At 59.2% G+C, this 45,358-nt stretch carries 36 protein-coding genes; 13 read left to right on the forward strand and 23 right to left on the reverse strand.

The features are described from left to right. Positions 1 to 162 precede the first annotated feature (162 nt). From D5269_RS09355 to D5269_RS09370, 4 genes are all read left to right on the forward strand, one after another. Positions 163 to 1,293 carry a DUF4317 domain-containing protein gene (locus tag D5269_RS09355; RefSeq protein WP_120484598.1) on the forward strand — a complete coding sequence of 377 codons (1,131 nt, stop codon included), beginning with the start codon at positions 163 to 165 and terminating at the stop codon, positions 1,291 to 1,293. Between the two features lie 110 nt (positions 1,294 to 1,403). Next, positions 1,404 to 2,894 (forward strand): threonine synthase, encoded by a 1,491-nt coding sequence (gene thrC, locus D5269_RS09360; RefSeq protein WP_120484599.1) that lies wholly within the window; start codon positions 1,404 to 1,406, stop codon positions 2,892 to 2,894. Between the two features lie 158 nt (positions 2,895 to 3,052). Beyond that, the gene (locus D5269_RS09365) at positions 3,053 to 4,270 is read left to right on the forward strand and encodes a cofactor-independent phosphoglycerate mutase (protein WP_016316401.1); all 1,218 of its coding nucleotides are present in this window, start codon (positions 3,053 to 3,055) and stop codon (positions 4,268 to 4,270) included. An 80-nt stretch (positions 4,271 to 4,350) separates the two neighbouring features. Next, a complete protein-coding gene (locus D5269_RS09370) occupies positions 4,351 to 4,728 on the forward strand; it encodes a DUF5655 domain-containing protein (RefSeq protein WP_120484600.1) in 378 nt (125 codons plus the stop codon). 115 nt (positions 4,729 to 4,843) lie between these two features. Here the strand turns inward: D5269_RS09370 and gpmI are convergent, their stop codons facing one another. The 6 genes from gpmI to glmU form a co-directional block, all read right to left on the reverse strand. After that, positions 4,844 to 6,361, reverse strand: a complete 1,518-nt coding sequence (gene gpmI / locus D5269_RS09375) for a 2,3-bisphosphoglycerate-independent phosphoglycerate mutase (protein WP_120484601.1) — start codon at positions 6,359 to 6,361, stop codon at positions 4,844 to 4,846. Between the two features lie 25 nt (positions 6,362 to 6,386). Continuing rightward, a complete protein-coding gene (gene tpiA / locus D5269_RS09380) occupies positions 6,387 to 7,160 on the reverse strand; it encodes a triose-phosphate isomerase (RefSeq protein WP_016316398.1) in 774 nt (257 codons plus the stop codon). A gap of 149 nt (positions 7,161 to 7,309) precedes the next feature. Beyond that, a complete protein-coding gene (locus D5269_RS09385; protein ID WP_120484602.1) occupies positions 7,310 to 8,527 on the reverse strand; it encodes a phosphoglycerate kinase in 1,218 nt (405 codons plus the stop codon). A 475-nt stretch (positions 8,528 to 9,002) separates the two neighbouring features. Continuing rightward, positions 9,003 to 12,464, reverse strand: a complete 3,462-nt coding sequence (gene mfd, locus D5269_RS09390; RefSeq protein WP_016316396.1) for a transcription-repair coupling factor — start codon at positions 12,462 to 12,464, stop codon at positions 9,003 to 9,005. A 31-nt stretch (positions 12,465 to 12,495) separates the two neighbouring features. Beyond that, positions 12,496 to 13,116: an aminoacyl-tRNA hydrolase gene (gene pth, locus D5269_RS09395; protein ID WP_051142469.1), complete on the reverse strand. Its 621-nt coding sequence runs from the start codon at positions 13,114 to 13,116 to the stop codon at positions 12,496 to 12,498. Between the two features lie 233 nt (positions 13,117 to 13,349). After that, positions 13,350 to 14,747, reverse strand: a complete 1,398-nt coding sequence (gene glmU / locus D5269_RS09400) for a bifunctional UDP-N-acetylglucosamine diphosphorylase/glucosamine-1-phosphate N-acetyltransferase GlmU (protein WP_120484603.1) — start codon at positions 14,745 to 14,747, stop codon at positions 13,350 to 13,352. Between the two features lie 322 nt (positions 14,748 to 15,069). Between glmU and ppdK (D5269_RS09405) the strand changes: the two genes are divergently transcribed. The 3 genes from ppdK (D5269_RS09405) to D5269_RS09415 all read left to right on the forward strand — a co-directional run bounded on the left by ppdK (D5269_RS09405) (position 15,070) and on the right by D5269_RS09415 (position 19,916). After that, positions 15,070 to 17,700 (forward strand): pyruvate, phosphate dikinase, encoded by a 2,631-nt coding sequence (gene ppdK / locus D5269_RS09405; RefSeq protein WP_166545165.1) that lies wholly within the window; start codon positions 15,070 to 15,072, stop codon positions 17,698 to 17,700. 418 nt (positions 17,701 to 18,118) lie between these two features. Continuing rightward, positions 18,119 to 19,237, forward strand: coding sequence for a DUF362 domain-containing protein (locus D5269_RS09410; protein WP_016316383.1), 1,119 nt, complete (start codon positions 18,119 to 18,121; stop codon positions 19,235 to 19,237). 1 nt (position 19,238) lies between these two features. Next, positions 19,239 to 19,916: a HEAT repeat domain-containing protein gene (locus D5269_RS09415; protein ID WP_016316382.1), complete on the forward strand. Its 678-nt coding sequence runs from the start codon at positions 19,239 to 19,241 to the stop codon at positions 19,914 to 19,916. 78 nt (positions 19,917 to 19,994) lie between these two features. On the opposite strand, the gene D5269_RS09420 is transcribed toward D5269_RS09415, so the two are convergent. The 13 genes from D5269_RS09420 to frlD (D5269_RS09480) form a co-directional block, all read right to left on the reverse strand. Further along, a complete protein-coding gene (locus D5269_RS09420; RefSeq protein ID WP_120484622.1) occupies positions 19,995 to 21,545 on the reverse strand; it encodes an FGGY-family carbohydrate kinase in 1,551 nt (516 codons plus the stop codon). Positions 21,546 to 21,620: 75 nt separating this feature from the next. Continuing rightward, positions 21,621 to 22,406, reverse strand: coding sequence for a Cof-type HAD-IIB family hydrolase (locus D5269_RS09425; RefSeq protein WP_016316380.1), 786 nt, complete (start codon positions 22,404 to 22,406; stop codon positions 21,621 to 21,623). A 19-nt stretch (positions 22,407 to 22,425) separates the two neighbouring features. Beyond that, complete coding sequence (locus D5269_RS09430) at positions 22,426 to 23,256, reverse strand: BtpA/SgcQ family protein (protein WP_016316379.1); 831 nt, start codon at positions 23,254 to 23,256, stop codon at positions 22,426 to 22,428. Positions 23,257 to 23,534: 278 nt separating this feature from the next. Next, positions 23,535 to 24,686, reverse strand: a complete 1,152-nt coding sequence (locus D5269_RS09435) for an SIS domain-containing protein (protein WP_016316378.1) — start codon at positions 24,684 to 24,686, stop codon at positions 23,535 to 23,537. Positions 24,687 to 24,719: 33 nt separating this feature from the next. After that, the gene (locus tag D5269_RS09440; protein ID WP_016316377.1) at positions 24,720 to 25,517 is read right to left on the reverse strand and encodes an alpha/beta hydrolase family protein; all 798 of its coding nucleotides are present in this window, start codon (positions 25,515 to 25,517) and stop codon (positions 24,720 to 24,722) included. Between the two features lie 28 nt (positions 25,518 to 25,545). Beyond that, positions 25,546 to 26,268: a GntR family transcriptional regulator gene (locus tag D5269_RS09445; RefSeq protein WP_120484623.1), complete on the reverse strand. Its 723-nt coding sequence runs from the start codon at positions 26,266 to 26,268 to the stop codon at positions 25,546 to 25,548. Between the two features lie 96 nt (positions 26,269 to 26,364). Beyond that, the gene (frlD, locus tag D5269_RS09450; RefSeq protein WP_016316375.1) at positions 26,365 to 27,159 is read right to left on the reverse strand and encodes a fructoselysine 6-kinase; all 795 of its coding nucleotides are present in this window, start codon (positions 27,157 to 27,159) and stop codon (positions 26,365 to 26,367) included. 77 nt (positions 27,160 to 27,236) lie between these two features. Next, positions 27,237 to 27,965, reverse strand: a complete 729-nt coding sequence (locus tag D5269_RS09455) for a GntR family transcriptional regulator (protein WP_022788462.1) — start codon at positions 27,963 to 27,965, stop codon at positions 27,237 to 27,239. A 285-nt stretch (positions 27,966 to 28,250) separates the two neighbouring features. Further along, positions 28,251 to 29,603: an amino acid permease gene (locus D5269_RS09460; RefSeq protein ID WP_016316373.1), complete on the reverse strand. Its 1,353-nt coding sequence runs from the start codon at positions 29,601 to 29,603 to the stop codon at positions 28,251 to 28,253. A gap of 282 nt (positions 29,604 to 29,885) precedes the next feature. Next, positions 29,886 to 30,314: a secondary thiamine-phosphate synthase enzyme YjbQ gene (locus tag D5269_RS09465; RefSeq protein ID WP_016316372.1), complete on the reverse strand. Its 429-nt coding sequence runs from the start codon at positions 30,312 to 30,314 to the stop codon at positions 29,886 to 29,888. Positions 30,315 to 30,330: 16 nt separating this feature from the next. Then, positions 30,331 to 31,182 carry an amidohydrolase family protein gene (locus D5269_RS09470; protein WP_016316371.1) on the reverse strand — a complete coding sequence of 284 codons (852 nt, stop codon included), beginning with the start codon at positions 31,180 to 31,182 and terminating at the stop codon, positions 30,331 to 30,333. 152 nt (positions 31,183 to 31,334) lie between these two features. Beyond that, positions 31,335 to 32,168, reverse strand: coding sequence for a fructoselysine 3-epimerase (gene frlC / locus D5269_RS09475; RefSeq protein ID WP_016316369.1), 834 nt, complete (start codon positions 32,166 to 32,168; stop codon positions 31,335 to 31,337). A gap of 57 nt (positions 32,169 to 32,225) precedes the next feature. Then, a complete protein-coding gene (gene frlD, locus D5269_RS09480) occupies positions 32,226 to 33,050 on the reverse strand; it encodes a fructoselysine 6-kinase (RefSeq protein ID WP_120484624.1) in 825 nt (274 codons plus the stop codon). A 632-nt stretch (positions 33,051 to 33,682) separates the two neighbouring features. Between frlD (D5269_RS09480) and D5269_RS09485 the strand changes: the two genes are divergently transcribed. The 3 genes from D5269_RS09485 (at position 33,683) to D5269_RS09495 (ending at position 37,949) form a co-directional block, all read left to right on the forward strand. Next, positions 33,683 to 35,236 carry an amidohydrolase family protein gene (locus D5269_RS09485; protein WP_016316367.1) on the forward strand — a complete coding sequence of 518 codons (1,554 nt, stop codon included), beginning with the start codon at positions 33,683 to 33,685 and terminating at the stop codon, positions 35,234 to 35,236. 266 nt (positions 35,237 to 35,502) lie between these two features. Continuing rightward, on the forward strand, positions 35,503 to 36,357 hold the full coding sequence (locus D5269_RS09490; RefSeq protein WP_016316366.1) for a TIM barrel protein: 855 nt from the start codon (positions 35,503 to 35,505) through the stop codon (positions 36,355 to 36,357). A 164-nt stretch (positions 36,358 to 36,521) separates the two neighbouring features. Continuing rightward, positions 36,522 to 37,949: an MATE family efflux transporter gene (locus tag D5269_RS09495; protein ID WP_120484625.1), complete on the forward strand. Its 1,428-nt coding sequence runs from the start codon at positions 36,522 to 36,524 to the stop codon at positions 37,947 to 37,949. A 386-nt stretch (positions 37,950 to 38,335) separates the two neighbouring features. Here D5269_RS09495 and D5269_RS09500 read toward each other — a convergent pair whose 3' ends face one another. From D5269_RS09500 to D5269_RS09515, 4 genes are all read right to left on the reverse strand, one after another. Continuing rightward, entirely contained in the window at positions 38,336 to 39,442 is a 1,107-nt protein-coding gene (locus tag D5269_RS09500) for an L-serine ammonia-lyase, iron-sulfur-dependent, subunit alpha (RefSeq protein ID WP_120484626.1), read from the reverse strand. 105 nt (positions 39,443 to 39,547) lie between these two features. Next, entirely contained in the window at positions 39,548 to 39,730 is a 183-nt protein-coding gene (locus tag D5269_RS09505; RefSeq protein WP_147407938.1) for a hypothetical protein, read from the reverse strand. Next, on the reverse strand, positions 39,697 to 40,542 hold the full coding sequence (locus D5269_RS09510; protein ID WP_016316362.1) for a hypothetical protein: 846 nt from the start codon (positions 40,540 to 40,542) through the stop codon (positions 39,697 to 39,699). Before D5269_RS09510 ends, D5269_RS09505 begins: the two co-directional genes overlap by 34 nt. Before the next feature lie 313 nt (positions 40,543 to 40,855). Next, positions 40,856 to 41,029 (reverse strand): hypothetical protein, encoded by a 174-nt coding sequence (locus D5269_RS09515; RefSeq protein WP_155846402.1) that lies wholly within the window; start codon positions 41,027 to 41,029, stop codon positions 40,856 to 40,858. An 88-nt stretch (positions 41,030 to 41,117) separates the two neighbouring features. Between D5269_RS09515 and ppdK (D5269_RS09520) the strand changes: the two genes are divergently transcribed. From ppdK (D5269_RS09520) to D5269_RS09530, 3 genes are all read left to right on the forward strand, one after another. After that, positions 41,118 to 43,748: a pyruvate, phosphate dikinase gene (ppdK, locus tag D5269_RS09520; protein WP_016316361.1), complete on the forward strand. Its 2,631-nt coding sequence runs from the start codon at positions 41,118 to 41,120 to the stop codon at positions 43,746 to 43,748. Between the two features lie 703 nt (positions 43,749 to 44,451). Beyond that, positions 44,452 to 44,787 (forward strand): hypothetical protein, encoded by a 336-nt coding sequence (locus tag D5269_RS09525; protein WP_120484628.1) that lies wholly within the window; start codon positions 44,452 to 44,454, stop codon positions 44,785 to 44,787. Further along, positions 44,787 to 45,290 (forward strand): hypothetical protein, encoded by a 504-nt coding sequence (locus tag D5269_RS09530; protein WP_120484629.1) that lies wholly within the window; start codon positions 44,787 to 44,789, stop codon positions 45,288 to 45,290. The genes D5269_RS09525 and D5269_RS09530 overlap by 1 nt, the downstream gene beginning before the upstream one ends. Positions 45,291 to 45,358: the final 68 nt, after the last annotated feature.

Below are 45,358 nucleotides of genomic sequence, written 5' to 3' on the forward strand. Positions count from 1 at the left end.
TCCCCCGAAGAAGGGCGCTTGCGCCCCGGAAGTTTGGGCTGGAATCCAAACTTCCGTTGCCTCACTGCCCCTCGACCCCGCGATTTTTTGAAAAAAATCGCGTAAAACTTTTAAATTGTTTTCCAGTTCTTTTCCCGACACCAAAACAAAGGAGAATCAAAAATGAACGAAAAAGAGATCGCCGAACTCCGACGTCGCCTCAAGCCGGAAAAAAACAACATTACCCACGTCTGCGGATGTTATGTCAACGAAAAGCAGGAAATTGTATCCCAATTCGATCAACCGCTCTCCCTGATGCCCGAAGAGGAAGCAGAAAAGCTGCTCACGACCCTCAAACGGGCATTGTCTGGCGCATTGGGTAAAAACCTGCTCGACATCACCTTCACCACCCAACAGGTGGTAGACAGCGACGAACACCGTCTGTTGATGGCGCTGCGCAGCTCGTCCCTCAAAGATCCCGAATCAATGCAGGCATTTTTCCAACGGGTAATCCAAAGCAACGTATTGGAGGGGAACTACCTCATCCTGCTGGCGTATGATACATACGATGTTCCCTACCGGTCATCCGACGGAGAGCGACAGGATGACGCCTCTTCCGAAGTGTTTTCCTATATTCTGTGTGCGATATGCCCGGTCAAAGAGACCAAGCCCGCGCTCAGCTATTATCTCTCTGAAAACACCCTGCGGAACTGCCGGATCGACTGGTTGGTTGCTGCCCCCGAACTGGGCTTCCTCTTCCCGGCCTTTGACGATCGGAGTGCTAATCTTTACAACGCGCTCTACTATACCCGCGATGCGGGGGAAAACCACCAGGACTTCGTCTCTGCGGTATTCCAAAGCGAACTGCCGATGCCCGCACAAGCGCAGAAGGAAACGTTCCAAACAATCCTTGAGGAGGCACTTGAATCTGAATGCCGCCTTGAGGTTGTACAGGCCGTACATGGAAAATTCAGCGATCTGATCGAGGAACACAAGGCAAACAAGGAGCCTGAACCGCTGGTTGTCTCCCGGCAGGAGGTCAAGACAATCCTCCAATCCTGCGGGATTTCGGAGGAACATACACAGGCATTTGAAGGGCAATGTGCGGCTGAATTCGGTGAAGATGCGGAATTCTGCCCAGGCAATCTGATGGATGTCAAGCAGTTTGAACTGCGCACGCCAGATGTCACCATTCGCGTAAATCCACAGCGGAGTGACCTGATCGAAACCCGCGTCATCGACGGAAAAAAATATATCCTGATCCGGGCGGATGAAGAGGTCGAGGTAAATGGGGTCCCCATCCAAATCTCCTGAAACCGGCTTGAAAATTTCTGTTGTGGGGCGGCTGAAATTGTGTTATGATGTAGTTGGCAAATACAACTGTACGCTGTTCACGCACAGTTTTTGAAAAGGAGTTTTGCAAGATGGACTATATCAGCACACGCGACAACGCCTGTCGGGTGAGCGCGGCACAGGCGATTGTCTCGGGGCTTTCTCCCGACGGAGGGCTGTTCCTGCCCGAGAGCTTGCCGCAGTTTACACGTTCTGACATTGAGGCGATGTCCAAACAGGATTATGTGGGGTGCGCCACCGAGGTACTCTCCCGGTTTCTGACCGATTTCACCAAGGAAGAGCTGCGCGAATACATCGGCAAGGCGTATGCGCCCGCTAAATTCCCGCCTCGGGAAGTGGCGCCAGTCGTCCAGCTTGACGAGCAGGCTGCCATTCTGGAACTGTTCCACGGCCCGACCTGCGCATTCAAGGATTTCGCACTTCAGCTTCTACCCTATCTGTTGACTGCTTCGCTCAAAAAGACTGGTGAGAACAAGACGGTTGTTATCCTTGTGGCGACCTCGGGTGACACCGGAAAGGCCGCGCTTGAAGGGTTTGCGGATGTACCGGGTACCCGCATCTGCGTTTTTTATCCGGACGGCGGGACAAGCAATATCCAGAGACTCCAGATGACCACCCAGGAGGGTGGCAACGTCATGGTGTTTGCGGCAAAGGGCAACTTTGACGACGCCCAGAACGGGGTCAAACGGATTTTCACCGATCAGCCGTTCGCGCAGGAGCTGGCCGAGCGGGGATATCTGCTTTCGTCCGCAAACTCGATCAACTGGGGAAGACTTGCCCCGCAGATTGCCTACTATTTCACTGCATATATCTCCCAGGTCAACAGTGGGAAGATCAAACTGGGCGACCCGATCAACATTGTGGTGCCGACCGGAAACTTTGGGAACATCCTTGCCGCCTATTTTGCCAAACAGTGTGGGCTTCCGGTCTCCCGTTTGATCTGCGCTTCCAATCAGAACAACGTCCTGACCGATTTCATCACCACTGGCACCTATGACCGCAACAGGGCCTTCTATCTGACCAGCTCCCCCTCGATGGATATTTTGATCTCGTCCAATCTGGAGCGGCTGCTCTACCTGCTCTGCGGGCGGGATGATGTAAAAGTCCGGGGCTATATGGAGCAGCTTTCCACTACCGGGAAATACACGGTGGAAAATGAGCTGCTTGAGCGGTTGCAGGCAGAATTTTCAGCAGGGTGCGCGGATGATGCGCAGACCGCTGCCTGCATCGGGCGTATCTACCGCGAGAAAGGCTACCTATGCGATACGCACACAGCAGTCGCGGTGGAGGTCTATCATAACTACCGGGAGAAAACTGGTGACCTCACTCCTACGGTGATCGCGTCCACTGCCAGCCCGTTCAAATTTGCGGGGAGCGTCCTGCCTGCCGCGTTCGGGACCCAGCCGCAGGGGGACGAATTCGAGTTGCTTGGGCAGCTTGAGGATAAATCCGAGATGCATGCACCTGCCGCGCTTGCCGGACTGCGGCAGAAAACCGAACGGTTTACCCGCGTGATCCAGCCGGCGGAGATGAAGCAGGCTGTCTCCGATTGGCTGCTCTAAAGGAACAGCCAAAAGTTTGACGCCAGAGCAAATTTTCGGGCGCAAGGTGTGCTTTTTTCCTGTTCTTTCTTCAAAAGTTTCGTCCACCTTTTCAAAGGTGGCGGGGTCGAGGGGCAGAGCCCCCGCTAAATGATTTCTTCTAAAAGGAGCGACATACCATGAAATATATTGTGATGCTGGGTGACGGGATGGCAGATTACCCTGTTCCGGAGCTTGGCAACCGGACCCCGCTGGAAGCGGCGGTCAAACCGAATATGGATTTTCTTGCCCAAAACGGGAAAGTCGGGATGGCTAAAACGGTCCCTGAGGGGATGCCGCCGGGATCGGACACCGCCAACCTTTCGGCGATGGGCTATGATCCCAAAATTTATTACAGCGGCCGTTCCCCGCTTGAGGCAGTCAGCATGGGGATCGACCTCGGAGCGGGTGATGTAACCTTCCGGTGCAACCTGGTCACCCTTTCGGACGAGGAAAACTACGAGGACTGCACGATGGTCGATTACTCCGCGGGGGAGATTTCCACCGCGGAATCCACCGAGCTGATCAACTATCTGAACGAGCAGTTCCACACCGAGAACCGCAACCTCTATCCGGGAATCAGCTACCGCCACTGTCTGGTTCTGCGCGACGCCAAAACCGGGAGCATCTGCACCCCGCCGCATGACATCTCTCTCAAGCCGATCCGGGAACACCTGCCTTCCGGCATCTATGGGGACATGCTGCTCTCCCTGATGAAGCGTTCGCGTGAGCTGCTGCGCAACCACCCGATCAATCAGGCGCGGATTGCCGCCGGGAAAAATCCTGCTACCTCCTGTTGGTTCTGGGGCGAGGGTACCAAACCTGCGCTTTCCCCCTTCCAGGAAAAATTCGGGGTACGCGGCGGTGTGATCTCGGCGGTTGACCTGATAAAAGGCATCGGCATCTGTGCCGGGCTGAAATCGGTCGATGTGGAAGGTGCCACCGGGAACGTGGACACCAACTTCCGAGGCAAGGCAGACGCCGCACTCGAGCTGCTGCGCAGCGGCTGTGACTTCGTTTATATCCACGTGGAGGCCCCTGACGAATGCGGACACCGCCATGAGATCGAAAACAAGGTCAAGTCGATCGAGCTGATCGACAGCGACATCCTCGGTGTCATCCTCCCCGCCCTGCGGGAGATGGGCGAGCCGTTTTCGATCCTGCTGATGCCCGACCACCCGACGCCGTTGTCGATCCGTACCCATACTTCCGAGCCGGTCCCGTTTGTGCTCTACCGCAGTGACTGCGCGGGCGAGCTGCCCACCGAACGCTATACCGAGGCGCTTGCACAGGCGACTGGCCTGTATCTGCCCGAAGGCCACCGGATGATGGAACAGCTCATCAGCTCCGCTCAATGAAACGGGACACAGCACACCGCCCTTTTTTCAGTTCGCGCCGGTTTTACTCCTGATTTTTGGTGTGTAAAGGAGACATACGGATGGATGAAGCTATTTTGCATTTTTTTAACCAGATGCCGGCAGCGCTTCCACTCTACGAACAGTTTGAAAGGCGCATCTTTGCCGAACTGGAGGGAGTAACAGTCAAAGTCCAGAAAACGCAGATTTCCTTTGTGAACAGGCATCTGTTTGCATGTGTGTCATTCGCGCGTGTGCGGAAGAAAAAGGACTGTCCCAATCCTTATCTGGTCATAACTTTTGGGCTGGATCGGAAGGTGGAGTCTCCCCGGATTGACGTTGCAACAGAACCCTATCCCAACCGCTGGACCCATCATCTTTTGATCTCCAAGACAGAGGAGATCGACGGTGAACTGATCGCATGGGTAAAAGAGGCCGCTGCTTTTGCAGCATATAAATGACCGTATAGTGGGTTGTAAAAGGTGCGATGGGATATTGAAGCCCCGTTCCATCGCCAGATGCAGAAAACCGCCGGACAGGAAATCCTGTCCGGCGGTTTTCTGATTTTTTGCTGTATTATAGGATGATGGATTCGCCGGTCATCTCGGCGGGCTGGGGCAGGCCGAGTATTTTCAGCATGGTGGGAGCGAGGTCAGCCAGACGGCCACCCTTGCGCAGCTCACAGTTCCCCTGCCCGACGACGATCAGCGGCACCGGGTTGGTGGTATGTGCGGTGAACGGCGAACCATCCCGCTCATACATCTGGTCGGCATTGCCGTGGTCAGCGGTAATCAACGCCGATCCTCCCATCTTGAGAATCGCGTCGACGGTCCGCCCAAGGCAGGTATCCACTGCCTCGACCGCCTTCTGCGCCGCCTCGAATACACCGGTATGGCCAACCATGTCGCAGTTGGCGTAGTTGAGGATGATCACGTCGTAGTTTCCGCTCTCGATCCGCTTAACCACCTCATCGGTCACGAGATATGCGCTCATCTCGGGCTGGAGGTCATAGGTCGCGACCTTCGGGGATGGGATCAGCGCGCGGTCCTCGTTCTGGTAGGGGGCCTCGACGCCGCCATTGAAGAAGAAGGTCACATGTGCGTACTTTTCGGTCTCGGCGATCCGGAGCTGGGTCAGGCCGTTGTCCGCGATATACTCTCCAAACGTGTTGGTCAGGCTCTCCGGCTTGAATGCAACCTGCACATTTGGCATCGTCGCGTCATACTGGGTCATGCAGACAAAATAGGTCTCCCTGCGTCCGCTCTCCCGCTCAAAGCCGGTAAAATCAGGGTCCACAAAGGTGCGGGTCAGCTCCCGGGCGCGGTCGGGCCGGAAGTTGAAGAAGATGATAGAATCCCCGCTGCGGACCTCCGCCCCTTTCAGGCAGACAGTCGGCTCGACAAACTCATCTGTCGTCTCGGAGCCGTAGGATTTTTCCATCGCGTCAACCGCCGAAGCATTGAAGTTGCCCCTGCCGTAGACAATCGCATCATAGGCGCGCGAAACACGCTCCCAGCGGTTGTCCCGGTCCATCGCGTAATAACGGCCCATCACCGTGGCGATCTGCCCGACGCCCAACCGGTTCATCTCGATTTCCAGCTCCTCGACGTAATCGCGCCCGCTGGTCGGCGGCACATCCCGCCCGTCCATAAAGCAGTGCACATAAACCTTATGCACCCCGCACCGCTTTGCCATCTCGAGCAGGCCGTAAAGATGCCGGTTATGGCTGTGTACCCCGCCATCCGAGCAGAGCCCGAGCAGATGCAGTGACGAACCGTTTTTGACACAGTTGTCCATCGCGCCTCTGAGCGCGGGATTTTCGAAAAAGTCCCCATCCTCGATCGACTTGGTGATCCGGGTCAGCTCCTGGTAGACCACCCGGCCTGCACCAATATTAGTGTGTCCGACCTCCGAATTTCCCATCTGCCCATCAGGCAGACCGACATCCATCCCCGATGCGCCGATCAGCGTATGAGGATTTTCCCTGAAGAGCCTGTCAAGGTTCGGCTTATGCGCCGCCGCGATCGCATTGCCATACTCCAGCGGGTTGTGTCCGAAGCCATCAAGGATAATCAATGCCAAAGGTTTTTTCATGGTTGCCTCCCTCTTTTGCAGCCGGTTATTTGGATGCCGCTTTTACAATCTCGGCAAAATCCGCGGCTTTCAGCGATGCGCCACCGATCAGCCCGCCGTCTACATCCGGCTGTGCCAGCAGTTCGGCCGCATTCTTCGCATTCATCGAGCCGCCATACTGGATGGTCAGACCGTCCGCAGCCGCATTGCCATAAAGCTTGGCAACGACCGAACGGATATAGCAGCAGACCTCGTTCGCCTGCTCGGCGGTGGCGGTCTTGCCGGTGCCGATCGCCCAGACCGGCTCGTACGCAATGATGATCCGTTTCAGCTCGTCTGCCGAAACGCCATGCAGCGCAACCTTGGTCTGCATCCCAACAATCTCCTCGGTGATGCCGTATTCCCGCTGCGCTTCCAGCTCGCCCACGCAAAGGATCACATGCAAGCCCGCATCGAGCGCCGCACGCACCCGCTGGTTAACCGTCTGATCGGTCTCGCCAAAATACTGGCGGCGCTCGCTGTGCCCGATGACCACATAATAGACCCCCATCTCGGCGAGCATCGGGGCCGCGACTTCACCAGTGAATGCGCCCGATACCGCCCAATGACAGTTTTCAGCGCCGACCTTCACATTTGCCGCATCCGAAGCAGTAACCGCAAGCGCGGTTTCGAGATCAATGAACGGGACGCATACCGCGACCTCGCAATCCGCATCCTTGACCAGCGGCCCCAGCTCTTTAATCAGTGCCGCCGCTTCCGAACGGTTTTTGTTCATCTTCCAGTTGCCGGCGATAACCGCCTTGCGCAGTGCTTTATTCATCGTCTGACACTCCTTTAACTTTGATGATTATATGGTATCTTTCACGACAAAAGGGGAAAGCCGCCCGTTCTGCCGGACAGCGGCTTCCCCTCCCTCCGCGCAGGCGTCGTCCGAAAAACGGCGCCCCGCAGAGACAGATGCGCGAACTTTTATTTGTCGTTTACGCAGGCAATCCCCGGAAGAACCTTGCCCTCAAGGAACTCGAGCGACGCGCCGCCGCCGGTCGAGATATGGGTCATTTTGGAGCCGAAGCCGAGGATATTGACCGCTGCCGCCGAATCGCCGCCGCCGATGATGGTGGTTGCTTCGGTCTCGGCGAGCGCCTCCGCCACCGCAATCGTCCCTTTCGCAAGCTGCGGGTTCTCAAACACGCCCATAGGCCCGTTCCAGACCACCGTCTTTGCCGACTTGACCGCCTCGGCAAACAGGGCGCGGGTTTTTTCGCCGATGTCAAGCCCCATCTTGCCGTCGGGGATCTGGTCGGCCGCGACCGTCTCGATCGCGATTTCCGCGTCGATCGGGTTGGGGAACGATTTGGCGATCACGCAGTCGACCGGCAGCAGAATCTTGACGCCCTTCTCCTCCGCCTTCGCAAGCATCTCCTTGCAGTAACCGATCTTTTCGGCATCGAGCAGCGAGGTGCCGGTGCCGTACCCTTTCGCCGCGAGGAAGGTATACGCCATGCCGCCGCCGATAATCAGGGTGTCGGCCTTGTTGAGCAGGTTTTCGATGACATTGAGTTTATCCGCAACCTTGGCGCCGCCGAGGATGGTCACAAACGGGCGGACCGGGTTCTCAACCGCGTTGCCCAGATACTGGAGCTCTTTGCCCATCAGATAGCCGACCGCCGCCTCTTTGACGAACGAAGCCACGCCGACGGTCGAACAATGCGCACGATGGGCCGCGCCGAACGCGTCGTTGACAAACACCTGTCCCTCGCAGAGCTCTGCCAGCTCCTTGCTGAGCGCTTCGCCGTTCTTGGTCTCCTCGGCGCGGTAACGGGTGTTCTGGATCAGCATGACGTCTCCGTCCTTCAGGGCTGCCGCCGCGGCCTTGGCATTTTCGCCGACCACGTTGTCATCCGCCGCAAAGACAACCTCTTTGCCAAGCAGCTCGGAGAGCCGTTTTGCCACCGGTGCGAGCGAAAGCTCGGGTTTCGGCTCGCCCTTGGGCTTGCCCATGTGGGAGCAGAGGATCACACGCCCGCCGTCCGCCATCAGCTTTTTGATGGTCGGGAGCGCCGCTACGATCCGGTTCTCATCGGTGATGACGCCATTTTTCAGCGGAACGTTGAAGTCACACCGCACGAGCACCTTTTTCCCGGCAACCTGAATGTCGTCCACGGATTTTTTGTTGTATGAGGTCATTTTCTGCCATCCTTTCGTTGCAGCCCGGGACGGTAGAAACCGGCCTCGGACTGCCTTTGTTAATTTCACATCAATCTATCTGCTATTTTAATCCATACGCTGTTTTTTTGCAAGGGGTTTCCATGATTTCCGGACTCTTCTTCCAGTATTTTTGGCATTTTGTATGAATTTTATAATCGGAGCATCTGAAAAGAATCGGAATGATTCTTTTCAAGTCTGTGCCTGAATGGGCGCAGAGAGCCGCCTATGAATACAGAACAGTATCTAGGAGCTGTTTGAAAAATCGAAACTAAAAGTTTCGTCCACCTTTTCAAAGGTGGCGGGGTCGAGGGGCAGAGCCCCCGCCGCTCGCCGCAGCGAGCGGAACGCCTTAGCCTGTGAAGCGCTTTTTTCGGGTGAATTGCCGCCTAAAGGGCGGCAAGAGGGGGCTTTTTGCAAGAGAAAAAGCCTCCTTGCCAAAGATACCAAACAGGTTCTAAGCTTCGTCCATCGCGGCGAGCGCTTCCCGGATGGTGTCGAGCGGTTCCGACCCCGGCGGGATTTTGACCGTGATATACGGTTTCGCGCCTGCGCTGACCATCACCCGGCCGCGCAGCTTGACCGCGAGCGCTCCCGCACGCTGCATATCCATCACCTCGGGGTAGAGCAGCACCGCGTCCCCGCGCTGGGAAATCTCGCGGATGCCCATGAGCGAAGCGGTATTGCGCACCAGCGCGACATCCACAAGCCCCTTGACCGCCTCGGGCGGTTCCCCAAACCGGTCGATCAGCTCGTCGATCAGGTCGAGCGCGTCCTCCTCAGTCTGGATGCCCGCGATCTTCTTATAGATGTCGATCCGCTGGGCGAGGTTGTCGATATATTCCTCGGGGATATGCGCGCCCACCCGCACATCCACCATACATTCGGTGGCGGCATGGGTGGGGGCTTCCCCCCGCTGTTCGGCGACCGCATCCGAAAGCAGCTTGAGGTACATATCATAGCCGACCGCCTCCATATGCCCATGCTGCTGAGAACCGAGGATATTGCCTGCGCCGCGGATCTCAAGGTCACGCATCGCGATCCGGAAGCCGGAACCGAACGAGGTAAACTCCCGGATTGCCGCCAACCGTTTGGTCGCGATGTCCGAAAGTTCCCGGTCGGGCTTGAAGGTCAGATAGGCGAACGCCCGCCGGTTTGAACGCCCCACCCGGCCGCGCAGCTGGTAGAGCTGGGAAAGCCCCATATGGTCAGCGTTCTCAATAATCAGCGTGTTGCAGTTGGGGACGTCCACCCCTGTCTCGATGATGGTGGTGCAGACCAGAATATCCACTTCGTAGTCGAGCAGCTGCCGCCAGACCGCCGAAAGCTGTTCCTCGTTCATTTTGCCATGTGCGGTGACGATCCGCGCGGACGGCACAAGCTGCTGGATTTTATAGGCGCAGCTGTCGATGCTCTCCACCCGATTGTGCAGATAGAACACCTGCCCGCCCCGGCGTATCTCCCGTTCGATCGCCTGTGTGACCAGGCCCCAGTCGTGCTCCACCACATAGGTCTGTACCGGGTGGCGGTCCTGCGGCGCCTCCTCGAGGATGCTCATATCCCGGATACCGCTCATCGCCATGTTGAGGGTGCGCGGGATCGGGGTTGCCGACAGGTTGAGCACGTCCACATTGGCGCGCATCTCCTTGAACTTTTCCTTGTGCCGCACCCCGAACCGCTGCTCTTCGTCGATGATGCACAGCCCGAGGTCTTTAAACTTCACGTCGTTCTGCACCAGCCGGTGGGTGCCGATGATGATATCGGTCTCCCCCCGGCGCAGCTCGTCGAGCACCTGCTTCTGCTCCCGCGCGGTGCGGAACCGGGAGAGCAGGTCTACCTTGACTGGGAACCCCTCCATCCGGCGGCGGACGGTCTGGTAATGCTGCCAGGCGAGGATGGTGGTCGGGCAGAGCAGCGCGCACTGTTTGCCGTCCATCACGCATTTGAACGCGGCGCGCAGAGCAACCTCGGTTTTGCCGAATCCCACATCCCCGCAGAGCAGCCGGTCCATCGGGGATTCCCGCTCCATGTCCGCCTTGATCTCCTCAATGCACCGGAGCTGGTCGTCGGTCTCGTCGTACGGGAACCGGCGCTCGAAATCGTTCTGCCAATCGGTGTCGGGGGAAAATGCGTGCCCCTTGACCTGCATCCGTTTGGCGTAAAGCTCGGTCAGCTCCTTGGCCATATCCTCGACCGCTTTTTTCACCCGCGCGCGGGTCTTCTGCCACTCGACCGAATTCAGCTTGCTGAGCCTGACCGCCGCATCCTCCCGCACCCCGACATATTTGGTCACCAGATCGAGCTGGGTGACCGGTACAAAGAGGGTGTCGGTCCCGGCATAACGGATTTTGATATAGTCCTTGACGACCCCCTGTATCTCCCGCTTGACGATCCCCTCAAACACCCCGATCCCATGTGCGATGTGAACCACATGGTCGCCGGGGGTCAGGTCGCTGATGTCCTTGAGCTGCTTGCCCTCCTTGTGGCGGGGCCTTTTTTTGATGCCCTGGCGGACCGATTTGGCCTGCGAGAGGATCGCAAGCCTGAGGTCGGGATACTCGACCCCCGCGCTCATGCTCCGTCCCACCACATAGACCAGCCGCGGGGTAAATGCACCGATCTTTTCCGACTCGATCGCGTTGATCCCCTGTTTTTGCAGGTCCTCGGCGAGTGTGGCCGCCGCGCGGGGCGTCCCCGCAAACACCACGATGCAATAGCCCGAGGCGGTGTAGGCCTGCACCTCTTCGAGCAGAGCGGAAAACTCCCCGCTCCAGGAGGAGAGCTGGACCGCATTGATGTTCAGAAGCTGGCGCAGCGGGATGTCCCCGACCGACCGGACAAAGGTGTCGAGCAGCACCGTACATCCCTCGGCTGCATGGCGCTGCAAGTCAACAAAGTCCTCGTTGAACCGGTCGCACCCTTTGAAGAGAACGCCCTCCTCGAACAGCAGCTTGATGTCCTCGCTGTTCTGGGCCTGTGCGCTGCGCAGCACCTCCCGGCAGTTCCCGGTATCGCAGAGGAAAAATACCGCATCCGGCAGGTAATCGAAGATGGTCGCCGGCGCGGGATAGATCAGCGGCAGCCAGCGGTCGAGCGATTCGGGCATCGCGCCCCCCTCGAGCTTTTCGATCTCCTGTGCAAGCTTCTCCTTGGCGCGTTTGCCCTGGGTGCCCCGCAGGGATTTTGCCGCCGTTTCCAGCAGGCGGCACAGCCTGGACGGACTGTCCGCGACCACCTCGGCAGCGGGCGGGATGTCCACCTGTTTGACCGTATCCTCCCGCCGCTGGGTGTCGGTCTTGAAGGTTGAGATTGTGTCGATCTCCTCCCCCCAGAACTCGACCCGGAACGGGTCCGGGGTATGCGGCGGGAAAAAGTCGAGAATCCCTCCCCGCTGGGAAAACTGGCAGACCCCGTCCACCTGGTCCGCCCGCGTGTAGCCTGCGCTCACCAGAAACGCGAGCAGCTCCTCCATCCGATAGCTCTCCCCGGTTCTGAGGGTGCGGGTTTTTTCCCGCAGAAGCCCCGGAGGCATAGTATATTGCAGCGCCGCGCGCGCCGATGCGACCACCAGCCGGGCGGTTCCGGCGGAGAGCCGGCCGAGCACGCTCAACCGGGCGTGCTCGTACTCGTGGGAAACACCGGTCACCTCATGGAAGGTCAGGTCGCGGGACGGATAGAACGCCGCGACCGGCTCCCCTGCCATGATGTTGATGTCCTCACAGATGCGCATGGCGTTCGCCTCGTCGGACGCGACAACCAGCCCGCGCTTTCCGAGCAGGCTGGTGAGCGAATAGATCAGGTGGGCCTTATGCACCTCCGAAAGGCCGGTCGCCAGCACAGGGGTGTCCCGGGACTCCACCGCAGCTTTGATCTGCCGGAATTCGGGCATCCCCGAGAGCAGCTGTTCAAACCCGTTCATAAATATTCCTCTTCATCTTTATCCTCATCAGTCATCCGTTAAACCGGCTCATCGCCTGGTCGATCTGCCCCTCGACGACCATCTGCGCGGCTTCGGCAGCATGATCGAACATCTTGTCCAGCAGCTCGGTGTCCTCCTTGCGAAACTTCCCCAGCACCCAGTCGGCAAGGTCATAGTCGGGGTGGGGCTTCTGTCCGACCCCCATCTTGACACGGGGGAAGGTGTCCTTTCCGGTCAGATAGAGGATGCTTTTCAGGCCGTTGTGGCCGCCGTCGCTGCCCTTGCGCCGGATGCGCAGCCTGCCCACGTCGAGGCTTACGTCGTCGAAGAGGACCAGCACCCGCTCGATCGGGATTTTATGGAACTGCATCGCCTCGCGCACCGCTTCGCCCGAATGGTTCATATAAGTGGAAGGCTTCATCAGCAGGACGCGATGTTCCCCAATCATCGCGTCCCCGCAGAGGGATTTATATTTGATCCGGTCGACCTTTACGCCGAGCTTTTCAGCAAGGCAGTCGAGCGCAAGGAACCCGGCGTTGTGGCGGGTGCACTCGTACTGCCTGCCAGGGTTCCCCAGCCCGACAATCAAAAATTCCACCGGCCCGGTGGGGGCGGGCTGCCGCCGCTTAAACATTTCAAACATGGTTTTCATTCTCCCTGCAGACGGGGTGGATCTCCCCCGCCTGCATTGCAGTTTATTTTGGGAGGGGGCTTTTTCTCTTGTAAAAAGCCCCCTCTTGCCACCCTTCGGGCGGCAATTCACCCGAAAAATACGCTTCACAGGATAAAGTGTTCCGCGCTCTTCGGAGCGCGGCCAAAGGCGCTGCCTTTGGAAACCGCCACCTTTGAAAAGGTGGACGAAACTTTTCATTTTTATGTATACAGTTACTTTTTGGCGTCCTTTTTGAAAGCGATCTTCTCGTCCGACCAGCCCTCTTTGATCTGCTGATGCACCCGCCCGATTGCGAGCGCGCCCGCCGGGACATCCTCGTCGATCGTGGTACCCGCGGCGGTATACGCCCCCTCGCCGACCGTGACCGGCGGGACCAGGTTGGTATTGCAGCCGATGAACGCCCGGTCCCCGATCGTGGTGCGGTACTTTTGGTTGCCGTCATAGTTGGCGGTGACCACCCCGCAGCCGAAGTTGCAGTAGGCGCCCACATCGCTGTCGCCGATATAGGTCAGGTGCGCAACCGAAGTCTTATCGCCGACCGTCGAATTTTTGATCTCCACAAAGTCGCCCAGCTTGACCCCGTCGCCGAGGTGGGAGTTGGGGCGGAGCTGGGAGAACGGCCCGACCGAGCTGCCTCTCCCGACCGTCGAATCGGTGAGGTAGGAAGCATTGATGTGGGAGCCTTCCCCGACCTGTGAATCGACCAGATACGAATTGGGCCCGATCACCGCATGTGCACCGATCCGGGTTTTGCCCCGCAAAATCGTCCCGGGCAGGATCACCGCATCATGCGCGATCTCAACCTCCGGCCCGATCACGATCCCGTCGCTGAACGGGATGTCCACTCCATTATCCAGATGCTGTTGGATGATCCGCCGGCGCGCACACTCGTTGAGCTGCTGAAGCGCGCGGCGGTCGTTCGCGCCGAGGGCGGTGTCCGGATCGGGCGCGGCGCAGCCGCCCACCCGCAGCCCATCCGCAGACGCGAGGCCGACAGTATCAGTCAGGTAGTATTCCCCCTGCGCATTCTGACAGGTCAGGCGGGGCAGCGCATCCCGCAGGAATTCGGTACGGAACCAATAAGCGCCCGGATTGACCTCTTTTATCTGAAGCTGTTCAGGGGTGGCATCCTTCTGCTCGACGATCGCGAGCACCCTTCCATCCTCCCCCCGCAGGATCCGCCCGTAACCGGACGGGTCCTCCAGCTTTGCGGTCATCAGCGTCACCGCGCACCCCTGCGACAGGTGTTCCGCATATGCCGCATTGATCGCCTGCGGCGAGACGAACGGCGCGTCCCCGTTGAGCACCAGAAGGTCGCCCCCCTGTGCAAACGTCTCGGACGCCATCATCACCGCATGGCCGGTCCCGCGGCGCTCCGGCTGCCGGAAAAAACGGCAGCCCGGGGAAACGGCCTGTTCAAGCAGGTCCTGTTGGTCGCCTGCTATGATATAGAGTTCGTCAATGCCCGCTGCGCGGCAGGCATCCTCCACCCAGCGGAGCATCGGCTTGAAGAGCACCTCGCAGAGCACCTTCGGACGGTCGGACCCCATCCGTTTCCCGTCCCCTGCCGCGAGAATGACCGCGAACCTGCGTCTGTCCTGTTGTTCCATGGAACTTCCCCCCTGTATGCTGACGGTTTCGCCGCCGGCTTTTTTCTGCAAATAACCGCGAACCCAAAGAACCGTTCGCGTCTTCTATTATGTCAATTTTTTTTCGGGTTTGCAAGGGATTGGACGGGAATTTTGCCGCCTGCCGGAAGTTTTTCGCTGGCCTGCCGGATGGCGGGGGCAAATCCCCTAAAAATCTCTTGTTTTTTTCTTGGAAATAATGCACTTTTTCCTAGCAAAACACTGGAAAAACCACAGCGGGTTTGTTATAATATAGCTTGGTCAATGCTACCAGAGTGATCTAAAGTAATGGAGGTAGATTAAAGTGGGCAAAAAATTTGTTTACATGTTCTCCGAGGGCAACGGCTCAATGCGTGAGCTGCTCGGAGGCAAGGGTGCGAACCTGGCGGAGATGACAGGTCTTGGAATGCCTGTCCCGCAGGGGTTCACGGTCACAACCGAGGCATGCACCCAGTACTATGCTGATGGTGAGAAGATCAACGAAGAGATCCAGGCGGAAATCTACGCCAACCTCGCCAAACTCGAAGAGATTGCCGGCAAGAAGTTCGGCGACCTCGAGAACCCGCTGCTCGTTTCGGTCCGTTCGGGCGCACGCGCTTCGATGCCGGGCATGATGGACACCATCCTCAACCTCGGTCTGAATGACGAAGTGGTCGAAGTCATGGCGAAAAAGACCAACAACCCGCGTTTTGCGTATGACTCCTACCGCCGGTTCATCCAGATGTATTCGGACGTTGTCATGGAGGTCGGCAAGGCTTACTTCGAGAAGCTGATCGACGAGATGAAAGAGAAAAAAGGCGTCAAGATGGACACCGAGCTGGATGCCGACGACCTCAAGGAGCTGGCGCGTCAGTTCAAGGCTGAATATAAGGAGAAAAAGGGCGTCGACTTCCCGACCGACCCGAAAGAGCAGCTTATGGGCGCGATCATGGCGGTCTTCCGCTCGTGGGACAACCCTCGTGCGATCTACTACCGCCGCATGAACGACATCCCCTCGAGCTGGGGTACTGCCGTCAACGTCCAGATGATGGTCTTCGGCAACACCGGCGACAATTCGGGTACCGGCGTTGCGTTCACCCGCAACCCTGCAACCGGTGAGAAGAAGCTGTTTGGTGAGTTCCTGATGAACGCCCAGGGCGAGGACGTTGTCGCGGGCGTACGCACCCCGCAGACGATCGACCAGCTGGCCGAAGTCATGCCGGAAGCTTATAACCAGTTTGTAGAGATCTGCGGCCGCCTCGAGAACCACTACCGCGACATGCAGGACATGGAGTTCACCATTGAGGACAGAAAGCTGTTCATGCTCCAGACCCGTAACGGTAAGCGTACCGCTGCCGCTGCACTGAAGATCGCCTGTGACCTCGTGGACGAAGGGATGATCTCCGAGAAGGAAGCAGTCTGCATGATCGACCCGAAACAGCTCGATGCGCTGCTGCACCCGCAGTTCGACGCGAAAGCGCTCAAAGCTGCCAAACCGATCGGTTCCGCGCTGCCGGCCTCCCCGGGTGCTGCCTGTGGTAAGGTGGTCTTTACCGCTGAGGATGCGACCGAGTGGGCACAGAAGGGCGAAAAGGTCATTCTGGTGCGTCTTGAAACCTCCCCGGAGGATATCGAAGGTATGCACTATTCGCAGGGCATCCTGACCGTCCGCGGTGGTATGACCTCCCATGCGGCGGTTGTCGCGCGCGGCATGGGCACATGCTGTGTCTCGGGCTGCGGCGAGATCAAAATGGATGAGGAAAACAAGTGCTTCACCCTCGCCGGCAAGACCTACCACGAGGGCGACTATATCTCGCTCGATGGCTCGACCGGCAACATCTACGGCGAGGCGATCCCGACGGTCGAGGCTTCGATCGGCGGCGACTTTGGCCGTCTGATGGGCTGGGCGGACGAGTACCGTCAGCTCAAGGTCCGCACCAATGCCGACACCCCGAAGGATGCGCAGCAGGCGATGAGCTTTGGCGCACAGGGTATCGGCCTCTGCCGTACCGAGCACATGTTCTTCGAGACCGACCGTATCGCAGCTATCCGCGAGATGATCTGCTCGGATACTGTTGAGCAGCGCGAGGCAGCACTGGCAAAACTGCTGCCGATGCAGAGAGGCGACTTTGAGGGCATCTATGAGGCAATGCAGGGCAACCCGGTCACCATCCGGTTCCTTGATCCGCCGCTGCATGAGTTCGTCCCCACCGCTGAGGAGGATATTGCCGCGCTCGCAAAGACGATGGGCAAGAGCGTTTCGGACATCCATGCGATCATTGCCGGCCTGCACGAGTTCAACCCGATGATGGGCCATCGTGGCTGCCGTCTGGCTGTCACCTATCCGGAGATCGCTGCCATGCAGACCCGCGCGGTCATCGAGGCTGCGCTCAACGTCCAGGCCAAACATCCCGACTGGAAGATGGTTCCTGAGATCATGATCCCGCTGGTCGGCGAGGTCAAGGAGCTGGCTTATGTCAAGAGCGTTGTCGTCAAGACCGCGGACGAGCTGATCGCTGCCGCGAAGAGCGACATGAAATATAAAGTCGGTACCATGATCGAGATCCCGCGCGCCGCTCTGACTGCGGACGAGATCGCCAAAGAGGCTGAATTCTTCAGCTTCGGTACCAACGACCTCACCCAGATGACCTTCGGCTTCAGCCGTGACGATGCCGGCAAGTTCCTCGGCGCTTACTATGATAAGAAGATCTACGAGTCGGATCCGTTCGCGAAACTGGATCAGACCGGTGTGGGCAAACTGGTCGAGATGGCTGCCAAACTGGGCCGCGCAACCCGTCCGGACATCCACCTCGGCATCTGCGGTGAGCATGGCGGCGACCCGAGCACTGTCGAGTTCTGCCATAACACTGGTTTGGATTATGTGTCCTGCTCGCCGTTCCGCGTGCCGATCGCACGTCTGGCTGCTGCACAGGCCGCAATCAAAAAACCGCGCTAAACAGAAACGGTTTGTCGTAGGGCAATGTGATTTATCCTGTGCAGGGCAATAACACTTAGCCTCCGACATAGAAAAATAAGACCTTGCATCTCACGATGCGGGGTCTTATTTTTGTCCTCCGGACTATCCTTTCCCTGCCTAATATAAGGATTTTCGGAACATTCTGCGCTATATCACCATGGAGTAGGGGCATCCGGCCCAAGGGCCGGGGTGGATAAACGACTTTGCCCCTTACAGAATAAATCACATTGCCCTACGACAATTTCGGTAATACGCTAAGATCAATAGAGGCCCCGCCGTTTATAGCGGCGGGGCTCTTTTTTCTCAGAGGATATCCCTATCAAAGTCATATATTGCAGTTCCCGGCAATCTATGATATCCTGTTTCCATCAGTTTAAAAGAAAGGAACCCAAATCCTATGACACCCTCCAATGTCTACTACACCACCCTCCGGGCCCGCCCTGGCGACAGTCTGCTGAATAAGCTGGAGCGCCTTTTGGACAGGGCCGGCATGGGCAAGATCGACTTCACCAACAAGTACGTGGCCATCAAGATCCATTTCGGTGAGCCGGGGAACCTGTCCTACCTGCGGCCCAACTACGCCAAGGTGGTGGCGGATTTCATCCGCGCCCGAGGCGGCAAGCCCTTCCTCACCGACTGCAACACCCTCTATGTGGGGGGCCGGAAGAACGCCTTGGACCACTTGGAGAGCGCCTATGTCAACGGCTACTCCCCCACCACCACCGGCTGCCACCTGCTCATTGCCGACGGCCTCAAGGGCACCGACGAGGCCTACGTCCCGGTGGAGGGCGGCGCGTATGTGAAGGAGGCCAAGATCGGCCGGGCCGTGATGGACGCGGACATTGTCATCTCCCTGAACCACTTCAAGGGCCACGAGTGCACAGGCTTCGGTGGTGCGCTGAAGAACTTAGGCATGGGCTGCGGCTCCCGGGCGGGAAAGATGGAGATGCACAGCGCCGGCAAGCCCTTTACCAATCGGGACCTCTGCATCGGCTGCGGCGCCTGCCAGCGGATCTGTGCCCACGATGCCCCCGCCATGACCGACGGGAAGATCTCCATCGACCACGCCAAGTGCGTGGGCTGCGGCCGTTGTATCGGACTGTGCCCCGTGGACGCCATCCAGCCTGCCGAGGACGAGGCCAACGACATTCTCAACTGTAAGATCGCCGAGTATGCCAAGGCGGTGGTCCATGGCCGGCCCGGCTTCCACATCAACTTGGTGATGGATGTCTCCCCCTACTGTGACTGCCACGGGGAGAACGATGTGCCCATGGTGCCGAATGTTGGCATGTTTGCCTCCTTCGACCCGGTGGCCATCGACGTGGCCTGCGCCGATGCGGTGAACGCCATGCCCGTGTACATCGGCAGCGCCCTCTACGAGGCGCAGGGGGAGGGCCACTGCCATGAGGACCACTTCGGCGCCCAGCACCCGGAGACCAACTGGAAAAGCTGCGTGGAGCACGCCGAGAAGATCGGCATTGGCCAGCAGGCGTACACCCTGATCGAGGTAAAATAGGATGACCGACAGCACCACTGACTATTTGCAGGACCTGATTGCCCGAATGGGGACTGTGGAGCAGACGGCGGACAGCCGGGACAGTGTGAGCTGGAAGGCCTGCCGGGAGGCGGAAACCCTCGATGACCTATCCCTCCTCCCCCTCTTGGAGGCGATCATCGCCACCCACCCGAAGCCCAAGGAGCGGCAGATCCGCTGTGACGCCTATTTTGTCTACGGGAAAATTTTGAAAAACCACTTCACCGAGGAGGGCTGTGCCTATTTGATCGGCCGCCTCACGATGGAGAAGAACAAGTATGCCCTCTATCCCCTGTTGGACCTCCTCCGTGACCTGCCCATCCCGGCGGAGATGGACATTGCCCCCATCCTTCAGTGCGTCCGCCACGAGCAGTGGACTGTCCGCTACAGCGCCATCCGGGCCCTGGGGGCCTGCTCTGCGGAGGAGAGCCGGGAGGCCCTGCGCTGGTATCTCCGCCAAGAGGATGAGAAGACGTACCGGCAGGAGATCATCTACGCCCAGGCCTCGTTAGGGAGGATCGGCACACCGGAGGATATCCCGCTGATAGAGCCGCGCCTCCGCAGCCGCAGTCGGGATGTAAAGCTCAGCGCAGAAATTGCCATCGAGCGCATCCGCGCCCGTGCCGCCGGAGAACCGGACCCGTGGGAACCCTCCCGCTGACAAGCGCACAATACAGCAGGAGCCAGTCCAAAAGGACTGGCTCCTGCTTTGGTTTTGCACACATCGGCAGACGCGGCACTATTCTTTTACCGCCGCGTCACTAAGCGTATGGGCCAGAGACTTGGTACTCTCATACAAAGCACGGTAAACCTTCTGATAGGTCTCATATACCTTATGCTTCTCCATATCCGGCTCATAGGTCCGGCCAGGCTTAATAAAGCTGGTCAAACTGGCATAGCTCTCAAATCCCGGATGCTTTACCGCCAGCGCCGCCATCATGGCGTCACCGAAGCAGGCCCCCACCGTTTCCAGCGGGGTGTCCACTGGTTTGCCTAAAATGTCGGCAATAATCTGCATCCATACCGGGTTTTGGGTGCCGCCGCCTACGGCGATAATCCGATCCAGATGTACCTCCGGGTGGCTCTCCATCAGGGCGATCTGCTGGGCGATGGAGTAGCCCACAGACTCCAGGGCGCTGCGGTACAGGTGGGCACGGGTGTGGGATAGGGTCAGGCCAAAAACCACGCCCCGGGCCTTGGGATCGTTCACCGGCGTCCGCTCCCCGGCGAAGTAGGGCAGGGTAACAAGCCCCTCGCTGCCGGCGGGGACGGCCTCCACGCCCTCCATCATGGTCTGGTAGGCATCGGAACCGCCCTCCTGCTCCAAGGCCAGGGCCTCAGGGAAGATGTTGTCCCGATACCACTTGGTGAGGCTGCCGGCGGCGTTGGTGCCGGCGGAGATGTCGCAGAGGCCGGGGACAATGAACTCCTCCCGCCAAAGACGCTCGTCATCCACCAAGGTCTCTGTGCCAAGGATCATGTACACGGAGGAGCCAAGCTGCAGCATCATCTGTCCCGGCTTTACCACGCCGGAGCTGATAGCCTCTGCCCCGGAGTCGTCGGTGCCGGTGATCACCGGCGTGCCCTCGGCAAGACCGGTCTCCGCGGCGGCCTTGGCGGTGACAGTCCCGGCGATGTCCGCCGCTTCCTTCACCGTGGCCAGCTGGTCGGGGCGGCAGATGGGCTCGCAGTACTTGGGCACCGGCTGCCAAGTCTTGGGATCATACAGGGGGTTGAAGCTGGCGAGACCCAAGAAGCGGTCCACTACATACTCCCCGGTGAGCTTGGCGGTGATATAGCTGGAGCCGGTGAGGAACTTGTGGGCCTTGGCGTAGACCTCCGGCTCCTTATTTTTGATCCATAAAATTTTGGGCATCACATCGCTGGAGCAGAGAGGCCGGCCATACCAAGCCAAGATCTGCTCCTCGCCGTACATCTCCGTGAGCTGGGCCATCTCGTCGGTGGCCCGGGCGTCGATGCCGTAGAGGATGGCCTTGCGCAGAGGGTTGCAGTCCTTGTCCACAGGCAGGCAGTCCGCCCCCAGGGCGCTGGCGCCCACAGCCTTGATGTCCTTGGGGTCCACCCCGGACTTCTCAATGAGGGCCTTGCTGATGGTGCAAAAATCCCCCCACCAGTCCTTCTCCGCGTCGTGCTCATAGTGATTGGGCTTGGGGTTGGTCATGGCGTGGGTGGTGGCGTGGAGGGCGACGACCTTGCCGCTCTCGTCCATCAGCACGCCCTTGCTGGAGTTGGTACCGGTGTCGATACCCATAAAGTAAGCGTTTCCCATGGTGTCTCTCCTCTTTTTGTCATCGTTCCATCTGCGCGGCTCTCAAACGCCCTGACGGGGAGTCCAAGAGCTCTATTACAGCAGAAATTTCTCCACAATTTCAACCACCGCGTCGTGGTCATTGTCCCGCTGGGTCACATAGTCAGCGGCGGCTTTCACCTCCGGCAGGGCGTTGGCCACGGCCACACCGATACCGGCGTTCTGGATCATCTCAATGTCGTTGTTGTAATCCCCGGCGGCGATGATCCGCTCCCGGGGGACTCCCAGCCGCTCCGAGAGGCGCTTTAGCCCGCCCCACTTGCTGATTCCCAGGGCCATGAGGTCCACACATTGGTCCTCGGCGGGGGTGCAGTTCATGGGCAGGCGAAGGGCCTCTACCGCCGCGCACACAGGGCCAAGGTCCTCGGTGGCCATAAACCCCTCCACCTGCTCCCAAGGGGTCTCCTCCAGCTTGGTGTAGAGCACCGGGGCGATGCCCAAGTGCTCCACGTACTCGGTAAGCCCCTCACTCCAGCGGTTGACGACCCAGCGCTCCCCGCTGACCACATGGAGCTGGTAGCCGTGGGCGAGACAGTGCTCGATCAGCACCTTGGAGGCTGCGGGGTCGATGCACTGGTTAAAGAGAACTTTCCGGTCCGCGGCGCGCAGCAGCTTGCCGCCGTTGTTGAGCAGCAGGTAGTCGGCATAGGTGCTCTCCCCCCAGAAGGGGTACATGTCGATGTCCCGCCGGCCGGTGGCAAAGCAGATGGTGTGCCCGGCGGCCCGGGCGGCGGTAAGGGCCTGTCGGGTCCGCTGGCTCAGGTGCCGCGTCCGGTCACAGGCGGTATAGTCCAAATCCAAGGCCAAAAGATAGGGCAGCATGGCGCCTCCTTTCGGGCGCTTACAGCGCCGCTCTGACTTTGTACACGACCTCCATAAACGCCTTCACCCGGTCCGCCTTCACCCGGACGTTCTGAAGCTTCTCATTCTCCAGTTTGCCGTCCTCCTTAAAGGTGGTGCCCACCACGGCGGCGTCACTGACGGAGAGCTTATGCGCAATGGTGTCCGGCCGGCAGCCGGTGTTGCAGAGCACCACCACCTCCGGGTTCTTCTTCTTCACCGCGGCCATCAGTTCCTCATCCACGTCCTGACCGGCGGCGCTGGCGCTGATGCACAGGCCATCCGGATGGGCCTTGAAGATGGTGGAGCTGGCAATGTCCGCCAGCGGCCGGGTGTCCAGATTCCGGTCGGACTCGGGGTTGATGAAGTAGAGCATTTTAAGCTCGTCGAGGTGCAGGGCGGCCTTCCGGCGGAGGAGGGCGGAGAAGTCGTTGTCATAGAGTCCGCCGTCCCCTACATAGACGCCGCAGAAGGTACCCCGGACGAACTTGGCATCCACCGCCGCCGCCAGCTCCAGCGTGGCTGCGCCGTCGGAGATACAGTCCACGCCGTAGGGCACGGCGAGTTCGCTTTTCAGCTCCCCGATCACACGGGCCATGGCGGCGGGGGTGACGAAGCTCATGTGCCGCTGATAGGGCAGACTGAACTCATTGGAGAAGAGAACGCCGTCCACACCGCCCTCCTGCAGCGCCCGCAGGTCCTCCCGGGCGTGGGCCGCCACGGTCTCCATACAGTCACCGTAGCGGTAGCGCGGATCACCGGGCAGGGGGTCTAAGTGGAGCATGGCGATAATGGGCTTTTTGACCTTAAACATTTCTTCGGTCCAGAGCATTGCAGTAAAACTCCTTTCTTTCAATGAGGAATGAGGAATTAGGAGTTAGGAATTATTTGAGACAGGAGCTGAGCAGCCGCCCTTGGCGGCGATTTAGTTTTTGTGCAGAGCACAGAAGTGCCTATCTGTCATAGGAGCACCAGAACTCTTGCGCCGTAAGCACAATAAAATCGTCCGGCTCCGCTGGACACCTTCATTCCTAACTCCTAATTCCTCATTCAAACCGCGCCGCTGCCGCAGCGATCTGTGTCGCTGCGGCAGCCGGAGGTGGGAGAGGATCAATAGTCGAACTGGCGGTAGTAGCGGCGGATGGACAGGGGGTGGCGGAGGAAGAGCTCCATGTAGGCGTCCACCCGGTTGTTGACGCCGTGCATCACCAGATGGGAGATGGAGCCACGGTTTTCCTCGCTGATGCCCTTCAGCTCCAGTTCCTTGGTGTCGATGACGGTGTAGTTGGCGCAGACCTTGGGCAGGAACCTGGCCACGCGCTCGGCCAAGGGGCGCTGCTCGTCCTCGCCCATGAACAGCGTCACCGGGGTGTCTGCCACGATGATCTCCTGCATGCCGTGGAAGAACTCCTGGCAGCTGATGGACTTGGTGCGAATCCACATCTGCTCCTCCCAGTAGCACATGGCATAGGAGTAGGTGGCGCCGTACTGGTTGCCGGAGCCGATGAAGTAGTGGGGCAGATCGGGATGATCGGCTAAGAAAGCCACCTTGTTTTTGGCATACTCATAGGCCCAGGCGTCAGCCTCCTTCTCCACATCCACCAGCACCTGCGCCAAATGGGCCTCCATCTCCTTGTTGTACGCCTCGTACTGGGGAAACTCCCCGTTCTTGTACATCAGGTAGTTGGCCACCATGTAGAACTTCAGCTGCTCATTCTTGGGATACATGATCAGGTAGTCCTGCTTGTCGGGGGCGGTGAGGGTGGTACCCGGCGTGTCGATAAAAGCAAAGACCTTGGCGCCGATCTCATGGACCCGGTCCACCAGCTGCACCATCTCCTTGGTGTTGCCGGAGACAGAGGAGTAGATTACCACGCTCTTGTCGGTGAAGCGCTTGTTGCCGGTGGTGAGGAACTCTGCGGCGTTCTCCACGAACACGGGCAGCTTGGACCTGCCCCGCATGTAGACCTCTACCTGCATGCTGGAGGCGTAGGTGCCGCCGATGCCGATGAAGTAGATGCCGTCAAAGCCGTTGTCCCAGATCTGGTCGATAACCTTCTCAATCTGGGGACGCAGAGCCAGAGCGCCGTTGACGCTGTCAATAGCCTCTTTCTCGTTGAAGTCCTTCAGGAAGGGGCCCTCCGTTTCCTTCCACGCCTTTGCCTCAAAGCTCATAACAAAACACTCCTTTTTGAAAATTTTGGGAATGGTACGCTCTTTTATCAGCTTAAAAAATTTTCCCTGCTCCTGCAGGGGGGGCACACTGTGCGCTCCTGCGGAAATCCTCTGTTCTGCTCAGTAAATGGGCGTTGTCGCCATGTCCAGACCGCAGAAGAACTGAAAGGCCAGTTGCACCGCCTTGTCCCAGTAGGGCCACTCGTGGTCGCCGGGGCCCTCGATATAGGTGTGGCCGTAACCCGCCGCCTCCGCCGCCTGACGGAAGGTCTGATTGGCCCCGTAGAGGAAGTCCTCGGTGCCGCAGAGCTGGATCAGCCGGGGACGGTCCAAGTTCCCTGCCTGCCCCCGTACCAGCGCGATCACGTCGTCCTCCTCTCCGCAGACACCGCTGGGATGGAGGGCGCGAACCTCCTCCGGAAGGAAGTCCGGCCACTCCCCACGAAGGATCATCCGGAGAAATCCGGGGTAATCCAGTACACCGGAGAGAGCCGCCGCGCCGCCGAAGCGTTCCGGGCAGCGGAGAGCCGCCTTCACGGCTCCGTAGCCCCCCATGCTGTCTCCGGCGACAAAGGTGTTCTCCCGGCTCTGGTTCAGGCGGAACCAAGTGCCGCAGATGGCGGGCAGCTCCTCTGAGACATAGGTAAAGTATTTTGCCCCCTCGGGCTTGTCACAATAGAAGCTGCGCTGGACCTCGGGCATAATGATGATAAAGTTGTACTTCTTGGCGTAATACTCGATCTTGGAGAACCGCGTCCACTCCACACAGCTTCCGGAGAGACCGTGGAGCAGATAGAGCACCCGCGGCGTGCCGGAGATCACCGGGGTCACGTCGTTGGAATTCTCGGGAAAGATCACTTGGACGCCGGTGGTCATCTTCAGACTGTCGGAGTAAAAATCGCCGCGAAACAGACCCATAAAAATCCTCCCTTTTTCCGCCGGACCGCTACTTCTTAAAGTGGACGCTGAAATTGCACTTGTCCCCCCGGGCATAGTTCCGGTTGAACTCCACCACACGGCCCTGGTCATCGTAGGTGGTGGCCTCAAAGAGCATTACCGGCGTCTCCGGCTCAATCTCCAGCATCCGCGCGTCACTGAGGTCCAGCTGTACCAGATCCAGCGTCTGTCTGGCCCGCTCCAAGCGGATGTTGTAGAAGTCATAGACCTCATACACGGAGAAGATGGACAGGTCAATTCCCTCGATCTTGGGCACCAAGTACCGGGGGATGTAGATCTCCTCCAAGGAGATGGGCTCGCTGTTGGCATAGCACAGGCGCTTGATGTAGTAGATGTCGTCCTCCGGCTGGATGCCGAACATCAGGCTGTAGTTCTCCCCCGCCGGACGCATGGCGCGGCTGACCACCTTGATGGATGGCTTGAGCCGCTTGTCCAGCATGGTCTGCGTAAATCCCTGAAGCTCGTCTAAGTCCCGCTCCATCTTCCGGCAGAGGACGTAACCCCCCTTCCCCGGCACCCGCCGGAGGAGGCCCTCCTGCACTAAAATATCAATGGCGTTGCGCACGGTCTGACGGGTGATGCCGTAGCTCTCCGCCAGCTCGCACTCCGAGGGGAGGGCCGTGAGAGGCGGGTACTCCCCCTCTTCGATCTTGCTGCGCACCAGCTCCCGCATCTGCAGGTACAGCGGCGCCTGATAGCTCATACCGGCCATGGCTTTCCCCCTTTTTTTGTGCAAATTAGGGATGAGGAATTTTCCCCTTCTCAAGCTGTTGGGAATGGTGTGATAAACTGTCCGGGGAGCGGGGGCTTACCAAGCGCCGAAGTATTTCAGTGTCTCGGTGGCATTGGCGGCGCCCTTCTCCATGGCCTGATCAATGGTGAGGCCATCGGTGATGCCCAGCAGGAAGCCGGCGATGTAGCTGTCGCCAGCGCCCATGGTGTCCACCACCTTGTCGCAGGGGACAATGCCGAACTTGTGGAATTCCTTGCCGTCATAGCAGAGGCTGCCGTGCTCGCCTAACATGGCGATAACCAGCTTGGGACCGCGGCTGTGGTAGCCCTTCATCTGGTCCCGCAGGGCCACCGTGTCCCCCGCCTCGCTGGAGAAGAACAGGTAGTCGCTGTGGGGCATGGCCACTTGGCTGGCCTCGTCCTCGGGACGGTCGGCGCAGTCGAAGGCGGTCTTGATCCCCCGCCGCTGGAGCTCGGGGAACTGGCCCTCCACCTTGCCCCACAGGTCGCAGACCACCACGTCGTGGGTACAGATGAAGTCCATATCCGCCTCGGTGAGGCGGTAGTCCGCCAGTACGCCCTCGTCATAGTCGCCAAAGACGCGCTCGCCGTCTAAGAGCTCCACTTGGGAGACAGCGGTCTTGCCGCTCTCGGTGTGAAGGTGGGAGATGTCCACGCCCTTGGCGGCGATGGCCTTGCGCATGATCGTGCCGAACTCGTCGTCGCCCACGGGGCCGGTATAGGAGGACTGGCCCCCCAGACGGACGGTATAGACGGCCATGTTCACCGGCCCGCCGCCGGGGTAGGCCTTGCCGTCCTCTATGTTGCTGTAAAAGTCGATGCAGTTGCTGCCCACTGCTGCAAGTTTCATCGTGAATAGCTCCTTTCACCGGGACGCGGTCCCCGCCGCCGCCCCGCTATTTTGGCCGGTGCCGCTGCCGCGCAGTCCTATTGGCTGTACCGGCGCAGCACCGTGGAGAAGCGGACCTTGTCCGCCCGGACCACCGATTTGCAGTATTCCACCAAGCGGTCCTCTGCGTCCCGGGTGGTGCCGCTGAGATAGAAGAGGTAGTCCCCCTCCGCCACATCCAAATACTTGGCCTCGTCCTCGGTGGCGTAGGTGATGCCCACGGACTCCTGCCCGTGGTCGGGATAGACGCCGTAGTACCCCAGCACCCGATAGAGCGACTCATCGGTAAAGTCGTACTCCTCGATGCCGCGGCAGAATTCATAGTTGATGTAGCTGCACTCCACCATGTAGGGAGCCCCGTCCATAATCCGCAGCCGCCGGAGATAGAACACCTTGTGACCCAAGGGTATCTCCATCTTCTTGGAGAGGTATTTGTTGCACTCGATCACCTGCACATCCAGCACCACATTTCTGAGCAGATGCCCCGCCCCCCGTACCGACTCGGTGGTGGACTTGGCATCTTGGAGGTGCCGCTCCAGCCTCGGCGGGGCCACATAGGTCCCAGAGCCCTTCAGACTGTAGAGCTTTCCCTCGGCGGTAAGGCGCTTGATGGCGCTGCGCAGCGTGGTCCGGTTCAGGTTCCACATCTCGCACATCTCCCGCTCCGCGGGCAGTTTATCCTGCGGTGACAGCTTATGCCGCCGGATATAGCACTCAATCTTTTCCACCGCCTCATCCCGCGGCCGAATCTGCTTCTGCTGCTCCATACGCCTCACCCCCTTGGTGGAATTATGAATTGTGGTGCCGCCTCTGGCGACGGATTTGAACTTTTGGAATGGGAAGTATAGGGAAGGGACGGGGTGCCTGTGTTTCAGGGGAGAAGGCAGGCTCCTCCTTCTGCCGGCAAGATCCAAATCATCCGGCTTTGTTGGATACATCCATTCATTCCTGATTCCTCATTCCAATGCGATAAAAAGTGGGCGGGGCTGCTGGCTGCGTTGGCGCGGCCAGCAGCCCCGGTCGGTTTAGCGATCCTGCTGTGTGGGAGGGAATCAGCCGTTGGCCTGCTTGTTCTTCCGATCCCAGAAGTAGAAGGCGGGCAGGCCGGTGCCTAAGGCCAGCAGGGCGCAGACAAGGCCGGCGATGGGGGCGTAGATGAACTGCCCCCAGATCAGGGTGGCCGTCATGAACATGGCGATGCAGGGCATGACCAAGCCGCCGGGAATGTGGTAGGTGGGCTTATAGTGGGCCTTTTTGCGCAGAACGAAGATGGTGCCGAAGGTGAGGAAGTTCTTCACCAGAGCCACCAAGGTGAAGTAGCCCAGCAGATCCGCCAGACTGGTGGCGAAGATCAGCACGATGGCCACGGCGCACTGCACCACGATGGAGAACGCCGGGGTTTGGTACTTGGGATGGACCTGACCGAAGGCCTTGAAGAACAGATTGTCCTTGGCCATGGCGTACTCGATACGGGGCTGGTACATAATGCAGCTGGAGAGGGAGCCGATAACCACGATGATGGCCATGATAGCCACCACGGTCTGGGCGGCGCCGCCGATGACGGGGATCTTGGAGGCCATCAGGGCGATGGGCGCGTCGGAGGCGGCCAGCTCGTCGATGGTCAGAAGGCCGGAGGCCACGATGGTCAGACCTGCGTAGAGAGCCAGCACCACAACAGCGGTGAGGACCAGACCGCGGGGCATGTTCTTCTCGGGCTCCTTGATTTCGCCGGACATGTAGCAGGCGGCGGCCATGCCGTCATAGGACCAAGTGGTGGCGGAGACGCCGGCCACCAGAGCCGCGAAGCCGCCCACGCTGGCGCCGGCCAGAGGCGTGGAGGACATAAAGATCTCACCGTTGATGAAGAACAGACCCACGCCGATGATCAGCACGAAGGGCAGGATCTTAAAGGCGGTGATGATGGTCTGGAAGGCGCCGCCGCCCTCCACAGAGCGCAGGTGCATGAACATGAAGAAGATGACAGCCGCCACGGCGATGCACCGAAGCACGAAGGGGCTGGCATGCAGGAAGACGCCTAAGTAGTTGGCCACGGCCAGCGCCATGATGGAGATGGACGGAGGGTCAGTGGCCCAGAAGCTGATCCAGCCGCAGAGGAAGGCCAGGGGGCGGGAACCGGCTTCACGGAAATAGACGTACTGTCCGCCGTCCTCGGGGAAGGCGGAGGCCAGCTCTGCATAGCAGAAGTTGGCGGGGATCTGAAGCAGACCGCCGATGACGAAGGCCAGCACCAGAAACAGGCAGCTGCCGGCGGCATTGGCCACCTCGGACAACGAGGAGAAGATACCGGAACCCACGGTGGTGCCCACGCCCAAGGCGATGACCGCGCCGAGTCCCAGTTTGCGCCCTAACTCTTGGTTAGTCGCAGGGGTTTTCTCGTTAGACATAGCTTTGCTCCTTTCACATTTGCGGCAGACCGGCTGTGCAGGCCGCTCTGTCCTCTCTCTTTGACACACACAGTGCCGCTTTGCTGGGAAATACCTCTGTGCTTCCCCTGCCGTTACCGACAGGACTATTATCCCGGCGAAAGGCCGCCGTTATAATACTGCTTTGAGTGAGGAGTGAGGAATTAGGGATGGAGGTGCTGCCGCAGGCGGCAGATTTGGAATTGGTCCGCTGTGCGGCCTCCAAACTCTCCGCTCTCAAAAATTCCTCATTCCGAATTGCCCCTACTCCCCCTCCACAATCACCAAGATGTTGCGGGAGGCGGGGCCATCGTATTCGCAGAAGTATACGTCCTGCGCGCCGCCCCGGTTGATTTTGCCGTCCTGGATCAAAAAGTGGCAGTGGCTGCCGGTCACCAGAGCCTTCAGATGCCCAGTGGGATTGCCGGCGGTGGAGCCGTAGTCCCGGAGCATCCGGGCGTGGCTGTAGGGCCGGTCCTCCGGGGCGAAGAGACTCAGGGCCACGGCAATGTCGCTCTCCAGACACTCCAGAGCCTCATTCACCGTGACGCCGGTGGTGGTGTGCTTGGTCAGCACTGTCACCATGCCGTTTTTCACGCCGCTCTCCGCCACAATGGCCTCCACCTGCGGTGTGATCACATCAAACTCGTTATAGACCTTAGTCAGAATGTGGATGGTCTTGACATACTGCATCTTGTTCGCCCTCCCCTCAGTCCAGCCCGCCGAGGAACTCCACGGCGTTAAGCCCCTTCACCAGCTCCAGCGTGCTGTCCCGGAGGCCGATTTTTGTGATGGCATCAGCCATGCGGATCTGCTCGAACCGGGGATTGTTGGACCCGAACATCACTTGGTGCCGGAGGCTCCGGTCGATCCAAGTCACGGGGATGTCCTTGGTAAAGGTCTGGGTGTAGAACTCATAGGCGTTGTCGAAGTACAGCGCGCCGGTGTCGGCGTAGACATTGGGATACTTCACCATCAGCATAGCCGCTTCCCGCACCCAAGGCCAAGCAAAGTGGCCCAAACAGATACGGAGCCTGGGATGCTTTTCGGCCACCTCCTCAAAGGCGGTGGGCTGACAGTATCGGGTAAAGGTATCCGGCTCCCAGGAGAGGCCGGCATGGAACAGGATGGGCTTGTCATACCGCTCGCAGACCTGATAGATGGCCTCCAGCCGCTCCTCGCCGGGCATAAAGTGCTGCCGCCCGGGATGGAGCTTCAGGCCCTTCAGCTTCAGCCGCGTAAAGGCCTCCTCCAGCCGATCCGGCGCCTCCGGATCAAAGGGGTCCGCACTGGCAAAGCCAATAAACCGATCCGGCGCCAGATTCACCAGCGTGCGGATCTCCTCGTTGCTCACCAACGCACAGCCCACGGTGGAGGTGTAGTCCTCCGGCAGCAAACACAGCTTATCAAGACCGGCGCAGCGCATCTGATTAAAGATGTGCTCCAGCGGCGCGGTCCCATTCTTATGAATGTCCAGCTCCTGATGCCGCAGCTCCTCCCGATTCTCGTCGGCATTGATGGGCTCGTAGAAGGCAGGATGAACATGAATGTCGATGAACATAGTTCCCCTCACTTTTTCAAACTTAGGAATTAGGAATCAGGCGTGGAGGTGCCCGCCTGCGGTGGCAGATTTGGAATTGAGCCGCTGCGCGGCCTCCAGACGCTCTGTTTTTCCCTCTTTATTCTCCACTCTCAAAAATTCCTGATTCCTCATTACTGAAAGTCTACCGCCGCCATCATCGCGCGGGTGTTGTCGATGGCGCGCTTGGCGTAAAACCGGGGCTCATTGATGTAGCCGGTGACCAGCTCCAAGGTGGCGGTGCGGCTGTAGCCGATGCGCTTGAGCTCGTACATCATCTCTTGGAGGGGCATGGCGCCCTCGCCGGGGATGATGTGGCTGTCGGTGCCCTGCTCGCCGTCGATGATGTGCATATGGTCCATCTTGTCGCCCATCTTGTCGAAGTAGGCCATGATGCTCTCGTGCTGGACGAAGGGGGGCACCACGTCGCACATGCCCACCACGTAGGGGTTGTCAACCCGGCGGAACAGCTCCACCAAGTCGTTGGCCCTGGTGAAGAAGTTGGACTCGTAGGGAGTCAGCGCCTCCACCGTCAGCTTCACGCCCACCTTGGCCGCGTGGTCGCCCAGCTCCCGGATGGTCTTTTCAAGCCGGGTCCACAGCTCCTCATAGGTGGCCAGATATCCGCCGTTGGCGGGGCTGGTGAGAACGAACTCCGCCCCCATCTCCTTGGCCATGTCCAGCGACAGCTTTAAGTAGTTCACCGCATCCTCTCTCTGGGACTCGGAACCGATCATGTAGTTGTAGGGATAGCCGTTGTGCTCCGGGGTATAGCCGATAACGGGCATCTCATACTTGTCGATGAGGCGCTTGACCTCGTTGATATCCCCGGCCTTCAGATCCGGGGCATAGGCGTGGGGACGTCCCCCCCACAGCTCAATGTAGTCATAGCCGTACTCCTTGGCGTCAGCGAAGCAGTGCTCCAAGGGGTTGCGCTGATAGCCGGAGGTAAACATACCAAGCTTCATGGATCATCTCTCCTTTTCAAAAATTCTCCTTCAAAAACCGGTCCCAAGGACCAGCCATTACTTCTCCTCGATCACCCAAGGCTCAAAGACCTGTACCACCTGCGCGGCCACCTCGGCGCCCTTCTCCATGGAGGCCTTGACGCTAAGCCCGTTCAGCACGCCGTAGAGGAAGCCGGAGATAAAGCTGTCGCCGGCGCCCACGGTGTTGACCACGCGCTCCGCCGGGCAGATGCCGCAGGTGATGAACTCCTTCCCGTCATAGGCAAGGCTCCCTTTGTCGCCGAAGGTAGCCACGGCCACCTTCATCCCCCGGTCCACCTTGTCCTTGAGGAAGCTCTCAATAAAGGCGTCCCGCTCCTTGTGGTAGGAGTAGAACCCGTAGTCCACAAAGGGCAGGGTGCTCTCCACCAAGGGGTGGTCCAGACGGTCGGCGTAGTCGAAGCTCACCAGCACGCCGGGGTTTTTCTCCTTGATCTTGGGCAGCGTGTTCTCCGCCATACCCCAGAGGGCGGTGTGGACCAGCGCATGGCTGGCGGCAAAGGCGATGTCCTCCTCGTCAAAGACGATGTGCTCCATAACGCCCTCGATGTAGTCCCCGTGGACGCGGTCATTGCCGTTCATGGACATATAGGTGATGGCCGTGGGGCCGTCGCCCACCTTCAGATGGCTGATGTCCATGCCTTCATCCTTCAGACTGCGGACCATCCACTCCCCGGCCTCGTCGCTGCCGGTGGTGCTGATGATGGCTGTGGAGACCCCCAGTTTCTGAAGATTTACCCCGGTGTCCACACAGTTCCCTGTGGGATAGCGCCGGTTGACCTCCTGTCCGTCAATGGTGACATAGAAGTCAATGCAGTTGTCGCCGATCATTGCTGCTCTCATATCGCTTTACTTACACTCCTCCGTCTGGTATAGACAAGTGGCGAGACTTTTCAAACCACATTTTGAAGTATACGGAATTTAGTGACCTTCCGTCAAGCTGAAAATCAGACGAAAAACCGGGGACTCTTTTAGCGAATTTTCCTACATTGGTACAGTTGAATAAATTATTACTATACCAATTCAGGGGCTGTTTTTTGTGCTCTCTGCCGAATAAATTGCCGAAACCCCTGCAAACAGTGTGGTCCTTCCACAAATATCTGATTTAATTTGTATGTTAGTTGATTAACAGCCAGACCAATTTCTGTCCGCCTTCACAAAAGAAAAATGGAGTCCTTTGGTATAGGGGGCAGGCAAAAAACCAGACCTGTTTCAACAGTTTAGATAAAAAAACAGACCAAAACTTAGCCGTTCAGCTGAAAAGCCCCTGTGACCCTTGCGGGAAAAAAGGGGGCGTGCTATAGTTGTAGCAATAGATTTCCGGCTCTGATGTGCAGCAGGACCGGTGGTCTGCCTCTGTGGTTCTCCTTCCCCGGAAATTTTCAGAAGCTGTCTACACAGCTTCCGCGGGGGCTCTTGCCCCCCATCAGCGCGGCGCCGCCACGGCGCCGCCGGATAAGGAGTGTAACATACCTATGTCAACTATTGCCGAGCTTGTACTGCAGTCTAACTGCATCTTTACAGCCGCTGGGGAGGCCCCCTTCGCCGGCTATGTGACCATTGCGGAGGGCAAAATCACCGCCGTAGGCAAGGGAGAGTGCCCCGCCGAGTACAAGGGTGACGCCACCAAGGTCTACGACTTGGGGGACCGCACCGTGTCCCCGGGCTTCTCTGATGTCCATTGCTTCTTCACCGGTTACTCCGTGGGCTTCGTGGGGGCGGACCTTGCCGCCGCCAAGAGTTGTACGGATCTGGTGGCCTTGGCCAAGGAGCAGGAGAAGCGGACCCGTGCCGGCCACCCCGTTCTGGGCCACGGCTGGAATGCGGAGGTCATCCACCCCGAGGGCACCGCCCTCTTGGACGAGGCCTTCGGCGATCGTCCGGTGGTCCTCTTTGCCGAGGGGCGGGAGACCTGCTGGATGAACCAAGCGGCCCAAAAGGCATACCAATTCACCCCGGAGACCTGCTGGCCGGAGAGCTACGTCCGCCTGCTGCCGGAGATCATCGGTGACCGCTCCTTCAGTGAGCCGGAGTTCCGCAAGTACATGCAGATGATGAACAGCCGCGGCGTCACCTCCGTCAAGGAGATGGGCTTTGACACCTTCTGCGGCTTTACCGACGTTTTGGCCGACTTGGAGAAGGCCGGCGAGCTGAGCCTCCGGGTCCACTTCATGAGCCAGCCTGTGGGCGAGCCTATGAATCTCAGCTACGGCAGAGCCATGCGGGAGAAGTTCCAAGGTGAGTTTGTCCGCTTCTCCGGCTACAACCAGATGACCGACGGTTCCATCAGCCAGCTCTGCGGCGACTTAAAGAAGCCCTACCTCTGTGCGGATACCACCTGTGCCCAAGATATCAACTGGCAGCTTTTGGGAGACGATGCCCGCGCCGCCGACGCCGAGGGCTTCCGCTTCTCCCTCCATGCCCAGGGCGACGCCGCCATCGGCAAGGTCCTTGACATCTACGAGACCTGTAAGCGGGACGAAAACGGCCGCATGGTAAACCGCCACAGCATCACGGACTTGGAGTTCAGCGACCCCGCCGACTTGGAGCGGATGGGCCGGATGGGCGTCATCGCCGAGGTGTACCCCCAGATCCAGTCCATTGCCGACCGGGCCGGCAAGCTCAGCATGATCGAGGAGAAGATCGGCATGGACCGGGGCCGGTACTACTGGAACCGCCGGAAGATGGCGGACAGCGGCGTGACCCTCTCCTGCGGCACGGACCTGCCCATGCTGATTGACGACATTCCCGAGTCTGTCTACTGCGCGGTAGGCGGCTACTTCCCTGAAGGCGGCGAGCCTTTCAACCCCCAGAACATGCTCACCGTGGAGGAGCTTCTCGCCGCTTGGACCCGCGGCGGCGCCTACAACTTGGGCTGTGAGGCGGACCTTGGCACCTTAGAGCCTGGCAAGAAGGCGGACATCGCGGTCCTCTCCGGCAATCTCTTCACCGTCCCCGTCCAGGACGCCCGCGCTTTGAAGGTAGACCTGACCCTCTTAGGGGGGAAGGAAGTTTACAGCGTACTCTGACCGCCCGCCAAACGAACCGGGCCCGGAGGGAGAATACGTCCATCCGGGCCCGATATTTTAGTTGGGAGTGAGGAGCTGCGGCGCCGCCTTGCGGCGGCGGATTTAGGGGATTTATATGTTTCATAGACGCAGAGAGTTTGAGCGCCATCCATAGCCATCAAATTTTAATCGTCCGGCGCAGGCCGGACACCTTCACTCCAAACTCATCCCAAACAGCCTCCTGACTTGGCTTTTCCGCCAAGCCATGCAAGAAAGGAGAACCCGCCATGTCCAACCTCACCATGCAGGATATTGCCGTTATGAGCGTATCCTTTGTACAGCATACCTTTCCCTTCTACCTGAACTCCATGGCCAAGTGCGGCCTGAAGAATATCGACATGTGGGGCGGCGCGCCCCACTACTGCCGTCTGGATTACGCCACCTCCGGCGCGGCGGCGGCTAAGATTCGGGAGCTTCGCTCCTGTATGGCTGATCAGGGGATGCAGGTGGTGATCTATACCCCTGAGACCTTGGGTTATCCGATGAGCTACTCCGCCCTCGATTCCGCCCTTCGGGACCGGACGGTGGACTATATGAAGTACGCCATGGAGGATGCCTTGGCCTTTGGGACCAATCGGGTGTTCCTCAACACCGGCTGCCATCCCCGGGATCTCCCCCGGGAGGAGGGCTGGAAGCGCACCGCCGACAGTTACCGCCGCCTCTGTGATGTGGCGGAGAAGTGGGGAATTCAGCTGGTTTTGGAGCAGCTTCAGCCCTATGAGAGCAATCTGGTGCTGAATTTGGCGGATATCAAGCGGATGCTCCGTGAGGTGGACTCCCCCGCCCTCTGCTGCTGTGTGGACCTGGTGGCCATGGAGGTGGCCGGGGACACGCTGGAGGACTTCTGTAAGGACCTGGGCGACAAGCTCCAGTGGGTCCACTACTCCGACAGCCACCACTTGATCCTGGGGGACGGGGACTACGGCCGGGAGAAGTTGGAGGGCTGGGTCCGCACCTTGGAGAAGTACCACTATCAGAATTGTATTGATTTGGAGATCAACGACTCCCTCTATTGGGAGGACCCCCATACCTCTGTCCAGCGGTCGGCGGAGTATTTGAGGGAATTTTTGCCGGAGCGGTAAGGGCGCGTCCCCCGTGGAGGCACTGCGGCGGGAAAAGGCGGCTGATGCGGCTCGGCATGGATTGAAGAAGTCTTTGCGCCCTCAGCTGCGGGGCGGCACTTTGTGTGAAAAAAGCGGCGTATCCGCACCTTTCCCATATCATGAATTTACCCCCGGAGGGCCCTATGACAAACACCAGCAGGAAAAAACCTACTATCTTGCAGAGCCTCAGGGACAGGGAGCTGATGACCACCATCTTCACCTTGGCTTGGCCCACTGTGACAGAGCAGGCCCTCCAGACCATCGTGCAGTATGCTGACACCGCCCAAGTGGGGCGGATCGGCTACAGCGCCTCGGCGGCGGTGGGCCTCAGCTCCACCACCCTTTGGCTGGTGCGCTCGCCTCTGTGGGCCTTGGCCATGGGGGTGCTGGCCTGCGTGTCCCAGGCCTTGGGGGCCAAGGACACCGGGCGGGTGAAGCGGGTGACCAGTCAGTCGGTGCTGCTGACCTTGATCTCCGGGACGCTTTTGACGGTGCTGACCTTGGCGGTGGCCCCCTTCCTCCCCGGCTGGCTGGGGGCGGAGGAGGCCATCCGCCCCGCCGCGGGGACCTATTTCGCCATTGTCTGCGCCCCTACGCTCTTTGTGGCCTCCAGCATCATCTTTGCGGCGGTGCTCCGGGCCACCGGGGACAGCAAGACCCCTATGCGGATCAATATTTTAATGAATGTGATCAACGTTCTCCTGAACTTCCTCCTCATCAACCGGCCTTGGACGCTGCGGATAGGGACCTTGGCCATCCCCGTCTGGGGGGCGGGCTGGGGGGTCACCGGTGCGGCCATCGCCACCGCCGCCGCCTATGTGGTGGGCGGTACGCTGATGTTTCTGGCGGCTCTGCAAAGCCCGGAGCTGGGTCTCCGGGGGGCAAAGCTCCAGGTGGATCCGCCGATTATGCGCCGGTGTCTCGCCATCAGCGGGCCGATTACGGCACAGCGGGTGTTCAATGAGCTGGGTCATGTGGTGTTTACCGGCCTTATTACGCACAATCTCTCCACTTTGGCCATTGCGACCCATACCATTGCTATGACGGCGGAGCAGGCGTTTTATGTGCCGGGGTTTGGGATGCAGGCGGCGGCGGCTACTCTGGCCGGTTACTCCATCGGCGCCAAGGATGAGGAGAAGCTGGGCCAGTACTCCGAGGCCATTATGGCCATCGCGGTGTTCCTGATGGGCACGATGAGCGTGTTCCTCTTCCTGTTCCCCCGGATGTTTATGGGGCTCTTTACCCCGGATCAGGAGGTGATCCTCCTCGGGGCGGATGTGCTGCGGATTGTAGCCGTTTCTGAGCCGTTTTTTGCCGTTTTGATCATTTTGGAGGGGGTTTTTAACGGCGTGGGGGACACCAAGGCGCCCTTCGTGATCAATATGTGCACCATGTGGGGCGTGCGGATCGTGTTTACCTACCTGTGTGTGGTGGTGTTTCAGCTGGGCCTCACGGCGGTTTGGTGGTGCATGGTGGCGGACAATATGGGCCGTTTTTTGGCCATGCTGATCCGCTATCGGGGCAGGAGCTGGAAGCGGGAGCTGTATATGGACCAAGAGCTGATAGGGTAGCTTTTAGGGGGCGCTGGAGACAAAATCGAGGGAAATGCGGAAAAAATAACGTGAAAATTTCAATGAAAAAGGCGGTTTTTCGAAAGAAAAACCGCCTTTTTGTGCCCTTGAATTGCATCGGTTTGTGCAACTCGCCGCCCGCCATAGGCCTCCGCAGGGGTCCAAAACAGGCCCCTTTCTCGGCGGGCGGCCCTCTTGGAAGATGGAAGCATCTGGAATTTCTGGGGCTGAGCTTGGCACTTGCAGCCGCGTTGTGACGCAGGTGTAAAAAATGGAAAATTATGGAATGCCCTGTTTGGATGTGCGGAGGGGAAAAGCGGGAGCGTGGTTATATTGATAGTAATCAATTTGTTTTCCCCTTGCGGAGGGGGCGCGGGGGGCTGGGGTCAACGGCGCCGGCGGCGGTCGTAGAGGCGGGCCAGGCCGCCCTCGCTGGTCTCCCGGAAGCGGCGGTTGAGGCTGAGGCCGGTCTCCTTCATGGCCTTACAGACCATATCGTAGCTGATGTTCCGGGAGCCGGTGAGAAAATAGCTGAGGTTGCAGGCATTCATGGCCCGCATGGCCGCCACGGCGTTGCGCTCGATGCAGGGGATCTGCACCAGACCGCAGACCGGGTCGCAGGTGAGGCCCAGGTGGTGTTCCATGGCCACCTCTGCCGCGTACTCCACTTGGTCCAAATTCTGGCCGTAGAGCTCTGCCAAGGCGGCGGCGGCCATGGAGCAGGCGGTGCCGATCTCCGCCTGACAGCCGCACTCCGCCCCGGAGATGGAGGCGTTGGTCTTGGTGAGGTTCCCGATGATCCCGGCGGCGGCAAGGCCCCGGCAGATCTGCTGGTCGGTGAAATTCCGTGTCACCTGCGCGTAGCGCAGCACCGCGGGGACCACGCCGCAGGCCCCGCAGGTGGGGGCGGTGACGATGGTGCCGTGGCCCGCGTTCTGCTCCGCTACTGCGTAGGCAAAGGCGGCGATCTGCTGGAACTCCCGCAGGGCGGGGATGTCCTCCTCTGGGGTCTGCTCGTAGAGGTACTTGGCCTTCCGCTGGACGTTGAGCCCGCCGGGGAGGGGGCCGGAGGCGGCGAGGCCCTCCTCGATGCTCCGCTTCATGGTCTGCCAGATCCGGAGGAGGAAGTCCCAGATCTCCGGACCCTCGCTGAGTTCCACATAGTCGCTGAGGGACTGGATATAGCGCCACTTGCAGAAGTCGGCGATTTCGGCGAAGGAGTGCTCAATATAGACGTCTTCCTCCTCCGCCGGGGGCTGGCCGGGGACGAAGAAGGTGGCGGGGACGTTCTGGCGCGATAGCATGCTCAGAATGCGGGGCAGGCCCTCGTCCGGGCCGTAGAGACCCCGGGAGCGGTCGGCGAAGGGGAGGTCCTCTTGGCGGAAGTAGGCGCTCTGGAGGCGGTCCGCGTCAAAGTCGAAGGTCAGGAGGACGGCGATCTGCCGGCCCTCCGGCCATCGGATGCCATCGCCGGCGGGGAGTGTGGTTTGCATGGGCAAACCCCCTTTCGTTGAGTGTGGAATTAGGAGCTGCGGCGTCCCGCGCGGCGGGACAATCCAAATGTGCTAAATATGCGGCGAAAATCGGCGGCAAAACGGTTATAACTGATCGCTGCGCATGTATTCCGCTATGATGCTGTTGGTCTCCTGGAAGCGGGGGGTGGCGCGCTCTGCGAGGGCCTCGGCTTCCTGCTGGACGCTGTCTAAAACCTCGTCCAAGTCGAAGGTCAGGGGGCGGCGGTGCTCCATCAGGAGCTTGCCGGCGGCGATGACCGTGTCCACCTCATGGCCCCGGCGGTGTGGCCCACATTCAGGTTGAAGCGCAGCTGCCGGGCCTGCTCCCTCAAGAGGTCCGCCGCGGCGCTGAGGGCGGGACGGCTGAGGCCTTGGGAGAGGGCTTGAACCTCCTCACCCGCCGGCTCGGCGGCGCAGCCGGAGGCCAAAAGCAGGGCTTGGGCCACCCGCTGCCAAGTCTGTTCCAAAATAGTCTGCAGGTCCTCCCGGGAGCACCGGGCGGTCTCTAAAGCGGTGAAGAAAGCGGCAAGGCCAAGGTGGTCCCGGCCGGCCAACAGGCGGCACAGCTCCCCGGTCCGGGGGTCCTCCGCCGCAACCGCCTCTGCGTCACCGCCTACGCGCCACTGGGCGCAGCGGGAGCGTAGGGTGGGCAGCAGCACCCCGGCGCTCTTGGCGCAGAAGAGGAAGGCCGCGTGCTCCGGCCCCTCCTCCACCACTTTTAGGAGCACATTCTGGGCGCCTTGATCCAAGAGAGCGCAGTCGGGAAAGATAAAGATCTTCCGCCGCCCCTCGTTGGGCAGGATATAGGCGTCGGCGCGGAGGGTGCGGAGAACCTCCACAGAGATCATCTTGTGCTCAGAATCCGCTGCCGTCACCACGTCCGGGTGGATGCCGGCAAGAACCTTGCGGCAGTGTCCGCAGTGTCCGCAGGGGGCTTGGGCGTGGTTTTCGCACTCCATAGCCGCCGCCGCGGCTTGGGCCGCCGCCGTCAGATTGCCGCCGCCGGTGAGGATCAGGGCGCTGCCCCCGGCGTCCCGCCGCAGGGCCTCCAGCAGCTCTGTGGGTAGGTTTGTCTCCATGCTCCGCCCTCTCTGTCCGCAGATTCCGCCATCGGGCGGGTCTTGGCTGCAAAAGAACCAAAATTATTTTTATTGTACCACAGTTTGCCCCGGAATTGCAACCAATACCGGGGAAGAATTTTTCAATCGGCAGATGCCTGCTTTTCTCCCCCGCAGACAAGGAAAAAAATGCAAAAATTCTTCTCTTCTTAGCTTGCGCTATCAGGAAAAATCCGCTATAATAAAAACCTAATGTACCATCAGATGATAAGGAGCGAGGTGCCTGTCGGCGGTTCGAATGGGCGCTGGACTTCGTGCTCAGACGTGGCGGGCGTCAGCCCGCCTGTGTTCTGCGGCCTCGCCAGCCCCCATTTTTGCTCACCGACAGGTCCGCTTTTCGGGAGCGAAAACGGAGGCTGACCGGGGCGGACGAGACAGTCGGGCCGCCGCCCGGCAGCGAGGACAGCGCACCCCTTGCGGGGACAACGCCGACGGCGTTTGTTTTCACCCCGAAATGCCACATTGCCCCCTATCATCTGATGGGATGCTTCGCGGAAAGACGATACGATTCAAATACTTTACAGGAGGAAGACAGCGTGAGCAAAAAGTACGTGTATCTGTTCAGTGAGGGCAACGCCAACATGCGTGAACTCTTGGGCGGCAAGGGTGCCAATCTGGCGGAGATGACCAATATCGGCCTGCCCGTGCCCCAGGGCTTCACCATCACCACCGAGGCCTGCACCCAGTACTACGAGGACGGCCAGAAGATCAATGATGACATTCAGGCGGAGATCATGACCTATGTCACCAAGATGGAGGAGATCACCGGCAAGAAGTTTGGCGACAAGGAGAACCCCCTGCTGGTCAGCGTCCGCTCCGGTGCCCGGGCCTCCATGCCCGGCATGATGGACACCATTTTGAACCTCGGCCTCAATGAGGACGTGGTGGAGGTCATGGCCCGGAAGTCCGGCAACCCCCGCTGGGCTTGGGACTGCTATCGCCGCTTCATCCAGATGTACTCAGACGTGGTCATGGAGGTGGGCAAGAAATACTTTGAGCAGCTCATCGACCAGATGAAGGAGAAGAAGGGCGTCACACAGGATGTGGAGCTCACCGCTGACGATCTCAAGGAGCTGGCGGGTCAGTTCAAGGCGGAGTACAAGGCCAAGATCGGCCAGGACTTCCCCACCGATCCCAAGGAGCAGCTGATGGGCGCCATCAAGGCCGTATTCCGCTCTTGGGACAACCCCCGTGCCAACGTGTATCGCCGTGACAACGACATCCCTTACTCCTGGGGTACCGCCGTCAACGTGCAGTCCATGGCCTTCGGCAACATGGGCGACGACTGCGGTACCGGTGTGGCCTTCACCCGTAACCCCGCCACCGGCGAGAAGAAGCTCTTCGGCGAGTTTTTGACCAACGCCCAGGGCGAGGACGTGGTGGCCGGCGTCCGGACCCCCATGCCCATCAGCGAGATGGCCGACAAGTTCCCTGAGGCGTTCGCCCAGTTTGAGGGCGTCTGCAAGACCTTGGAGGATCACTACCGCGACATGCAGGACATGGAGTTCACCGTGGAGGCCGGCAAGCTCTACATGCTCCAGACCCGCAACGGCAAGCGCACCCCCGCCGCCGCGCTGAAGATCGCCTGCGACCTGGTGGACGAGGGCATGATCGACGAGAAGCAGGCTGTGGCCATGATCGAGCCCCGCTCTTTAGATACCCTGCTCCATCCCCAGTTTGACGCTACCGCCATCAAGCAGGCCCAGCTCATCGGCTCCGCTCTGGGCGCCTCCCCCGGTGCCGCCAGCGGCAAGATCGTCTTCTCTGCCGAGGACGCCAAGGAGTGGGCCGAGCGCGGTGAGAAGGTGGTTCTGGTCCGTTTGGAGACCTCTCCAGAGGATATCGAGGGCATGAAGGCCGCTCAGGGCATTCTCACCGTCCGCGGCGGTATGACCTCCCACGCCGCCGTTGTGGCCCGCGGCATGGGCAAGTGCTGCGTCTCCGGCTGCGGCGACATCAAGATGGACGAGGAGGCCAAGAAGTTCGACCTCGCCGGCAAGACCTACAAGGAGGGCGACTGGATCTCCTTGGACGGCTCCACCGGCAAGATTTACGACGGCGCCGTCCCCACCACCGATGCTGTCATCGGCGGCGAGTTCGGCCGCGTCATGGGCTGGGCGGACAAGTACCGCCGTCTCCAGGTCCGCACCAATGCCGACACGCCCCACGATGCCGCCCAAGCCCGGAAGTTCGGCGCTCAGGGCATCGGCCTCTGCCGCACCGAGCATATGTTCTTCGATGAGGACCGCATCCCTGCCATCCGCGAGATGATCTGCGCGGACACCTTGGAGCAGCGTGAGAAGGCCCTGAGCAAGCTGGAGCCCATGCAGCAGTCCGACTTCGAGGGCATCTATGAGGCTATGGAGGGCTGTCCCGTCACCATCCGCTTCTTGGATCCCCCTCTCCATGAGTTTGTCCCCACTGAGGAGGCCGACATCGAGAAGCTGGCCAAGGATATGGGCAAGAGCGTGCAGGACATCAAGAACATCATCGCCTCCCTCCACGAGTTCAACCCCATGATGGGCCACCGCGGCTGCCGTCTGGCTGTCACCTACCCGGAGATTGCCGCCATGCAGACCAAGGCTGTCATCAAGGCCGCTTTGAATGTGCAGAAGCGCCACGCCGACTGGACTATCGTCCCCGAGATCATGATCCCGCTGGTGGGCGAGGTGAAAGAGCTGAAGTACGTCAAGAGCGTGGTGGTGGAGACCGCCGACAAGATCATCGCCGAGGCCGGCTCCTCCATGAAGTATAAGGTGGGCACCATGATCGAGATTCCCCGTGCCGCCCTCACCGCTGATCAGATTGCCAAGGAGGCGGACTTCTTCTCCTTCGGCACCAACGATCTGACTCAGATGACCTTCGGCTTTAGCCGCGATGACGCAGGCAAGTTCTTGGGTGCCTACTATGACCGGAAGATCTATGAGAGTGATCCCTTCGCCAAGCTGGATCAGACCGGCGTGGGCAAGCTGGTGGCTATGGCCGCTCAGCTGGGCCGGGAGGCCAATCAGGATATCCACCTCGGCATCTGCGGTGAGCACGGCGGCGATCCCTCCAGCGTGGAGTTCTGCCACAAGGTGGGTCTGGACTACGTCTCCTGTTCCCCCTTCCGCGTGCCCATTGCCCGGCTGGCTGCTGCGCAGGCTGCCATCAAGGAGAGCAAGTAAGGGCTCGATTTCTTGTCGTGGGGTAATATAGATTTTTCTCGGAGAGGCAATCTGAATTGACCCCGACATAGAAAAACAAGACCTTGCACCTAACCGTGCAGGGTCTTGTTTTTGTTCTCCGAACTATCCTCAACCTTGCATAGATACCGGATTTTAGGGACATTTTGTTTGGAATCACCAGGGCGGGGGGGGCAAACGGGGGCGAAGCCCAACAGAACAAACAGCTTTGCCTTTTCGAGAAAAATCTATATTGCCCCACGACACGGTTGTCGTAGGGCAATGTGATTTATCCTGTTCAGGGCAATAAACACCAGCCTCCGACATAGAAAAAAGTGACCTGCCATCCTTTGGATGGGGGTCACTTTTTTGTCTTTCTGACTATCCTTTCCCTTCCTAACACAAGAATTTAGGAACATTTTGCACTATATCACCATGGAGTAGGGGCGTCCGGCCCAAGGGCCGGGTGGATAAACGACTTTGCCCCAAACAGAATAAATCACAATGCCCTACGACATGGTGATGTTCCTGGATGATGTTTTTGGGGATTTGGCATCAGGCTTGAAACGCCTGTGTATCAGGGCTTTCGAGCGATGACATTTCCCAAATTCATCAGCGTTAATTCCCCAAAAACGGGCTAACTTCGTTTTTGGGGGACGTTTTTGGGGAATCGTGCGGGATGTTTCCACGGGGGAGGGCTGCAAGCATGAGGAAGAAAAACTTCAAGGGTCGATGTGAGAAACGGGTGCTGGGCAAATGCGCTGAGGTGTGCCGGACGTATGATGCGATCCAGTATGCCTATGCTGACCTGCTGCAAGCATCAGACGAGATCAAGGAGATCAAGTGTAATGTCCTGCTGGATGGACCGGAAGTGGGAGAGTACACCTCTGATTTCGTATGCACCAAGGCAGACGGTGATTTGATGGTGCGGGAGTGTGTCTATCGAAAATTCCTGATGAAGCCCCTGACGGTGAAGCTGTTGGATGCTTCAAGGGACTACTGGCTCAGGCATGGGGTTACTGATTGGGGGGTTGGTCATTGATGAAGAAGTATGATCTGCTCCGGTCTGGTGAGCGTATCATCCGGGTACTGGAAGTACAGGTGGATAGGGTTCTGGTGATCGACTGCATCAAGAGGACGATGCCTGTTTGGGTGAATACCGCAGAATTGCAGTCCTATTCCGAGTGTACCACTGGTGAGATGTCGGAGGTCACTGGGGTTGTACCTGTCGGTGTGGATGATCTTGATGCAGACCAGAGGAAAACCATGTACGAGAGGTACACGACGATTGCTCCTGTCCTATCTTTCGTGGCTGATGACCGTATGCGTTCCCAGTTAATCTGCTCTGCGGCTGAGGAATATGGAGTATCAAAGGCAACCGTTAGAAGCTACCTCTGTCTGTATCTGGCATACATGGATGTGACTGTCCTTGCTTCCAGGCGTAGAGAGGATAAACGGGATCTAACCCAGGACGAGAAGAATATGCGGTGGGCGTTGAACAAGTTCTTCTATACTACGAAGAAACAATCTCTCAGGACAGTCTAGGGCTTGTTTGAAAAATAAATATTGCACAAACCAAATAAAAGTGCGAAAATAGAGCCATGAAGCGATAT

Origin of the sequence: Anaerotruncus sp. 1XD42-93 (assembly GCF_009917605.1) — a bacterium.
Lineage (GTDB): Bacteria > Bacillota > Clostridia > Oscillospirales > Ruminococcaceae > Anaerotruncus.

What these genes read in the sequence shown, in the direction of transcription:
- D5269_RS09525 (WP_120484628.1), top strand. Translation starts at nt 44,452, where the DNA reads ATGAGGAAGAAAAACTTCAAGGGTCGATGTGAGAAACGGGTGCTGGGC.
- gpmI (WP_120484601.1), bottom strand. Translation starts at nt 6,361, where the DNA reads ATGAAAAAACCTTTGGCATTGATTATCCTTGATGGCTTCGGACACAAC.
- D5269_RS09370 (WP_120484600.1), top strand. Translation starts at nt 4,351, where the DNA reads ATGGATGAAGCTATTTTGCATTTTTTTAACCAGATGCCGGCAGCGCTT.
- D5269_RS09490 (WP_016316366.1), top strand. Translation starts at nt 35,503, where the DNA reads ATGTCCAACCTCACCATGCAGGATATTGCCGTTATGAGCGTATCCTTT.
- D5269_RS09530 (WP_120484629.1), top strand. Translation starts at nt 44,787, where the DNA reads ATGAAGAAGTATGATCTGCTCCGGTCTGGTGAGCGTATCATCCGGGTA.
- D5269_RS09410 (WP_016316383.1), top strand. Translation starts at nt 18,119, where the DNA reads ATGACACCCTCCAATGTCTACTACACCACCCTCCGGGCCCGCCCTGGC.
- pth (WP_051142469.1), bottom strand. Translation starts at nt 13,116, where the DNA reads ATGAAAACCATGTTTGAAATGTTTAAGCGGCGGCAGCCCGCCCCCACC.
- frlD (WP_016316375.1), bottom strand. Translation starts at nt 27,159, where the DNA reads ATGAAACTTGCAGCAGTGGGCAGCAACTGCATCGACTTTTACAGCAAC.
- mfd (WP_016316396.1), bottom strand. Translation starts at nt 12,464, where the DNA reads ATGAACGGGTTTGAACAGCTGCTCTCGGGGATGCCCGAATTCCGGCAG.
- D5269_RS09500 (WP_120484626.1), bottom strand. Translation starts at nt 39,442, where the DNA reads ATGCAAACCACACTCCCCGCCGGCGATGGCATCCGATGGCCGGAGGGC.
- thrC (WP_120484599.1), top strand. Translation starts at nt 1,404, where the DNA reads ATGGACTATATCAGCACACGCGACAACGCCTGTCGGGTGAGCGCGGCA.
- D5269_RS09425 (WP_016316380.1), bottom strand. Translation starts at nt 22,406, where the DNA reads ATGCTGCCCTATCTTTTGGCCTTGGATTTGGACTATACCGCCTGTGAC.
- D5269_RS09510 (WP_016316362.1), bottom strand. Translation starts at nt 40,542, where the DNA reads ATGGAGACAAACCTACCCACAGAGCTGCTGGAGGCCCTGCGGCGGGAC.
- glmU (WP_120484603.1), bottom strand. Translation starts at nt 14,747, where the DNA reads ATGGAACAACAGGACAGACGCAGGTTCGCGGTCATTCTCGCGGCAGGG.
- frlD (WP_120484624.1), bottom strand. Translation starts at nt 33,050, where the DNA reads ATGAGAGCAGCAATGATCGGCGACAACTGCATTGACTTCTATGTCACC.
- tpiA (WP_016316398.1), bottom strand. Translation starts at nt 7,160, where the DNA reads ATGAATAAAGCACTGCGCAAGGCGGTTATCGCCGGCAACTGGAAGATG.
- D5269_RS09465 (WP_016316372.1), bottom strand. Translation starts at nt 30,314, where the DNA reads ATGCAGTATGTCAAGACCATCCACATTCTGACTAAGGTCTATAACGAG.
- D5269_RS09385 (WP_120484602.1), bottom strand. Translation starts at nt 8,527, where the DNA reads ATGACCTCATACAACAAAAAATCCGTGGACGACATTCAGGTTGCCGGG.
- D5269_RS09355 (WP_120484598.1), top strand. Translation starts at nt 163, where the DNA reads ATGAACGAAAAAGAGATCGCCGAACTCCGACGTCGCCTCAAGCCGGAA.
- D5269_RS09460 (WP_016316373.1), bottom strand. Translation starts at nt 29,603, where the DNA reads ATGTCTAACGAGAAAACCCCTGCGACTAACCAAGAGTTAGGGCGCAAA.
- D5269_RS09455 (WP_022788462.1), bottom strand. Translation starts at nt 27,965, where the DNA reads ATGGAGCAGCAGAAGCAGATTCGGCCGCGGGATGAGGCGGTGGAAAAG.
- D5269_RS09430 (WP_016316379.1), bottom strand. Translation starts at nt 23,256, where the DNA reads ATGCTCTGGACCGAAGAAATGTTTAAGGTCAAAAAGCCCATTATCGCC.
- D5269_RS09415 (WP_016316382.1), top strand. Translation starts at nt 19,239, where the DNA reads ATGACCGACAGCACCACTGACTATTTGCAGGACCTGATTGCCCGAATG.
- D5269_RS09470 (WP_016316371.1), bottom strand. Translation starts at nt 31,182, where the DNA reads ATGTTCATCGACATTCATGTTCATCCTGCCTTCTACGAGCCCATCAAT.
- D5269_RS09420 (WP_120484622.1), bottom strand. Translation starts at nt 21,545, where the DNA reads ATGGGAAACGCTTACTTTATGGGTATCGACACCGGTACCAACTCCAGC.
- D5269_RS09445 (WP_120484623.1), bottom strand. Translation starts at nt 26,268, where the DNA reads ATGGCCGGTATGAGCTATCAGGCGCCGCTGTACCTGCAGATGCGGGAG.
- D5269_RS09440 (WP_016316377.1), bottom strand. Translation starts at nt 25,517, where the DNA reads ATGGGTCTGTTTCGCGGCGATTTTTACTCCGACAGTCTGAAGATGACC.
- D5269_RS09495 (WP_120484625.1), top strand. Translation starts at nt 36,522, where the DNA reads ATGACAAACACCAGCAGGAAAAAACCTACTATCTTGCAGAGCCTCAGG.
- D5269_RS09365 (WP_016316401.1), top strand. Translation starts at nt 3,053, where the DNA reads ATGAAATATATTGTGATGCTGGGTGACGGGATGGCAGATTACCCTGTT.
- D5269_RS09485 (WP_016316367.1), top strand. Translation starts at nt 33,683, where the DNA reads ATGTCAACTATTGCCGAGCTTGTACTGCAGTCTAACTGCATCTTTACA.
- frlC (WP_016316369.1), bottom strand. Translation starts at nt 32,168, where the DNA reads ATGAAGCTTGGTATGTTTACCTCCGGCTATCAGCGCAACCCCTTGGAG.